Below are 40,811 nucleotides of genomic sequence, written 5' to 3'. Positions count from 1 at the left end.
TTTTATAATACTTGCTTCTCTGTATTCATTTATTGGTGATATCTCCTGTATCCCTAGTGGTTCGCCCTTTTGGGAAAACTTTTTGGTTTACTGGTGTATATGGCTGTGTTTTACATCTAGATATTAAAAACGAAAAAATTTGGATTCAACACGATGGTACTGAAGGAGGTATCGCCAATGAACTTATTAGTCGAGGTATACCCAAAAAAGACATCGTTTTGGCTTTTCATTCCCCCTTTAAACGACAATTTACCGAGTTTGCTGTTGGTTAAGATTGCTGAGGTTTGAAAGGAAATAGTCCCAAATAACATCGGGTTGAAGTTAGCAGCTTCAGGGTTGACTCTTAACTTGCACATTTTATAACCCTTATACAGTAAGGCTTTTAGAAATACGATCAAAATGTGCTTGTTTCATATTTTGCTAGTGCTTCGCCGCGCTAGGTGGAGACTCACATCTTGCACCTAGCCCTGGCGATTAGAAATCGAGGCTATACAAACGAAGTCCACCTCCGTGGACTAAGAGAAAATCAAAGGTTTTTAACCCACGTTCGCCCTTGGCGTTCCGCAGGAAAGGTGGGTTTCGCCTGTGTAGCCGCGACTTCCAGCCGCCTGGTGCAAGATATGGGTTAACATTTGCTGCTTCCGGGTTGACATTTGCTGCTTCCGGGTTGACGTTAGCTGCTTTCGGGTTGGCGTTAGCTGCTTTCGGGTTGGCGTTTGCTGCTTTCGGGTTGGCGTTTGCTGCTTCCGGGTTGACATTTGCTGCTTCCGGGTTGACGTTTGCTGCTTCCGGGTTGGCGTTAGCAGCTTCCGGGTTGGCGTTTGCTACTTCCGGGTTGACGTTTGCTGCTTCCGGGTTGGCGTTTGCTGCTTCCGGGTTGACGTTTGCTGCTTCCGGGTTGGAACTCCGTATTTTGGGCGAACTACGCTTACAACACAAAATCTGATGCGGTGAGAGTTGGCGCACCAGTTAGAATCGCAAGGGTTGGGATTGCTTCTGATTAAGAGAGTTGAGTTAGAGTAATTTCAATCGCTAAACTTTTCGTGATTTAGGATATAACCAGAAGCTAAACAAACGGCTAACTCTAGGCATGACAATATAAGTCAACAGCAAAACCATTGTAATGGTAATGATCAACGAAATAATCAAGGGTGGTAAACCACGAAGCAGAGGGACTATAAACCTACTCAAAATATTAATCAACACATATACAGCTGCGCAAGTTAGCAATGCTATTTTATAGCGTGGTGGAGTTTTCAGTGGTTGACCGGGAACAGAAAACCAAGCTTCTAATCCACAGATTTGTTGAACATTAGGGTCAGATTCAACCAAGTGTTTACCTAGATTCAGCCAATATTCGCGATCGCGCGATGTCATCCACACCTTTAAATTTTTATAATCGTCAAACCGGAAGATGATCACATATTCATTTCGCACCCCAAGTTGAGGACGAATTACATTTGTTCCTAAATGACCTACATAGGTTCTGGAAACCCTGGTAATCTCTTTCAACCAAGCTTCGTAAGCGGTTTCACATCCTGGTTTGACAACTTGTGTAATGACTACAGTTACAGATTTATCGTCCTGTTCCATCTGCATTAGTTATACCAATCAATTTTAGATTTTGGATTTTTTCGCGTAGCTTGCTTATCGCAGAGCGAGTATCAATTTACTTGCTGTGAAACATTTTTAAATTTGGGATTTTAAATTTAAAATCCCAAATTTAAAATCTAAAATTCGGTCATTCTCAAGTTAACCGAGTACGTGGGTTTAAATTCCCCGGTTCAATAACACTTAATTACGAATTACGAATTATTTAAGGGATATCCAGCTTTTCCAACCTCAAGCCGCACAACATTAGCAGGAACGACACCTGTAGGAGGAGGTAAAAACATTCCACCATTGGTAACAACATAAATCGCAGTGCCGCAGCTACGCCCGTCGTAGACATCGCTCTCACCTTGACCAAAAGCCACGGCTGTGCTACCAATTACACCTGATTCGGCTTGAGCAATGATCGTTGTAGTGCGATCGCTTGCAATTCGCACCACACTGTTGTATATGTGCGTTGCTCCGTAAAGGTTGCCTTCCACATCAAAGGCAAAGTCATCAATATTAGTCTGCTCAACAAAGATTTCCGGTTCGCCTGGTTTATCTCCGGTATCAATGGGAATCCGCAACAGCAACATTTTTTCCGTATTTGAAACGTAGAGGAAATCACCAAAACGCTTCAAACCATTTGCCGCCGGAGTCACATTTTCCGAATTGCTACGAGCAAGCATTGGATGTTCTAGCCAAATAGATCCACGACGTTGAGCGATATCAATCAGCCAAATTGCACCCCGATAAGAATCTGCTGTTAAATACTGAGTGCCAGAAAGCGGAGTGATGCCATTTAGAAATATTGCATCTGGCAGAGTTAGCAAAGTTTCCACCGTGCCATCACTGGTAACTAGAGAAACCACTGGTATAGAATCAGCATTCCAGCCTGTTGCCACCAAACCCCCGTTGTTAGTGAAAGCAAGACCACTTACTTTGCCCTCAACAGTGGCATGAATCTGCTGATTGCCATCCGGAGTAATGCGAACAATCTCGCCAACTTCGTGATTAGTTACAAAGATTATGCCATCTGGTGAAATTGCTAGATTTTCCAAAAAAGTATTGACCGGAAACGAGGCTATAATTTTAGCAGGTGCTAATTCAATCTGTGTATCTGCGTAAATAGGCGGTAAACCTGCGGAATTTCCCATATTAACCTACCACTGTAATTGAATGGGGCCACCAAACTTTCGCATCTCTGCAAAAAACTGTCCTTGCGCTCCTTCATCGGGAAGTGTTGCCAAATAGACAGCAGTTTGCGCTCCTTCTTCTGCCGTGAACGGGGCATTATCTCCCCCCATATCAGTCTTCATCCAACCAGGAGAATAGGCATTCACGAGAATATTAGTATCTTGGAGTTCCTTGGCGAGAATCACGGTTAGTCCATTTACTCCGACCTTCGAGAGTCGATAGGAGGGCGCTAAAGGGTAGTAGTCAGTGGGAATTGACACCAGAGATGCCATTTCTGTTGAGATGTTGACAATGCGACCGTAGTTTTGCAGCTTCATCAACGGAATTAATGCTTGAGAAATTCTGAGTACTGCAAGAACATTGGTTTCAAAGGTCGATCGCATCGTTTCCAGTTGCACAGTTAGTAAGCTGGACTCCTCCGGCTTCGTTGTGGGATTTACGCCGGCATTATTGACCAGAATATCTACTTTGCCGTAAGTTTCATGCAGCCACTCAGTAAACTGCTGCACACTTCCATCATTGGTGACATCCAGCGTGTGATAGTCAACATCAAACCCTTCATTGGTAAGCTGCTGTTTAGCAGCAAGACCATCTGTTTGATTACGACTCGTCAGAATTACGCGGTTGCCAATTTGGGATAATTGACGGGAAATTGCATATCCTAGCCCTCGATTACTGCCTGTTACCACAGCAATTCTTTTTTCAGTCGTCATTTTTATGACCTGGAAACTGCTTTTGATTTTACTGTACTGAGGTGCGATAAATTAAGCAAATTAATTGCCTGACGACTCCTCACTTAAAATTTCCACTAAGAGATATCGTGAAGACAGGTGAAGTCTCCAAAAAGTAATTATGACCACCAACTTACCAGTCATTACAGAAATTGTACCAATGGTCTTGCAGCTGCAACCTGCGATGTCTACGACGGGCGTAGCTGCGGCACTAACCGAAGACCAGTTTTACGAGTTTTGTCAGCTAAACCGCGATTTTCGCATCGAACGTAATCCTGCTGGAGAATTAGTGATTATCTCTCCGAAAGATGCAGAAACTAGCCAACGTAACTTTGAAATTATTGGTCAGTTGGGTATTTAGACAAAGCAAGATGGTACAGGTGTAGGGTTTGGTTCCAGTGGTGGGTTTACTTTGCTAAATGGTGCGGTGCGATCGCCTGATGCAGCGTGGATAAAACGCGATCGCTAGAAAGCCATACCACCAGAACTGCGAAAAAAATTTGCGCCGATTTGTCCTGAGTTTGTGATTGAATTGCGTTCTGAGAGCGTAGTTTACCGCACTTCGACAAGGCTCAGTGACCACCGTAGGCATCGCTTACAAGTTTTACAACATAAGATGCAAGAGTATATTGATAATGGGACACAACTTGGTTGGTTAATTGATAAAAAACAACGCCAAGTTTTTATTTATGGTTCAATCAACCCACGTTTGACAGCTTCGCTCAATGCTCCAATTTTCTTAAAAACTCTGTCAACAAATTCTTGTTTTGAAAAGTAGCTCGAATCGTATCGCTATTATTATAATCAACGATAACTTCAAATTTTTCAAATTTCCCAACTGGACTGTCAATCTTAAGTGTATCCAGCCCACTAATTGCATCATCAATACTATCAAATTCGTATCTCTTTCCGAAAAGCGGAATTACAACTATATTACTAATGTAACGCTCAAGACAATTTCTAAGCGTTTCCATAAACCGATCTACTTCTTCTTGAGAAACTCGCATTAAAGCCTGTCGCAGTTTTTCTTTATCTGAACTAGTAAGACTATCAAGTTGTCTAAAGGCTGTAGTATAGCTTTCATCAGGAGTATCTTCATCAAAAGCAACATCAAAATAAATTACTTCAAATGCTGACACTACACCCTTATAGGGAATATAAATAACTGCAAAGCCATTATTTTTGAGTTGTTCTAGCGCTGGCTTTGTGAAATCTCCAGCTAATACTACCCCATAAAAGGGTGCAGATAGATGATGAAGCTCAATAATAGGTAATATCGCCCCTTGGATTTCCTGAGCTTTATTCTTTGAGTGCTTTGTATATCTACGCCACGCAGATTCAATAAATGCAACAGGTCTGCCAAGCTTATTATCCGTGCCATCGACTTCAATCACAAAATCTAGATCATGCTTATTTCCATATTTATCTTCCCAAGTAACCTTTTTACCACTTCTAGCTGCACGCGATCGCTGCCAGTCAAGATAGTAGTTTTTGACTTGGGCAAATTGCTGTAGTCGAGGTTTAAGAATATCATAAAGTACAATATCTTCAAGAAGTTTGCCTAGTTGCTGACCAAACTTGTGTGATGGTGACTGTGCCATAATCTAACTTTCTAGCCAAAGCCTTCCTTCATGTAAAGGAATATTATGTTTTCTGTTTTTCCACTTGACATTACGCTCTCTAATTTTCTCAAAAGACCATAAGCAAAAGCCTGCCTCATTTGCTAATTTTCCAAACCACTGCTCAACTGGAACATACACCCCATAAGGAGCCGAATCTCCTATTACAAAGCAAATCTTACAATCAGATGTTGTAACTCGACGAAGGGCATGGAATACAGACCCCATATCAATAAAGTATGCGGCTATCATTGTGTGATAAGCCTTGTTGCCAGCTTTAGTCTCTCGGACTTTTTCTAGCTCTTTACAAACAGGAATTAGCTCATCTCGAATTGGCTCAAGGATAGGATCAGCGATCAAAGTATCCAATTTCAATCGATCCTTTGACACATGTTGCGAACTTGAACGAATCAGAAACTTGCGAACTGTATCATGTAAATCCCCCCAAGAGTTAACCTCGCCCCAAAAGGTCATTTCGAGACGCGTTGCATCAGCATAGTCATAGTTGTTTGCATACGGTGGAGAGGTTATTACTAAATCTATTGACTTATCGGGAATACCTTCTAAAATCCTTGCATCTTCTTTAAGAAGGGTAGCTTGGCTTGCTGTTCTAAGACACTGCATATAACGCATATCTTCTAACATCAAAGCGACTTGGGTATCTAGTGCATCAAGTGGTTTAGAAATCTTGGCTTTTCGTTTGTTTGGAAGAATATATTGCCACTGCGCCGTGCCTACATAGCTTGACAATCGTAAAGTAGCAGAGATTGCTAGAAAAGTGAGAGACTGTAACTCTTCAGATAGGGTTGGAGCTAGTTCTAAATAGGCTTGCCTGATTTTGAAGAGATATATTAATACATCCTCGGTGTAGCATTTGCTTAATAACACTGGCATTTTGTCTGGAAACTTTGGCTGAAGATTAGCAGCAAGATTTTTAATCTCAGCGATCGCTGACAAAAACTCATAGGTATGTATATTCCATGAGAGCTTCCCTTGTGCAAGCCGATAAACAAAAGGGTGCGCTTCAATGCCGTAGGAATTCACACCAAGTTTATCAGCAGCAATACAAACAGTGCCAGAACCTGCAAATGGATCGAGAACAATTTTAGGTTCCAGTTCTGCGATTACTCCTTCAACCCAAGTTGCTGAAAATCCAGCAGAATACCTAAACCATCTATGAATAGGTAATTTCATATTGTCAGTAAATGTGCCTGTTCTTTCTGTAATAGCTCTTGATTGAAAATCATTGCGAAGTTCAGGCATCAAATTTAAAAGCTGAAGTTAATAGGGCTTACTCATTTTAAATTAGTATTGACTAGATTCAGAAAAAATCAGCGAAAACTTACGCGAAGTTTTAGCATTAGGTAATGCTGCAAAACAGCCTTTTTTAATTTACCTAGTTCCCCGTCGTACTGCTTCTTTTTATTTTACCAATTCGCTTCCGTCCAATACTGCGGTTTGATTCGCCTGTATCCATATCTGCGCCCGGACTTCTTCAGGAATCTGGCTCACTAGCTTAAGGGTTCAATCAATCCACGTTTGACAGCTTCGCTCAAAACAGTGGCTTTTCTTAAAAGTCCTTCTTGATAGACCTGCATCAGGGTTTGTAACTCTGAGCGATCGCCTTCAGTAAGGGGTACAAGTATCATTGGAACAGAAAACCGGGTTAAGCTTAAAAGTCTTATTGGATAAGGATTCTATTGATGGTTGTAGTAGCTCATTTTTGAAATCGCCAAGTAATCTCTTAACCAGAAATCAAGGGTTTCAGCGCCTAAACACTTTGGTAATATTTATGTAATACGACTTAACTCGGTTTTCTGTTCCGATCCTACTAATACCCCGGAATAATCGTCAAATGACTTGCTAGTAATCTTTTTGAGATATCTCATCAAGATGAATTTTTGTGTCAAACAATATATTTTCTCTAAATAAAATCAGTTACTACTTAGATTTGATTTTTAGCGATGGCTACGCCCCCCGAAGGCATCGCACTTTTTTTGGGTCGTCTAACAAAATCGCATTGCTCCCAATACGACGAAAGTAGTTTGAAACTGCAATTTATTATATGGTTGTAAAGTTTTTTAGCTAAATTTCGAAAATGCAGGTTCGTGCCGTGATAAAGATAAGGAATGCCACTAGAACGAGTGTTACTGTATTCGAGACACGCCACCAAAAGGAGAGACATCATAATGGATATTTTGTTGCGATCCCGACGATTTGGCCTGGCCGGCTTATTTGCGGCAGGGCTGCTAGCTGCCGTTCCTTTCTCTGTCTCACTTGCTGCGACCCTCGCCAACGATCTGATGCTGATTAATGTGCAAACCAACAAGTGCCTTACTATCGCTGGGGGAAGAAGTACCGAAAACAATGTGACAGCCCTTCAATTCAACTGCGACAGCGACCCGTCGCGCCGTTGGAGGATAATCGACGTGACCGGTACGGGTGTCTATCAGATTAGGAATGTGCAAACTAACAAGTGTCTCACTATTGCCGGGGGAAGAAGTACCGAAAACAACGTAACAGCCCTTCAATTCGACTGCGACAGCGATCCGTCGCGCCGTTGGACGATAACCGATGTGACCGGCGCCGGTGTTTATCAAATCAGGAATGTGCAAACCAACAAGTGTCTCACTATTGCTGGGGGAAGAAGTACCGAAAACAACGTAACAGCCCTTCAATTTGACTGCGACAGCGATCCATCGCGCCTCTGGACGCTGAAGCTATAGCTCTGATCTCGCTTCACCTTATCCCTCTTTTGTGACTTTGGGAGAACCCAATCGCTGAAAGCCTTTGGCAGCTTTAATCTTCAGATTTTGGCTACAAACTTAATTACTATTAGAAAATAAAGGCTTAAAGCTTTATCAAATCGAAGTTTCAGAATCAAGCTTCAATTATTGTTTTCCGAGAGTAACAAAAGAGGGGTAATAATAACCAAAAATAATAGTCAAATTAAAAGTTCTAGCTAAAAATCGGGACTGAGAAATACATCTCAGTCCCGATAAAAAAGCGGGTTAACCGCTATTTATATAGTTAACCCGTGCAGCTTTGGGAACGCGCAGAGAAATTGCTATTGCAATACCAACTTCACATTGGCGTTTTGCAGACCGCGTTGTTTTACTTCAGCCAAAGTTTTGTTAACTGCATACTTTTGGTTGATGGAGTTGATCAACTCGGTTTGGTTGTGCTTCTTAGCAACTCCCCACAAGTCAGCGATTAGGTCAAAAGAACCATCGCTGTTGCGAGACCAGCCGAGGTCATATTCGCCATCCAACATAGCAACGATGTCAGAACGGACACGCTGACCGTTATAACCACGGACATCAGCTTCAGTCTTTACGCTGATACCTAAGTCGCGCAAGGAAGCCTTGAGGATTTCGGCATCGGTGATCTTGGTACGCAGGGTGCTAAAGTGAGACATTTGGGTTTCCTCCAATGAGAAGATTGAGAAAAACGACAACGGTTTGTTTTCGGCGAAGCCGCGCTTATCAGGATGCGGCTTTTCTTATAACTGCTAGCATTGGGAGCTAGCCTTTCCCCCTGGGATGGCAGAGGAAAGCTTTTAAAACTCCATTCGCTGATATTCAGCTACGGAGGATGCTGCGGGGCGTGCGCGCTGTCTGGCCCAATCTCTCAGAGCCGTTACTTGTTCTTGCATCGTTCGAGACAGCGGCAATGTTGCCTTCAGTGCAGCAATAATATCTAGTTGGGTGAACTCCCGATCTTGGGCAAAAGCTTCATACATTGCCGCAACGATCGCTTGCTCAACTTCTGCCCCAGAAAAGCCGTCAGACATCTTGGCTAATTGCTCAAGATCAAATCGAGAGATGTCTTCACGGCGCTTGGTCAGATGAATATTGAAAATCTGCTGCCGTTCTTCCGGTGTTGGCAGATCGACAAAGAATATTTCATCAAAGCGTCCTTTCCTCAAGAACTCCCCAGGTAAGCGTTCTACTCGGTTGGCAGTTGCCATCACAAACACTGGTGATTTCTTATCTTGCATCCATGTGAGGAAAGAACCGAAGATTCTACTGGAAGTCCCCCCATCAGAATCAGACGAACCTCCACTACCAGCAAAGGATTTATCCAATTCATCGATAAACAAAATCGCTGGGGAAATAGATTCTGCTGTTTTCAGGGCGTTTCGCAGATTTGCCTCACTTCGTCCCACCATTGAGCCGTCGTAGACTCGCCCCATATCTAACCGCAACAGTGGTAAACCCCACAGCCGGGAAGTAGTTTTGGCAATTAACGATTTACCACAACCGGGAACTCCGAGAATTAACATCCCCTTTGGTTGAGGCAAACCATACTCTCTCGCTCTTTCTGTAAAAGCGTTAGAGCGTTGCTTGAGCCATCTTTTTAACTCTTCTAAGCCACCTACAGCATCAATGGTTTCATCTTCTTCAATGTATTCTAAGATCCCATTGCGCCGAATTAGTTGCTTTTTCTCAGATAAAACGATATCTACTTCATCTTCCGTCAAACGCCCTGTAGTTACCTGTGCCTTCCGATAGACTTTCTCAGCTTCATCTTTAGTTAGACCCAAAGCGGCTCTGAGAAGCTTTTCTCTGGCTTCTGTTGTCACCCGCCGACCACGATTTTGCTCTATATGGAGGGTTAATACCTTATTCAACTCAGCCATATCTGGCAATGTAAAATCGAGAACGACAACTTCTTTTTCCAGCTCTATAGGTACTTGCTGCATCGGCGACATCAAAATGATATTCTTTTGCGTACCTTTAAAGCTGGCGATCGCATCACGCAACGATCTATTAGTTGCAGGCGCATCTATAAATGGATGTAAATCTTTAAGAATAAATATACTAGGTTCTTTCTGCCGAATTATCCACTCAATCGCCGCCTCTGGAGACACGGTATTATGTTGGGTGACATTCCGGGGTTGACCATACTCCACAATCCCGTGTGTTACTGTCCAAATAAATACTCGGCGCTGGGGCTTTAACAACTGGGCGATCGTGGAAATTGCTTGCTCAGCCCGCTCTTCCTCGGAGGTAACAAGGTAGATTAAAGGGTATTGAGCTTGAATTAGGATATTGAGCTCTTCTTTCATACTTCGACCTACTTGAGACCTTATAAAGACAGTAGAGACATTGCTTCTGGTAAAGACAACCGAATCATCAATAATTCCTTATCTTATTTAGCAAGGAACTAACTCTTCCTCACCCTTGGGATTGGTTTCATCTCCATCCATATCAATGGAAAGATGCTTTTGACCAACTACTCCTGGTTGATTGCCCAGAGCAACCAGTTCCCTATCACGTAAGACTAGTGAGCTATCACAAGTTGGACATGAATAAACTCTATGAGTCCGCCCGTAAGAAGAATCTTCTACCTCGTCAACCAATTCTGCATTAGACAGGTAAAACACGAGGGCACGTTCGGCAAGCTCTGACATTGGTTCAGAATCGACTGCTGAACGAATCTTCAGTTTTCTGTGCAACTCTGGCGATAAATACAAAGTGACCTTTTGCTTAGTTTGCGTTTGCATATAACTCTTTAACGGTCTTACCCGGGTATGTATATCAAGTTATCGGTTCTTTTCTTGCTTGTCAAGACGTTAAAACGTTTTAACGGCAATTTCGTTACATTTGTTTACAGTGGGGCTAAAAAGCAGTTTAATTGAGCGATAAATCGCTGACTACAAACCTGTCAACTCAAAACCTGAAACCTGAATGGGAATTAGCGATCGCGAATTAACGATGAAGCAATAATTGCCTGACTTGGCTTATTTTTTCATTATTTGGAGCGTAAGCGGATTAAAGTTGAACACCTTTCCGGTTGTAAACAACTGATATCCACAGGAGATGCCAGCGAATGACACTAGCATAGAAAAAAGGGAAACTGAGCCGATTACAACACCACTGGCAATAAACAGAGCAATTCCGATGCCAATCAACACCCATCCCAGTTTCCGATTATTGCCCCCACCCCAATTCAGAGCTACTACACCTCCCATACAGAGCAAAATTCCAGGTGTGCTACGTAAATAAACACTGATATAAATGCTTGTACTTAAAAATGTAATCCCTGCTAGGATTAGTCCTAAGCCAATAAGCTTACTGGCAAGGACTACTTGATCTTCCTCTTCTTTAGCGATCGCAGGTGCTGTAATTTTTGTTGGCGCGGAGTTTGGTGTAGGATTTTTTGTGGCAGATGCAGAGTGCTGCTGCACCCTAAATATGAAACTTATTTTGTCTCCCTGCCCAAGGGAAACTCTGTCTCCCGGTTGCAGGGGAGAAAAAACTTGAGGTTGAAGTTTTACACCGTTAATATATGTGCCATTAGAACTGCCCAAATCGGTGATATGGTATTCATCCCCATTTACCCAAAGAAAGCGCGTGGATGCGAGATGCCACATCCGAATCTGGTAAGCCAGAAACATCAATATCTGGTGGTTTTTGGTCGTTTGGCTTACCGATGCAAATTACAGAAAGATTCGGTGGAAATTGTAAAGATGTGTTGGTTTGGAAGTGAAAAAGCTCCAAAGTTAGCTCGGCTGTCTGAGATGGACTGTACATAAGTTGTGTAATAAAGCACTTATTCTCGGCTTCCTCTACTGGGAACTCAAAAGAGAATGGTAAATATGCTGAAAAGAATATTGAATTTTTAATGAGCGCTCTTTTGATGCAGTTTCCCGATTCGGGAATAAATCGTAAATTGGGGAAGGTATTGATCTGAGTTTCTGGTATTTCTATAAAATCAGTGACTTTGGCAAAATGTGTAATGTAAATGGCTACTGCTAATAAAATCTGTAGTTTGGGGCGAAGAATTTATCGGTTTGCCGCCAGCCTTAGCGGAGCCATTGCCCTGTTTATAATTCTGTGGGGTTGTACTGGATCTGATTTTAACGCCGGAGCGATCGCCTGGAAAACTTATAGCAACTCCCGTTATGGCTTTGAATTTCCATATCCGAGTAACTGGACTTCTTTAGCAGCCCCAGCAAATGATGATGGAATCGCGTTTATTTCACGACAGGATAACTCAGTGGAAATTCGGGGGTGGGCAAGTCAGCAGCTAGCAAATTCGATTGTTACAAACCAAGAGTCTGTGAAAAAGATAAAACCCAACTTTCAAACCGCCCAAGGAGTATCTGGGGTAATGGTTGTAGAAGTTGATCAACGAGTAGGTTCGATGACACTAACATTAACTCAGGGTCAAGTGAAATACTGTTGGCGGGGACAAAGCAAAAGCCAAAAATTTCCAGATTACTATCGTTTGTTTTATTACATTGCCCAACAGTATCGGATTTCCAAGTCTTGAAATATTGGGCATTGGGCATTGGGCATTGGGCATTGGGCATTGGGCATTGGGCATTGGGCATTGGGCATTGGGCATTGGGCATTGGGCATTGGGCATGGGGCATTGGGCATTGGTTATTCTCCTCATCTCCCCCATCTCCCCCATCTCCCTCATCTCCCCCACTCCCCACTCCCCCAAAATCCACATCTCCACCAGAATGATGATTGAGAGGGGACAGAAACCTGATAGATTTAGCTATCAGCAAGTAAAAACTGGTGAAGATGAAAGTCCTGGTTATTGGTGGTGATGGATATTGCGGTTGGGCAACTGCTCTTTACCTTTCCAATCGAGGTTATGAAGTTGGAATTTTAGATAGTTTGGTGCGGCGGCACTGGGATAATGAACTTGGTGTTGAAACTCTCACTCCGATCGCACTAATTCAGCAACGCCTCCAGCGCTGGCAAGATTTGACGGGTAAATCTATCGACTTGTTCATCGGCGATATTACTAATTACGAGTTTCTCCAGAAAACATTACATCAATTTCAGCCAAACGCCCTAGTGCATTTTGGTGAACAGCGTTCGGCTCCATTTTCCATGATTGACCGCGAGCATGCAGTTCTCACCCAGGTCAATAATGTAGTTGGTACGTTGAACTTACTGTATGCCATGCGGGAAGATTTCCCCGACTGTCATTTGGTGAAGCTGGGAACGATGGGTGAATACGGTACACCCAACATCGATATCGAGGAAGGGTATATCACCATTGAACACAATGGACGCAAGGATACCCTACCTTATCCCAAGCAGCCTGGTTCAATGTACCATTTAAGCAAAGTCCATGATAGTCATAACATCCACTTTGCTTGCCGGATTTGGGGATTGCGGGCAACGGATTTAAATCAGGGTGTAGTTTACGGCGTCTTAACCGAAGAAACGGGGATGGACGAACTATTGATCAATCGGCTGGATTATGATGGTGTGTTTGGTACAGCACTAAACCGCTTTTGTATTCAAGCAGTGATCGCACACCCTCTAACCGTCTATGGTAAAGGTGGGCAAACTCGCGGATTTTTGGATATTCGGGATACAGTCCGATGTGTAGAATTAGCGATCGCTAACCCTGCCGAGGCTGGTGAATTCCGCGTATTTAACCAATTTACCGAACAATTCAGCGTCGGCGAATTGGCATTAATGGTCAAAAAAGCTGGTAACGCTATGGGATTGAACGTAGAAATCAATCACCTAGATAATCCCAGAGTCGAGAAAGAAGAACATTATTTCAACGCTAAAAACACTAAATTGCTCGATTTAGGGTTACAGCCACACTTGCTCTCTGATTCTCTACTCGATTCTCTGTTAAACTTTGCCATCAAGTATCAGAAACGAGTTGATCACAAACAAATCCTGCCTAAAGTCTCTTGGCACAGAAATTAGGGTAAACCCCAGTAAATCGTGGGTCTAAAAATGGTCGTTATATTTTAGCACAATATGACGACCAATCAGTTATTATTTATCAGGCGTATCGTCTAGCTATTATTAAATTTGCCGTTTACCACAGTTATTCTGACTGTGCAGAATTGATTACAGCACGCGCGACAGTTTACTCTGTGTTTAATAGCAAAATGCACTCTGAAGCTGAGATTATCTGCCTGTACTGAATAGTTTTATATGAGAATTGCTCTATTCACCGAAACCTTTTTGCCCAAGGTTGACGGCATTGTAACGCGCCTGCGCCATACTGTTGACCATCTACAACGCAGTGGTAATCAAGTGCTGGTAATTGCCCCTGATGGAGGCATTACTGAACACAAAGGCGCTAAAGTTTACGGCGTTACGGGCTTTCCTCTGCCATTGTATCCAGAATTGAAAATGGCACTTCCCCGCCCAGCCATTGGTTATCTTTTAGAAGAGTTTAAGCCAGATGTTATTCATGTCGTGAATCCAGCAGTTTTGGGTTTAGCTGGGATATTTTATAGCAAAATTCTCAAAATACCCTTAGTGGCCTCTTACCATACCCATTTACCCCAATATCTCCAGCATTACGGCTTAGGGATGCTGGAAGGTTTTCTTTGGGAATTGCTGAAAGGCGCTCATAATCAAGCAGCTTTGAACCTGTGTACCTCAACAGCGATGGTGGAGGAACTGACAGCACACGGTATTGAACGTGTAGATTTGTGGCAACGCGGGGTGGATACGGAATTATTTCACCCCGATTTAGCTAGTGTAGAGATGCGATCGCGCTTATCGCAAAATCATCCAGAAAGTCCATTGCTACTTTACGTTGGGCGGCTTTCGGCTGAAAAAGAAATTGAGCGCATCAAACCAATTTTAGAGGCAATTCCGGCAGCGCGGTTGGCATTGGTTGGGGATGGTCCCCACCGTCAAGCATTGCAAAAACACTTTGCTGGCACAAACACTTATTTTGTTGGGTATCTCATGGGGAAAGAGTTAGGTTCTGCCTTTGCGAGTGCTGATGCCTTTATTTTTCCTTCCCGTACAGAAACACTAGGCTTGGTACTACTAGAAGCGATGGCTGCTGGCTGTCCAGTAGTAGCAGCCCGTTCGGGGGGAATTCCCGATATTGTCACAGATGGCGTAAATGGATATCTTTTTGAGCCAACAGCAGATGTTCAAGCAGCGATACCTGCGGCGGGCGGAGCCATCGCTGCTACTATTCGCCTCTTAGAACAAAAACAACAACGAGACATCATCCGTCAAAATGCTCGCCAGGAAGCAGAAAGGTGGGGTTGGGCGGCTGCTACTAGGCAGCTACAAGATTACTATCAAAAGGTGATATTTTCTGAACAGTTAGCAAAATAGGGGAGTAGGGAGTGGGGAGTGGGGAGTGGAGGATGAGGGGGATGAGGGGGATGAGGGGGATGAGGGAGAAGAATTAATAACCAATGCCCAATGCCCCATGCCCCATGCCCCATGCCCCATGCCCAATGCCCAATGCCCAATGCCAAAAATCTAAAATCTAAAATTCCCATGACACTCCCCAACCCTGGTAGCGTCTTGGCTACATTAACTGAACTTACTCAAGTTAATCGTACTCACACTCTACTGCATCGTGTTAAAGACTTATCTGTTAATGAATTTGTTTGTTTACTCGACTTCATAACTGCTGAGTTCCAACAATTTCTTAGAGCCATTGAACTGATTAATAATGAAGCTCTAGAAACTATGTTGGAGAAGGTGCTAGAAGCTATCACACTCAAAATTGGTCAAATCCTCCAAGCAGAACACACAGCTATTTTTTTAGTTGACTATGACAAAGGTCAACTGTGGTCAAAAGTTCCCCAAGATAATACCCAAAAATTCTTAGAAATTCGTACTCCCATCACAGTGGGTATCCCCGGTCATGTTGCCAGTACAGGTGAATATCTAAATATATCTGAAACTTATACTCATCCCCTATTTAGCCCAGAACTTGAAAAGCAAATGGGCTACAAAATTCATAATCTTTTATGTATGCCGGTTATCAGTAGCAAAAACCAGACTGTAGCGGTAGTTCAACTTGCTAATAAAACCGGGAATGTTCCGTTTAATTCTGATGATGAAGAACGTTTTCGAGACTTCGCCGCTTCTATTGGGATTATTCTGGAAAGCTGCCAATCTTTTTATGTAGCAGCTCGCAATCAACGAGGCGCAACGGCTTTGTTGCGGGCAACTCAGACACTGGGGCAAAGTTTGGATTTAGAAGCAACTTTGCAGATAGTTATGGAGCAAGCTCGAATTTTAATGCAAGCAGACCGCAGCACACTGTTTTTATATCGTAAAGAGATGAGCGAACTCTGGACAAAAGTTGCAGCGGCGGCAGATGGCACAAACTTGATAGAAATCCGCATTCCCGTTAACCGTGGCATTGCTGGCTATGTGGCCTCTACTGGTGAAGCCTTAAATATTTCCGATGCCTATAAAGATCCCCGCTTTGACCCGACTACAGATAGAAAAACTGGGTATGTAACTCGCAATATTCTGTGTTTGCCAGTATTTAATTCTGCAAATGAATTAATTGGCGTAACACAATTAATTAATAAGCAACAAAATAGTTTTACTGCTTCTGATGAAGAGTTTATGCGGGCTTTTAATATTCAGGCAGGAATTGCTTTAGAAAATGCTCGCCTGTTTGAAAATGTGCTGTTAGAAAAACAGTATCAAAAAGACATTTTGCAAAGTCTGTCAGATGCTGTGATTTCTACAGATATGGTAGGACGGATTGTCACGATTAATGATGCGGCACTGGAGTTATTGGGTTCTCCTATAGGAGAGGCTAATACTAAGAACAACAAGCTTTTGTGGGAACAAAATTTGATTGGTCGCCTAGTTTGGGAAGTTGTGCCAATTGAAAATCTCCAAATGCGGCTAGAAGATAGTTTAAAAACTGGAGCTAAACATTATGTGCCAGAGCAAAGTTTGATGGTGGGACTATACCAAGTTATGAGTGAGGAGTTAGGAGTTAAAAGTGAGACTCAATACTCAGGACTTACGAATCAGCATTCAATTTTAGCAGTGCGCGATCGCACTAATCCCGATATTTTCATTCCCTGGAATCTACCCCTGACTCCCCAATCTGAGTTTCTCACTTCCAATCAGGTGCAACAATTAGAACGCAGTATAAATCTTACTGTTAATCCCCTAACTAACCCAGAAGGTGGTGTACGCGGTGGTTTAGTCGTGTTAGAAGACATCAGTCAGGAAAAACGGATGAAAACTACCATGTCCCGCTACCTAACGCCTCATGTAGCCGAACAAGTTATGGCTCTGGGGGAAGATGCTTTAATGGTAGGTGAGCGCAAGGAAGTAACCATTTTGTTTTCTGATATCCGGGGTTACACAACACTTACGGAAAATCTTGGTGCAGCTGAGGTGGTATTGCTGCTCAATCAGTATTTTGAAACGATGGTGGAGGCGGTTTTTAACTACGAAGGCACTCTTGATAAATTTATTGGTGATGCTTTAATGGCGGTATTTGGTGCGCCGCTACCACTTACAGAAAATCATGCTTGGAGGGCTGTGCAGTCAGCGTTAGATATGAGACGCCGCCTAGAGGAATTTAACCAACGGCGAATTATCCAGGCGCAGCCACAAATTCGTATTGGCATTGGGATTAGTTCTGGGGATGTAGTTTCGGGTAATATTGGTTCCCGCAAACGGATGGATTACACCGTAATTGGAGATGGCGTAAATTTGAGTTCGCGCTTGGAAGCGGCAACTAAGGATTATGGTTGTGATATACTTTTGAGTGAATTTACTTACCAGCTATGCAGCGATCGCATTTGGGTGCGCCAGTTAGATAAAATTCGCGTCAAAGGGAAACACCAAGCGGTGAATATCTACGAATTAATTAGCGATCGCACTACTCCCCTAGATGCCAACACTCAAGAGTTTTTGTTTCACTATCATACTGGACGCTCGGCTTATTTATCGCGCAACTTCTCACAAGCGATCGCCTGTTTTCAAGCCGCCAAATACATCCAACCCCAAGACCAAGCTGTTGATATCCACCTAGAACGCGCTCATAATTATCAGCAAACGCCGCCACCAGAGTGCTGGGATGGTGTCTGGACAATGCTTACTAAATAGTCATTGGGCATTGGTCATTGGGCATTGGGCATTGGGCATTGGGCACTTGTACTGAGCGAAGCCGAAGTATTGGGCATTGGTTATTCTCCTCATCTCCCTCATCCCCGCCTCTCTCCTTCAACCTTGAGCCTCCCCCTGATCATCCTGAAACGGATCTTCGCCAATTCTTAGCTCTTTTTTTGAGCGTTTCAACTGTTTCCATAGATCCTTTATTTGGTCGTAAGCTGCACCCGGAGGCAGTTTTCCACCTGTTTCTAAGCTGCAAATGTAGCTTACGCGTTGGGCAAATTCCTGTAGATTCGCATTAAAAACCAAGTTCTCTGGCTTTACCTGACCGTAGTAGCGACCACGAGGGTAGAGAAAATCATCCTTGTTCACCATTTTGTTCTCCAATTTATTCAACTCCCCTTCTGTTTGAATCTCTAAAGCTGAATCACTAGCTACCCTAATCTTTACTTTTGTCAGACTGAGGGAAATCAAATCATTCAATTCCTTTTCCAACCGATGGTGCAGGAATTGGTTAATTCAGATTTTGAGACTAGAAGATCAAGCTTGAAATATTTTTGTTGTAAATGTTACAAAAAATTTACTGCAAAAGTAACTAGAGAGAATATTTGATTTTCCTCCCAGTTGTCAATTTATCTCATGTTAGTTTATGAAGTTCGGATTGTAATTAACTTCGATGGAAACCCTGAGTTACAAACTATACAAAGTATAGGCGTATGCCCTATTAGAATTTTCCGAGCAAAAATAATTGCAAATCTATAAGTAAACTATTTAGGCAAAAATACCATGTACCAAAGCCAATTGTCCTCTGTTCAAAGTTAGACATTTAGTTCTGAGTCTTTGGCGACTGGGGCAAAACAGTCCGAGTTCCGAGTTAAGACCTCATCCTCCCCAGCCCCTTTGGCCAATTATCGGCAGCCCCGTGTCCTCTTAAATAATCACCAATGGCTAATAGTTAATAACTAAAGATAAAATGGTGAAGCCTCAAAGGACAACTTTTGTCCATCGCCTAAAACTTTACCTGCCACCATGTCTGTTAATTCCAAGTTATACGAAGGCAAAGCGAAAATTCTCTATACAACGGACGATCCCGAAGTCTTGTTGGCAGATTTTAAGGACGACGCCACGGCGTTTAACGCCCAAAAACGTGGCAGCATCCAAGAGAAAGGAAAAATTAATTGTAGCATTTCCAGCCAGCTTTTTAAACAGTTGGAGGCAAATGGTATAAAAACTCACTTTATCGACAGCCCTGCGCCAAATCAGATGCGGGTGAGAGCAGTAAAGATTTTACCTTTAGAAGTAGTGATCAGAAATATTGCTGCTGGCAGTCTGTGTCAGCAAACAGGTTTACCAGTGGGTACAATTCTGAAACAGCCTTTGGTTGAGTTTTATTACAAAAACGATCAGTTAGGAGATCCTTTGTTGACAAGCGATCGCCTATACCTCCTAGAACTAGCTACTGCGGAACAAGTAGACGCAATTACACATCTAGCATTGCAAATCAACGAATTTCTGACTAACTTTTGGCAACGGTGCGGCATTATCCTAGTAGACTTCAAACTAGAGTTTGGTTTGGACTCACAACAGCAGTTGCTCTTGGCAGACGAAATTAGCCCCGACACCTGCCGTTTGTGGGATACCGCAGAAGAGGACTCAAACCGCCGGATAATGGACAAAGACCGCTTTCGCCGGGACTTAGGAAATGTAGAGGATGCCTATCAGGAAGTTTTACAAAGAGTGCTAAAAGCAGTAGAGAGTAATAGTTAAGTGGGTAAAAATCAATTAAACTCGTGTGGATTGTCATTTGTCATTTGTCATTTGTCCTTTGTAAATAATGCCCAATGCCCAATGTCCAATGCCCAATGCCCAATGACTAATTTGTAATGGTGTGTGTGTGGTCGTGAATAGGAATCATAAGTAAAATGCGTTTATCTCCCGTATTGCTGGCAGCAGTAGCAATTGCAGTCCCTTTGGGCGGCTCAATGAGTGCAAATGCAGAAGCCGCCAAAGGTTCAAAACAGACAACAGAAGTTTTGACACTAGAAACAAATCAGCAGCCAGAAAAGGACACTGGTCAGGCTTACACTAGTGAGAGTCTAAAATCTCGACCTAATCCCACAGGGCTTACAGAGGCGGAACATCTCCAATCTGGCGTTGTCCCAGTTTCTACTGGCAAACCAGCAGCGATGCCTGCGGCGGGCGTAGATGCAGCAACATCAGAGGTAATAGTACCAACCTCGACAACGCCAACAACTGGACAAACCTCTCAAATAAATCCCAACCCTACTCAACAGCTATCTCCCGCTCCAGTCATTCCACCGCCAGCTAGTCAACAACAAACACCTTCCCCAACTCTTGAGACTGCTCCAGCCCCAGAAAATGTCAATCCACCGACAACCGAACCTTTATTACCCACAACTCCAGAACCATCTACCGCTCCAGTAATTTCCCCCCCAGGTAGTCAACAACAAACACCTTCCCAAACTCCTGAGACTACTCCAGCCCCAGAAAATGCCAATCCACCGACAACCGAACCTTTATTACCCACAACTCCAGAACCATCAACCGCTCCAGACATTCCACTTCCAGGTAGTCAACAAAGAACACCTACCCCAAGCCCAGGCGCGACTCCAAATCCGCAGAATGTTAACCCGCCGACAACTCCGGGAAATACTCAACCCAACACAGCCCCAGAAGCCAATGACCCCCGCGTACTGGTGTCGGAAGTAGTAGTTAGATCACAGGCTGGGCAACTATCACCAGAACTGGAAGATCAAGTTTATAAAGTAATTCGTACCCAGCCAGGACGAACGACAACTCGCAGCCAACTGCAAGAAGATATTAACGCCATCTTTGGTACTGGCTTCTTCTCCAACGTTCAAGCAGCGCCAGAAGATACCCCCTTGGGAGTGCGAGTCAGCTTTGTTGTACAGCCTAACCCCGTCCTCACCAAGGTACAAGTACAAGCCAATCCTGGCACTGGTGTTGCTTCCGTACTACCACCTAACACTGTAGATGAAGTCTTTCGCCAGCAGTATGGCAAAATCCTCAACTTGCGTGACTTGCAGGAAGCCATCAAGCAGTTAAACAAGCGGTATCAAGACCAAGGTTACGTGCTAGCCAACGTGATTGGAGCGCCACAAGTCTCTGAAAACGGTGTTGTTACCTTACAAATAGCAGAAGGGGTAGTAGAAAATATTAGAGTCCGGTTCCGCAATAAAGATGGTCAGGAGACAGACGAGAAGGGACAACCGATTCGGGGACGGACGCAAGATTACATCATTACACGAGAATTGGAATTAAAGCCAGGACAGGTATTCAACCGCAACACGGTGCAAAAAGACCTACAGCGCGTGTATGGACTGGGACTGTTTGAAGATGTAAATGTCTCCCTTGACCCTGGTAGTGACCCTAGCAAGGTAGATGTAGTAGTGAATGTAGCTGAACGCGGTAGCGGTTCGGTGGCGGCTGGGGCAGGGATTAGTTCTGCTAGCGGACTGTTTGGCACGGTTAGCTATCAACAGCAAAACCTGAACGGTAGGAACCAAAAGCTGGGTGCAGAAGTACAGGTGGGAGAGCGGGAACTGCTGTTTGACCTGCGGTATACAGACCCCTGGATCGCCGGAGATCCCCACCGGACTTCCTACACGGTCAATCTTTTTCGCCGCAGTTCCATTTCGTTGATTTTTGATGGCAAAGATCAGGATATTAGAACATTTGACCCAAAGAATCCCACTAATACAAATTCTCAGGATAGCCCCCGCATTCTCCGTCTCGGTGGTGGTGTCACCTTTACCCGTCCTCTGTCCTCTAATCCCTACAAAACTTCCGTATGGACAGCCTCAGCCGGTTTACAGTATCAACGAGTTTCCGCCCGTGATGCCGATGGCAATCTCAGAAAAACAGGAGCGATATTTGATGATAATAATGGGAACCGCATCAGCCAAGAAGTTCCACTTACCTTCTCTGGTGGAGGTGAAGACGACTTGGTGTTATTACAACTAGGGGTACAGCGCGATCTCCGTAATAACCCCTTGCAACCGACAAGTGGTTCTTATCTCCGCTTGGGAATCGATCAGTCAGTTCCTCTGGGACTAGGCAACATTTTTCTCACCAGATTACGGGGTAGCTACAGCCAATATATCCCCGTCAAGTTGATTAGCCTCTCCAAAAAAGGAGCGCAAACTCTAGCATTTAACTTCCAAGCCGGAACAGTTTTTGGTGACTTGCCTCCCTACGAAGCTTTTACCCTTGGGGGTAGCAACTCCGTCCGGGGTTATGAAGAAGGAGCATTAGGTAGTGGACGTAGTTATGTGCAAGCATCAGTTGAGTATCGGTTCCCAGTTTTTTCAGTAGTCAGTGGCGCACTATTTTTTGATATCGGCAGTGACCTGGGTACTAGTACCCTAGCAGCTAATGTACTCAATAAGAACGGGAGTGGCTTCGGCTATGGTCTCGGCGTTCGCGTCCAGTCTCCACTAGGGCCAATTCGGATTGACTACGGTATCAACGATGACGGTGATAGCCGGATTAATTTTGGTATTGGCGAAAGGTTTTAATTTGTCATTAGTCATTAGTCATTGGTCATTGGTGAATAACAAAGGACAAAGCGCAAAGTCTGAGCGCCGGTTTCCGGCGATCAGAACTTTGTAAGAGAGGACTAATGACAATTCTCTTTTCCTAATTAGCTTGCTAATTTTTACATTTGCCTCAATACTGTTCCGATAAAGGGATTAATCACATTTTTAGGGGAATATCAGGGATTTTACCAAAACAGACGATGAACAATACTAAAGGAAATATATTGACTTTTCGGTTATGCAACAACACACTCTAGCAGCTCAAATCACTCAAACTGGAGTGGGACTGCATAGCGGTGTGAATACCCAGGTGCGGATACTACCAGCTGAGGCGGGAAGTGGACGCTACTTTGTGCGGGTGGATTTACCGGATTTGCCGATCATTCCAGCCCAAGTTGCGGCAGTTAGTCACACTGTTCTCTCAACTCAGTTGGGCAAGGGTGAGTTATATGTTCGCACGGTAGAGCATTTGTTGGCAGCACTTTCGGGTATGGGTGTGGATAATGCCCGTATTGAAATTGATGGCCCAGAGGTTCCACTTTTGGATGGTTCGGCAAGTGTGTGGACAGCCAATATTGCCGAAGTTGGCTTAGTATCACAACCCGTTAACAACCAAGTTCCCAAGGCTATTACAGAACCAATATGGGTCTATCAAGGAGACGCCTTTGTATGTGCCCTCCCAGCATCAGAAACCCGCTTTAGTTACGGTATTGATTTTGACCTGCCTACCATTGGTAATCAATGGCATAGTTGGTCACTAACTGCTGAACTAGGAAAAGCTGCTGCTAGCTTTGCTGCCCAAATCGCTCCTGCCCGGACTTTTGGGTTACTGCATCAAATTGAACACTTACAAAAAACAGGGTTAATTAAGGGTGGCAGTTTGGATAATGCACTCGTTTGTGGACCAGAAGGCTGGCTAAATCCACCATTGAGATTTGCAAATGAGCCAGTGCGTCATAAGATATTGGATTTAGTAGGAGATTTAAGTTTACTAGGAACTTTTCCTATTGCTCATTTCTTAGCGTATAAAGCCAGTCACAATTTACACATTCAATTGGCTCAAAGAATTTTAGATTTTGGATTTTAGATTTTGGATTGGAGCTAAAGCCTAAAATCGAGGATTATTAAGGCTTTCGATATACGCCTGCCTACTCAACTTTCAAATGAAAAATTAACCAAACGGCCAATGTCAATCCTCACTGAAGTGAATACCATCGATACGACTACACCGACATCTACCGAACCACAAGCTATAAATGAGACTAAAATCATCTCTGAGATTAAAACAACTTTCACATCTGAAGAAATTCAGAAATTGCTACCACACCGCTACCCATTTTTACTTGTAGACAAAATTATTGACTACGTTCCAGGTCAAAAAGCTGTTGGCGTTAAAAATGTTACTATCAACGAACCCTATTTCCAAGGACATTTCCCTGGACGTTCACTGATGCCAGGGGTGCTAATTGTCGAAGCAATGGCACAAGTTGGGGGCATTGTCCTAACTCAAATGTCTCCGGGAGAAGGTGGGCTGTTCGTGTTCGCTGGTATCGATAAAGTCCGCTTTCGCCGCCAGGTCGTACCGGGGGATCAACTAGTAATGACGTTGGAACTGTTATGGGTAAAACAACGTCGTTTCGGTAAGATGCAAGGTCGTGCCGAAGTTGATGGTCAACTTGCTTGTGAAGGGGAATTAATGTTTTCTCTAGTTAACTAAAAGTTTGCTTTCGTGGTGTGGGCATAGCCGTGAAATGCCCCTACTGAATCCTGAAAAAGGATAACAGTTAAAAAAATCCACAACAGCATCTGATAATTTCTTGATTTTCAACGCCCTCTTTACGAGACGCACTCACATTCACACTTAACTTGCTTTGCCCGACACTTTCGTTCACTGAAATACTTCCCGCTCAACAATGTCAGTTGCCTCGATGGGACAGCAGTCGGTACAACTCTCTTAACCAGAGTAACACCTGCCTGAGAAACCTCGCCCGGCGCTGGCTTATCAAGACAGTTCTGGAGATTCACCCTTGAAAACGCTAATTCATCCAACTGCTGTAATTGATCCGAAATCGGAACTCCACCATACAGTGCAAGTCGGTGCCTATGCTGTGATTGGAGCGCATGTCAAAGTGGGCCCTGAAACAATAATCGGCGCTCATGCAGTGCTAGAGGGACCTTGTGAAATTGGGGCGCAAAATCAGATTTTTACAGGTGCAGCCATCGGCATGGAACCCCAGGATCTGAAGTTTGTGGGAGAACCAACCTGGGTCAAAATTGGTGATAATAACTTGATTCGTGAGTACGTTACCATTAACCGCGCTACCGGTGCCGGTGAAGCGACGGTAATTGGTGATGGTAACTTGCTGATGGCTTATGTCCATGTGGCTCATAACTGCGTGATTGAAGACCAAGTAGTGATTGCTAACTCTGTGGCGTTGGCAGGTCATGTTCATATAGAGTCACGCGCTAGACTGAGTGGGGTTTTAGGTGTCCATCAATTTGTGCGTATTGGTAGACAGGCAATGGTGGGAGGCATGGCACGTATTGACCGGGATGTAGCCCCATATATGCTAGTGGAGGGAAATCCGGCGCGGGTACGAACCCTCAACCTTGTCGGACTTAAACGGTCTGGTATGGACTCAGCAGATTTGCAAATGCTGAAAAAAGCCTTCCGCATTCTCTACCGTTCTGATTTGTCCTTTAAAGATGCTTTGGAACAGTTGGAATTGTTAGGGGATAGCGAAGAATTGCAGCATCTGCGCCGCTTCCTGCTACTTTCTCAGATGCCGGGAAGACGTGGTTTGATTCCTGGTAAGGGGAAAAAAGGCGTGAGTGATGAATCGTGAGTTAGGAGTTAGGAGTTAGGAGTTAGGAGTTGATGAATTGAATTTTTAATTCCTAACTCTTAACTACTCACTCCTAACTATTCATTCCTAACTGCTAACTCCTAAGGAATAAGAATTGAATAACATACAATTTATGCCCTGGCTTACCTCACCCTCAATCCCTCTCCTTATAAAGGAGAGGGATTGAGGGTGAGGTAAGATGAAGTTTTGCATTTTATTTAATCCACGTTCCTAACTGCTAACTCCTAACTTTAATTATCAAATGCGGATATTTATCAGCACTGGCGAAGTATCTGGCGATTTGCAAGGATCGCTGCTAATTGCGGCACTAAAGCGTCAAGCTGGGGCGATTGGGCTGGAATTAGAGATTGTGGCGCTGGGTGGCGAAAAAATGGTAGAGGCTGGGGCAACTCTGCTGGGAAATACCAGTAGTATTGGCTCAATGGGTATTCTAGAAGGGCTGCCTTATATTTTACCGACTCTCCAGGTGCAACGTCAGGCGATCGCTTCCCTAAAGCAAAATCCACCGGATTTGGTGGTGCTGATCGATTACATGAGTCCAAATATCGGAATTGGGACTTACATGAAACAGCATCTGCCAGATGTGCCTGTGGTATATTATATCGCTCCCCAAGAGTGGGCTTGGTCAGTGAATTTGCGTAGAACTAACCGGATTGTTGGCTTTACAGACAAGCTGTTAGCAATCTTTCCCCAAGAAGCCCGTTACTTTCGGGAGCAAGGCGCAAAAGTTATTTGGGTAGGGCATCCTTTGGTTGACCGAATGCAAGACGCTCCTAGTCGCCAAGTCGCTCGTGCAACATTGGGGATTGCACCAGAACAAATTGCGATCGCACTCCTCCCCGCCTCTCGCCACCAAGAGCTAAAATATCTTTTACCAATTATTTTTCAAGCTGCCCAAACTATTCAAGCTAAATTACCTGAAGTTCATTTTTGGATTCCCCTATCTCTGGAAGCCTATAGACAGCCAATTGAGGAAGCAGTTAAGCGTTACGGTTTGCGGACTACAGTTCTATTAGGTCAACAAAAGGAAGTTTTTGCTGCGGCTGATTTAGCCATTAGCAAATCTGGTACTGTCAATCTGGAACTTGCTCTGTTAAATGTGCCGCAAGTTGTAGTTTACCGTCTAAGTTCCCTGACTGCTTGGATAGCTCGTAAAATCCTCAAAGGTTCTTTAACCTTTGCATCGCCACCCAATATAGTAGTGATGAAGCAGATTGTGCCAGAATTTTTACAAGAGCAAGCCACACCAGAGAATATTATCCAAGCGGCGATGGAACTACTACTCAATCCCAGTCGCAGAGAGCAAACTTTGCTAGATTATCAGGAAATGCGGCGGTGTTTAGGAGAAATTGGGGTGTGCGATCGCGCTGCTCAAGAAATTTTGCAAATGCTACCAAATAATTCGTAGTTCGTAATTCGTAATTGAAAATAGAGAATCAATCAGTTTATTTATGAATAAAATAAGTGTGAAGCACCTGTTTTTTCTAGAACCCGCATTTCTCCGTGCGTTAATTACGAATTACGAATTATAAATTACGAATTAGATTGGGGTGTCATGGCTTATGAGATGAGAAAACAACGAGCGATCGCAGTTGACTTATTCGCTGGCGCAGGCGGTATGACTCTTGGCTTTGAACAAGCTGGTTTTGATGTGCTGGCGTCTGTGGAAATCGACCCGATCCACTGTGCAACACATGAGTTTAACTTCCCTTATTGCTCAGTGTTATGTAAAAGTGTTGTGGATACAACCGGGGAAGAAATCAGGAATCGGTCTAAGATTGGCGATCGTGAAATTGATGTGGTAATTTGTGGCTCACCATGTCAAGGATTTTCCCTAATTGGTAAACGGGCTGTTGATGATCCCCGAAACTCTTTGGTGTTTCACTTTCATCGGCTGGTTTTTGAGCTAAAACCGAAATTTTTTGTGATGGAAAATGTCCGAGGGATCACAATTGGCGAACATAAACAAATCCTCCAAACTTTAATTAGCGAGTTTAAAATTTACGGCTATAAAGTAGAAGAAAATTACCAAATTCTCAACGCTGCAAATTATGGAGTACCACAATCGCGTGAGAGATTATTTCTCATCGGTGCAAGGGAGGATGTCGAGTTACCGAAATACCCTGAGCCGATTACTAAACAAGCATTACCAAATAATTTAACTTCTAAAAAAATATCTGAGATTCCATTGAGTCCTACAGTAGGGGATGCAATTGGAGATTTACCTGAAATAGAAAAATATCCTGAGTTACTAATAAGAAATTGGGTTGTAGCAGAATACGGAAAGCCTAGTAACTATGCTCTTGTACTTCGCGGTATCAAATACCTAGACGATGATTATTCTTACAAACGTGAATATGATTTGCGAATACTTTCTTCAAGTTTAAGAACAAAACATTCTGCGGAAACTATTAAACGTTTTCAGGAGACTCAACAAGGCGAGAGAGAAAAAATTAGTCGTTTTTATAAGCTGCATCCTGCTGGTGTCTGCAATACTTTAAGAGCCGGAACGGACAAGTATAGAGGTTCTTTTACATCTCCTAGACCAATTCACCCATTTACACCCCGTTGTATTACAGTCAGAGAAGCGGCGAGATTGCATTCTTACCCAGATTGGTTTAGATTTCATGTAACCAAATGGCACGGTTTTCGCCAAGTTGGTAACTCTGTACCACCGCTACTAGCAAAGGCTGTGGCGGCGGAAATTATTCGCAGTTTGAATTTATTGCCTTTTAAGCCGAGTTTGCGATACAAGTTGGGAGATGAGAAGCTATTACAATTTAATATGTCGCAAGCGGCACAATATTATCAGTGTGACTGGTAAGTTGTAATATCTGCAAGATTTCACTATCTGAACCCTTCGTCAAACCTTTCAACTAATTAGACAGCCTCTCCACCACTACCCAGTTTTTTCTTGAGTATCTCTTCCATTTCCCTCAAATCCTCGTTAGTTTGAGGGAATGGATATGTCGGACTATTAGGACTTCTCCGTTTGATTAATGCCTCAATCGCTTCATCATCTTCACGATGAGCTAAAATATATGATCTAAGTTCTTGACGAGACATTTTGCTAAAGTCGGGCTTCGTCATCGTTAAACTCCCATCGACCATCCGAAAAAATTGATAGTTTGCGGCTTAAGGGATTTCCAAGAAATAAATTATCCAAATAAACGAACCACAGAGACGCAGAGAACACAGAGAGGAGAAATAGAGAGGATTTTAGCGTCAGTTTTGGGATATTTTTTTATTTGGAAGTCCCTAATTTGGGCATTTTTTATAAGAAGAATTCAGAACTCAGGAGTCAGAATTCAGAATTGAATTCTGTACGACTGGGTAATGAATATAGGTTTAAAACCAAGCCGAATTGTGGGCGAAAAAAATTAAAATATTCTCGCCTTAAAACTCTATTTCTTTATGGGTAGAGTATTCTGAATTCTGAATTCTGACTCCTCTTTTATGGCGGGTTGGCCTAAGTCCAAGCACGGAAGAATGTACTATCTTCCCAGATATTAGCAGTCCGCCCTGCGATCGCTGTCAATTCTTGCTCCTTAAGAGGCACAAAAGCCCGCGCTATCTTGACATTTTTCTCTAATTGTGCAATATTTTCTGCCGCAATCACGCAACAATGAACTCCAGGCTGAGACATTGTGTAACCTAAAGCTTGCTCCATACCTGTCAACCCACCTGATTTAAACAGCCGACCATAAGCCGGGACTTTCATCGCAATCACACCGACATTTTTTTGTTGAGCAACTGGTAGAACTACCGGGATAAATGGACGTGGATGGTGTTTGTCGGCAGCATTCACAGGAATCAGTGTAGTGTGGAAAGGATAGCGGCGTAACCCTTCGGCAATCACTTGAGGGTCGTGATGTCCAGTAATACCTGCGAACCGCACCAATTTTTGTTGTATGGCTTCTTCCAAAGCTTTAATTGCGCCAGATGGACTAAAGATGGTGTCGAGTTCTTCAGAAAAAGAAACGTGATGCAACTGCCACAAATCGAGATAATCTGTATTCAGACGTTTAAGCGATCGCTCCAATTCTCGCCATGCACCATCCCGATCTCTTTTATCAGTCTTGCTTGCTAGAAACAGCTTTGAGCGATGGGGTGGTAACACTTTACCTAAATAATCTTCACTGGGCCCATAACTAGTTGCTGTATCAAAGTAGCGAATGCCAAGTTCCAGCGCTCTTTGAATAATTGCCGTAGCATCATCCTCTTTTCCTTCCCAGGATAGTGGCGTTTGTCCTGCTCCTCCTAACCCGAAGATAGGAAGTTTTACTTTTGTGCGTCCTAGCAGGCGTTCTGGCATACTTGCTGGCGGTGTTGCGATGTTGGTAGTATTTTCCTGAAAAGCATTAGTTGCCACAATACCTCCAGTCACAGCAATGCTGGTAATTAGGAAATTACGCCGCGTCTTTCCTTCTGTCATGATTAGCTTCGGGGGCGAAATTACTTTTATTATAAATTCTAGCTAGGGAGAATTAACTGGATATCCTTCTAAAGCATAGATCCAGATGTTGGTATCGAGGTAGAACCCTATGCCTTGAATAGCATTTATAATTCCAGCGTTGCTGATTAAAAATATGAAAAGCTCACGCAGAGAGAAAGAGCATATTTAGCTTTTATCAACTAAGCTTTTAGAATAATTGATATTCAAATTCAGCAACGCCAAAATTTTTATGCATCTCGTTGTTGGCGAATAAACTTATCCACTTCTTCGGGTGTGGCAAAACTGCCTCTAGCAGATCCGATAAAGCTAGTTAGAGGCTTTTCTGAATGCTTTGGGGGTGACTCCAGAAGTACTATCACCTCGACAGTTGCACCTGCTGGAAGTTCTGGAGAACAGATTTCTACTACACCACCAGGTTTGACAATCGCCTGTTGCCTGAGTCCATTAAGCACGATAATTTATCCTCATTAGTGTCGAGAATATCGCTTTCCTTATTACCGACAGAATTTTTCTCAGCATAGTTTAGATTTCTCTGATATTCTTTGATTTTTTGTTGAGCTACTACATAATTGGGGCTAGAAGATGGCACAGTTTTCATAAGTACGATCGCAGCTTCCCACTGACTCACAACTGTTTTCCAATCATCTGGAGATTTTGCTGATTGAGTCAGGTTAGCTGCATTGATTGCTTTATTTACTGCCTCTCGGAATGTATCAGTTTTAAGGAATACAGTCGGCGATTCTGATGTCACTGGTGAGGGTATAACTAATACAGACTTTGATGGTATTTGTGTTGGAATTTTAGAGGTTATGGGAAGGATTTCTACGAATTTGGAAGAAAAATATATTCCTACAGCAATTGAAAATATCAAAAAAATGAGCAGGAATTTTTTATTTAAATTGCTATATTTACGTCGAATATTGATGATTTTAGTTTCTTCATTATTGGATAAAATATTTGATTTTATTTTATTTATGCCCATTTCTCCACGCAATTTATTCAGTTCTTTGTCTGTATTTAAATCAGCATTTTGTTTACTTGTATCAGGCTTTTTATTGCCAGAATAAGCAGATATTATTCGGCATCTTACCAAATGTTCAATTTGATAAGTTAGTGCCCCAGCAGAAATATAGAACACCCCAAATATCAATATTATATTATTATTAACATTTTGTATTTGTGTGTAGTATTCAATTTGTCTGGCGTAGCTAAGATTAAAGAACGGTAGGAGGATTGTAGAAAACAAAGCTGCTATCAGTGTAGAAATTGCAATTACAAGCCAAGCATACAATCCTTCCCACCAACTCATTATTCCTGGTAATAATCCTTGTGTTCTACCTATTTCGGGTGCCTGAATTTCTGATACAAACCGACTAATAAGCATGTGTAAGCAGTGATGAGTCCAAGAAATTATAGGAATTGGAGATAAGATTAACAGTATTGTAAATATAGCAAATAAGTCAGGACTGTTTACAAAATATGCGAGGCGGTAGCCTAATTTTCCAGTATTAGTGACTAGAAATATAATAACTCTCAAAAATAGAGTCAAAATTAATGCTTTTAACCAAGAACTAGGATAAGGAAACCATAAAGGCCAGTAAAACGTTTGTAGCTTTTGCTTAGTAACTTCCGGAGTATTCGGCTGTGTCATAACCAATAAATCCAAAAACCTGAAATAATATCTCCTATCTCAGGATTCCCCATTTACAGGTAAAAGCAACATTTTCAGAATATTTACAGCCCTATATTTAAAATTTACATAGATTTATTAAACTTATTACAAAAAAGCCGATTTTAGGCTTTTTCTCTGCGCGAACCAAATTAAACACTAGCGTTCTTTTGTAATCACAGAGCTACCATTACTAATACTTACTTTTTGAATAAAAACGTCAGTACAAGATGATAAAATATCAGTGCTTATTTGATTAGCAATAATTTCAAAATCTTGGTTTGTTAATCCGCGTGCAGTATCGCCACTTAAGTTAATACAAATAGTTAGGATTTGAGGATTCTTGGAAGATTGTTCATTATCTACTGCTTTTAGTTCAGCTTCTGCTATGTCTAAATCAAACTCTTTACTCCAAGCTGGAAACTCGCTACCCGTTTGTCGTCCAGAAACTTTCACTATTTCAACAGATGCAGCGCCTAAAGCCCTTAACCCTCTGCGGACAAATGCAACTAAAATTTGCTGATTTGGTACTTGGGCAGATTCTAGCATTACCTCTAAGCAAGCATCTTTAAAGGCAACTTTTGCAGCGATTCCTTTGGGGTGTAGGTGGCGGTTCATCAGAGATGCGATCGCCTTCGTATCTCCCTGTTTTGCAAGTTTTAGAATATTCGGCTGTGTCATAACCAATAAAAGAGAAAATCTAGGAAAATAAACTTATATTCTCAGGATTCCCTCTTCACAGCCTTAAGTAACATTCTGATGCAAGATATCAGCTAACCTGGGCTAAAATGTATATTATCAAGATAGCCGTTCACAGACTTTTGCAATAAATATCTTTTCCCTGTCTCAACATCAGAAACCCTTGTTTTGTGATTGCAAAATTAACAGGATTAATATTAATCAGTTTAATTACAAATTTAAATATGAAGTTTTATCGAGATCATGCTTGGCCTTCGACGCTGGAAGAAGCCATAGTTATCCAAGAAAAGCTGCGATATCAAGTAATTACAGAGGATCAATTTCAAGAACCTATCCAGTACGTTGCTGGTGTAGATATGGGTTTTGAAGCTGATGGAACAATTAGCCGTGCAGCTGTCGCAGTACTGAGTTTTCCTGATTTGCAAGTAATCGAGACAAGCCTAGCACACCGTCCTACAACCTTTCCTTATATTCCTGGGTTCCTCTCATTTCGGGAAATTCCAGCTGTCCTCGATGCCCTGGAAAAGATTAAAACAATACCAGATATCATCCTATGTGATGGTCAGGGAATTGCGCATCCGCGCAGATTAGGTATAGCTTGCCATTTAGGGTTACTTGTGGATATACCGACAATTGGTGTAGCCAAATCCAAGTTGGTAGGTAAGCATGAGGAATTGGCAGAAACTAAAGGTAACTGGCAACCACTGATATATAAAGGTGAAACGGTTGGGGCAGTTTTGCGATCGCGCACAGGAGTAAAACCTCTCTACATCTCCAGTGGTCATCGAATTAGTTTACCGACAGCGATTGACTATGTATTACGCTGCACACCAAAATATCGGCTGCCAGAAACTACACGCATTGCTGATAAATTAGCCTCGGCGAAATAAAGCGAAACCTCACCCTCAACCTTTCTCCTTACTAAGGAGAGGGGAGATAAAGTTTTTTCTAAATACTTGCTTGCACCGACTCAATAGTGTTACGAATAGCACATAAAGAAGTTGAAATAGCTAAATATGAGTTATGAAGTTAGAACAATGAACGCACTAACTTTACAGTGGCACGATGCAGGTCAAGATAAAACTCAGAACATTTACGAACAACAGCCAAGTCAAAATCCTGGAACTGTCCGCATCGGTCGCGATCCAGTCCAGTGCGATATTGTTCTGAGTCACCCCACTGTCTCTGGTCTGCACGTTGAAATATTTTTTGATTGCCAGCAACAGCGCTTTTATATTAGGAATTTGCGATCGCAAAATCCCCCCGTTGTCGATGGAAGTCCCTTAGTTCAAGGTGAAATGCCTTTAACGGAAGGCAGTAGTATCTCTTTGGGACAAATAAAACTCAATGTTACTAGCATTTCCACGGGTAGCATTCCAGCAACAATTTTGCTGCCACCGCATCCACAGCCAGGAGTTTATGGCTTAGAATGCCCCAAATGTCATAAAGTTTCCCCAGGAGAGAATCTATACATAGGCTGTCGTTGGTGTGGAACATCTTTAGCTGCGGCGGTGAGTGTGATTGTAGTAGGGAGTTAGGGAGTGGGGAGTGGGGAGTGGGGAATGAGGGAGATGAGGGAGATGAGGAGAATAAGCAATGACAAATGACCAATGACAAATGACAAATGACAAATGACAAATGACAAATGACTAATGACAAATGACAAATGAACAAATCCAATTGAGTTGGGAAGAACCAGCGACGGGTGAACGGCGAGAACCAAGGTTGAATATGCCGATCGCTTTTGGTCGAGAATTCGCTCGCTTACCTGCTGAACTTAGGGGAGTGCGGGTTTCTAGGATGCTGCTTAACAGTAATGAAGTTTCTCGCTACCATGCCCTAATTGACTGGGAACAAGACCATTTGGTGGTGATTGACCAAAATAGCGTTAACGGTGTGTATGTCAACGGTCAACCACAAACGCGCAGTGTTCTGGCTAATGGCGATACGTTGCAAATTGGCCCCTATGTGATAATGGTGACATTTGCTGCGATCGCTTCTGCACCAAATACCAGCCCCCCTTCAACGATTCATTTCAATGCAAATACCAATCTTCCAGACCCCAGGTTGGCTGTAGTCCAGCCGCTAACACCCTTGGCAAGTAATTTCCCGCCATTGGCGTTTCAGGCGGAAAAGGTTGCTGTGCAAGCACTTCATGCTACAGGATTACCAGTAGATGAATCTGATTATCTCGCGATCGGGGCGGGACTGGGTAGCTTTTTCTGGGCTGATTTGCTGCGAATTAGTGGTGTGCGTGCTGAGAAGATTGTGGCTTTGGGATTAGAGGCGGAACCTTATGCTCGTTACAAGCGCCTGTGTTTGAATTCGCAAATTCCCTTACATGAAAGACTGCGTTCTAATTCTGACTCTTGTCCTGATAATATTTGGGGCTGGCCTAGTTATGCGTTGCGTGAGGCTTGGCACGATTTCACTAAAGGAAAGATTATATCAGCATTTAAATATTTGTGGCAAGTGTTTGCTGAACCAACATTTGCAGAAACTTATACTCCCCGTGCGGGTAATGTCTTTGATTCCATAGATAGGGAGGCGAAGCGCATTGGCTGGAATCAAATTTATCGCTATGGGCGAGTTAGGGGAATTCGCAAAACTGATGATGGCAGATATTGCGTAGCCTATTCTCGCGCCCCAGGAAATTATGCTTTTTTAGTTAGTCGTTATTTACATTTAGCTACTGGGTATCCAGCGATTCAGTTTCTCCCAGATTTGCAAGCTTATAGGGAAAAATATCAAGATTTTAAATCTGTAGTCAATGCTTATGAAGCTCACGATCATGTTTATCAGCAACTAGAGCAACAAGGTGGTATTGTGTTGATTCGGGGGCGGGGAATTGTCGCTTCGCGGATTTTTCAGCGTATTTATGAAGCCAGAAAACGAAATCAGAATATTTCAGTTTTGCATTTAATGCGATCGCCTAAACCCCAAGGCAACAAATTTCAAAATGCCCAGCGCCAAGTCAAAAATCATTACGAATTTCAACCCTTTAACTGGCCTAAAGCCTGTTGGGGCGGCGAACTCCGGGCAATATTAGAAAAAGCGAGTCCCGACGAACGCAAAGGCTTACTAGCAGATTGGGGTGGAACTACCACCGCCGACCGCCACGACTGGCAGCAAATTACTGCCCAAGGGTTAAGCGAAGGCTGGTATCAAATTACCTTTGGTGAGGTGCTGGATGTAGAACGAGATGCCCAAAACCGGACTATTACCCGTATTCGAGAGCAAAGTTTTGGGGAAATGAAATTGCTAGCTGACTTTATTGTTGATGCTACTGGATTGGATGCCAAGGTAGATACCAATCCCCTGTTAGCAGATTTGGTGAAACATTACAACCTCCCAGTGAATCATCTGGGGCGATTGGCTGTAGCGAACAATTTTGAATTGGTAGAAATGCGTAGTGATAGAGGTCAAATGTATGCTGCTGGGGCTATTACATTAGGTGGCCCTTATGCAGCAGTTGATAGTTTTTTGGGCTTGCAGTATGCCGCATTAGTCGCCGTTGATGGACTCGCTGCCACCCGTGCGGCTGGAGTTCAAAGGTTAAATGTTGTGAGTTCCTTTGGGCAATGGTTGAAATGGGTGTTAAATCAGTCACCTTAGTATTAGGAGGCAGAAGACAGGAGGAATACAGTATTTATCTCGCTGTTTTGAGTACCAAACTCGAAATTTGAGGTTAAAAGGTGCAACGTTCGAGTAAAAAGGTGCAACTTCGAGGCTCAAAGGTGCAACGTTCGAGTAAAAAGGTGCAACGTTCGAGTAAAAAGGCTCAACGTTCAAGTTCAAAGGCTCAACGTTCGAGTAAAAAAGCTCAACGTTCGAGTAAAAAAGCTCAACGTTCGAGTAAAAAGGCTCAACGTTCAAGTTCAAAGGCTCAACGTTCAAGTTCAGAGGCTCAACGTTCAAGTTCAGAGGCTCAACGTTCAGGTTCAGAGGCTCAAGTGGCTCAAGTTCAGAGGCTCAAGTGGCTCAAGTGACGGGCGATATTTTCAGTCCGCCTGCGATTCAAATCGCAGGCTAACAGCATAAGTCAGTTAAAACTGACTCAAATTAATTAAACTTAGTCCGTTTCAACGGACTTAGGCTATTAGTCTCGGAATTGATTCCGAGGCGGGATAGCAACGAAGCGAAGAATTTGCCTTTGCCAGTGCCCCTACTTAGTTTTTTTTGCTTGTCGGGCGTACTAAAGTTTTAACTAAACCTGTAATTGCCACAATCACAGAAGCAATTCCCCCAATCGACAATGAAGTTAAAATTGCCGCCGCAAGAATAATTTCAGTAGGGCTGTATCCATCTCGCATCCAAGTAGATGGATTCTCTACCAATGTTGGCGAGGCGGGGATTAATTGCGAAGTTTGGGCGGCTTGATTGGAGTTGACTGGAGTTGTTAAGGCAGTTTTCACGGCAGAACCTCTTTTAAATGTTTCTATGCAAATGGTATTTCTGCCACAAGAAGAGGAGATTCCCTAGAAATGGAGACAAAGTAGAGAGAAGGTAGAATTTAAGTAGAATCGAGAAGAAATCTCACAAGCTGTCTATGCTATCGGCTGATTTTCTAGCCAACGAAGCTGCTATTCGTGGCTTATCCCCAGAACAAACGGCAGCTTTTGTAGAGCGTTTGAAGGCTGAAAACTCAGGGAAGAGTGAGGCAAAACTTGCCAGCGAGTTGAACATCGGTGCGGCTGCTTTCAAAAAGCGGATGACTGAGGTGTATGACAAGTTCGCCCAGAGTTATCCTGAGTTAGCCAATTCTGAAAGCCGGGGTAAGCTAGAAAAGTTACGCGCTTACCTCACAGCAAAATATAATGGCGGGCAAGATGTTCGCCCCACAATTAAAGAAATTCATCAAAATATTCCCCCTGCTGTTCTATTTGAAAAATTTGTGGGACGTGAGGCGGAACTAGAAGAACTGCACCAGCTATTACAAACATCTCGGCAAGTTGCAATTGTCGCTGTGGCGGGTATGGGTGGAGTAGGCAAAACTGAACTCGCTACCCAATACGCCAAACAGCACTTGCAGAATTATCAAGGCGGGGTTTGCTGGTTATCTGCACAGGGAATAGATGTCGGAATTCAGATTCTCAGATTTGCGGAACTGAAATTTAAACTCATTGCACCGGACGATTGGGGATTTGCAGATAGGCTGAGATACTGCTGGCAAAATTGGCAACAAGGTGAAGTGCTGCTGGTGTTTGATGATGTCACTGACTACAAAAAACAGGTTCACCCTTATCTCCCCCCAGAATCACCCCGGTTTAAAGTATTGCTGACAACGCGCCAGGAATTTGACAGAACTTTGCTGCAATTACCTTTGGGTGTTCTCAAACCATTGGCGGCGATGAAATTATTAAAATCGCTGGTTGATAGAGAACGACTTAAAAGCGAACCTTGGGTTGCGAGAAGAATTTGTAAATTCTTGGGATATTTGCCTTTGGCGTTAGAGTTAGTGGGGCGATATCTGGATACAATGCCGGATTTGTCTCTGGAAAAACTGCTGAAGCGGCTAGAGAAAAAGCGACTGGAACACGAAGCAATAGCCGAGGCTAACCAATTGATGCATTATAAACACGGCATTGCTGAAGCTTTTGCATTGAGTTGGGAACAGTTGGATGAAAATGCACAAGGCTTAGGCTATTGCCTGAGTTTGTATGCTTTGGCTGATATTCCTTTTTCTGCTAAGGCGGTAGAAGATGACAATCAACAAGAACTCTGGGAGAAAGCTATAGCTGATTTACTGAAACTGCATTTACTACAACGACAAAGTAAAGGAATTTATCGTCTACATCCATTGATTCGACAATTTTTCCAAATGAAGTTGAATGAGTTAAGTGAAGCGGATAAGGTGAAAACTGCCTTTGCAGCAATGATGTCAGAGGTGGCAAAGCAAATTCCTCAACAGCCTAACCGTGAAGATATTCTCAACTTCACTCCACATATCCCCCATCTTGCAGAAGTTGCAATCCACCTATCCCAATATCTAAGCGACGAGGATTTAATTTGGCCTTTCACAGGTTTAGGGTGGTTTTATGAGGGTCAAGGACTTTATCAGCAAGCAGAACCTTGGTACAAACTATGTAAAGATATAGCTGAAAATCGTCTTGGTTTAGAACATCCTGATGTCGCGGCTAGCCTGAACAATCTCGCGTTACTCTACGACTCTATAGCACGTTACAGCGAAGCTGAACCCCTGTATCAGCAAGCTTTGGAACTGACTAAACGCTTACTGGGAGAAGAACATCCCCATGTCGCCAATATCCTGAACAATCTCGCATTGCTCTACAACTCTATAGCACGTTACAGCGAAGCTGAACTCCCGTATCAGCAAGCTTTAGAACTGACTAAACGCTTACTGGGAGAAGAACATCCCCATGTCGCCAATACCCTGAACAATCTCGCATTACTCTACGAGTCTACAGAACGTTACAGCGAAGCCGAATCCCTGTATCAGCAAGCTTTGGAACTGACTAAACGCTTACTGGGAGACAACCATCTCTATGTCGCCAATACCCTGGACAATATTGCAGGACTCTACCGTTCTACAGGACGCTACAGCGAAGCCGAACCCCTGTATCAGCACGCTTTGGAACTGAAAAAATGCTTACTAGGAGACAACCATCCCCATGTCGCCACTAGCTTGAACAATCTTGGAGAACTCTACAGTTCTACAGGACGCTACAGCGAAGCCGAACCCCTGTATCAGCAAGCTTTGGAACTGAAAAAACGCTCACTGGGAGACAATCATCCCAATGTCGCCACTATCCTGAACAATCTCGCAGCACTCTACAGTTCTACAGGACGCTACACTGAAGCCGAACCCCTGTATCAGCAAGCTTTGGCAATTTGTGAGCAGTCTTTAGGTGTAGGTCATACCGATACAATGAGGGTTCGGGGAAATTATGCAAGATTTTTAAGAAAAGCATATCGCTAACGATCGCATCTTTCCAACAAATCACACCAAATTGTTTAAATTTTAGCAGCGATCGCCCATGAATATTAGCGCTTTTGACTATAAGCTGAGGAATGCTCTCTATTGACACTCCCCGACCGTCGCGGACGGGGATTCTTGATTCAACGAGTCCACTTAGATTAGACCCCTTGCGGTATCTAACCCAGAGGTGGTTCTCTCCTCAAGCGTTAACTTTCCGAGTGCCCCTCGGTAGTTGGATGATTCCAAAATTTGTTTGATTGAAATTCTGATCGCCTAGTCCCCATGAAGATTTTACCTATTCCTGGGCAGGAACTAGAACTATGGAATAGAACCCCATATCTTCAATTGTCAAGGTACAGATTACCGTTAGGTATTTAGGTTTTTATACAGGTTGATTACCGTTCCTGTTGAACCTAATCTTACCAGAACGTGATTGAGGCGTAAACACCTCAAACCGTTTTCATCTCCAGCAATCAAGTACGTAATACGGCGCGTAGCGGCTGTTACTCAAGGGTTTTCAACGAGTGTTTTTATAAACAGAGGATAAATTTATGCGAACAGTACCAATCCAATTACCAGAAACAGTATTTTCAGCACTTCGTAAAAATCCTGAAGAATTTATCCAAGAAATGCGAATTGCAGCAGCAGTTAAATGGTATGAATTAGGTGACATTTCACAAGCCAAAGCAGCAGAGATTGCTGGACTAACTCGTGCTGAATTTATTAATGCCTTATCACGCTACCAAGTAGATTTTATGCAATATACTGCTCAAGAGTTAGCCCAGGAACAGGCAAATGTCGATTAATCGTGTAATTATTAACTCTTCACCTTTGATTGTTCTGTTGAAAAGTCAACAAGCAAAATTAATTCCACAACTATTCACAGAAGTTTTAGTTCCATTAGGTGTTTTTGAAGAAGTCACAACAAAAGATGATGTTGCATCAACACAATTACCCAGTATTTCTTGGACACAAATAGTAGAAGTTAATACTATTGCTCCTGTTGTAGCAGCTTGGGATTTAGGGAAGGGAGAATCACAAGTATTGAGTTTGGCACTAAAAACTTCAGACTGTGCCGCTATTGTTGACGATAGGGCAGCACGGCGTTGTGGTCAAGCTTTAGGTATTACTACTATCGGAACAGGAGGCTTGCTGATATTAGCAAAAAGACGTGGACTAATCCCAAGCATATCTCCTGGGATTCAAGCTTTGCGTGACGCTGGTTTATGGTTATCCAATAGTTTGGTCGATTTGCTAAAACAACAAGCAGGGGAATAACGATCGCACCCTTTCTCCCAAAATCACACCAAATTGATGCTACACAACAGTTGTAGTTTAAATTTTAGCAGCGATCGCACTCTACACACCCAATACTAACGTAAATAATACTGCATAGCCGTAGCCCGTCGTAAACATCGCGTAGCTATTTTGAGTTCCAAACTCGAAATTTGAGGTTCAGAAGCTCAACTTCCACCCTCAGAAGCTCAACGTCCACCCTCAGAAGCTCAACTTCCACCCTCAGAAGGTCAACGTCCACCCTCAGAAGGTCAACGTCCACCCTCAGAAGGTCAACGTCCACCCTCAGAAGGTCAACGTCCACCCTCAG

Annotated in this window: 46 protein-coding genes and 1 pseudogene; 24 read left to right on the top strand and 23 right to left on the bottom strand. The window is 43.2% G+C overall.

Going from position 1 to position 40,811, the window contains the following annotated elements; translation table 11 throughout:
• Nucleotides 1-98: 98 nt before the first annotated feature.
• Nucleotides 99-272, top strand: a pseudogene (locus tag V7L05_RS18390) (element excision factor XisI family protein); the annotation flags it as partial.
• 202 nt (nucleotides 273-474) lie between these two features.
• Here the strand turns inward: V7L05_RS18390 and V7L05_RS18385 are convergent.
• The 4 genes from V7L05_RS18385 to V7L05_RS18370 form a co-directional block, all read right to left on the bottom strand.
• A complete protein-coding gene (locus tag V7L05_RS18385) occupies nucleotides 475-966 on the bottom strand; it encodes a hypothetical protein (protein WP_335166097.1) in 492 nt (163 codons plus the stop codon).
• Nucleotides 967-1,032: 66 nt separating this feature from the next.
• Nucleotides 1,033-1,593 carry an antibiotic biosynthesis monooxygenase gene (locus tag V7L05_RS18380; protein WP_335166104.1) on the bottom strand — a complete coding sequence of 187 codons (561 nt, stop codon included), beginning with the start codon at nucleotides 1,591-1,593 and terminating at the stop codon, nucleotides 1,033-1,035.
• A 212-nt stretch (nucleotides 1,594-1,805) separates the two neighbouring features.
• Entirely contained in the window at nucleotides 1,806-2,750 is a 945-nt protein-coding gene (locus tag V7L05_RS18375; protein ID WP_335166095.1) for an SMP-30/gluconolactonase/LRE family protein, read from the bottom strand.
• A 6-nt stretch (nucleotides 2,751-2,756) separates the two neighbouring features.
• The gene (locus tag V7L05_RS18370) at nucleotides 2,757-3,503 is read right to left on the bottom strand and encodes an SDR family oxidoreductase (RefSeq protein ID WP_335166093.1); all 747 of its coding nucleotides are present in this window, start codon (nucleotides 3,501-3,503) and stop codon (nucleotides 2,757-2,759) included.
• A 139-nt stretch (nucleotides 3,504-3,642) separates the two neighbouring features.
• On the opposite strand from V7L05_RS18370, the gene V7L05_RS34775 reads away from it, so the two are divergent.
• Nucleotides 3,643-3,882, top strand: a complete 240-nt coding sequence (locus V7L05_RS34775; RefSeq protein WP_442937016.1) for a hypothetical protein — start codon at nucleotides 3,643-3,645, stop codon at nucleotides 3,880-3,882.
• Between the two features lie 46 nt (nucleotides 3,883-3,928).
• Here V7L05_RS34775 and V7L05_RS34770 read toward each other — a convergent pair whose 3' ends face one another.
• Complete coding sequence (locus V7L05_RS34770; protein ID WP_442937872.1) at nucleotides 3,929-4,090, bottom strand: hypothetical protein; 162 nt, start codon at nucleotides 4,088-4,090, stop codon at nucleotides 3,929-3,931.
• On the opposite strand from V7L05_RS34770, the gene V7L05_RS34765 reads away from it, so the two are divergent.
• Entirely contained in the window at nucleotides 4,045-4,299 is a 255-nt protein-coding gene (locus V7L05_RS34765; RefSeq protein WP_442937871.1) for a Uma2 family endonuclease, read from the top strand. The genes V7L05_RS34770 and V7L05_RS34765 overlap by 46 nt on opposite strands.
• On the opposite strand, the gene V7L05_RS18360 is transcribed toward V7L05_RS34765, so the two are convergent.
• The 3 genes from V7L05_RS18360 to V7L05_RS18350 form a co-directional block, all read right to left on the bottom strand.
• A complete protein-coding gene (locus V7L05_RS18360; RefSeq protein WP_335166091.1) occupies nucleotides 4,244-5,122 on the bottom strand; it encodes a hypothetical protein in 879 nt (292 codons plus the stop codon). The two genes, V7L05_RS34765 and V7L05_RS18360, sit on opposite strands and share 56 nt — an antisense overlap.
• Before the next feature lie 3 nt (nucleotides 5,123-5,125).
• A complete protein-coding gene (locus tag V7L05_RS18355) occupies nucleotides 5,126-6,403 on the bottom strand; it encodes a DNA methyltransferase (RefSeq protein ID WP_335166089.1) in 1,278 nt (425 codons plus the stop codon).
• A 248-nt stretch (nucleotides 6,404-6,651) separates the two neighbouring features.
• Nucleotides 6,652-6,789: a hypothetical protein gene (locus tag V7L05_RS18350; RefSeq protein ID WP_335166087.1), complete on the bottom strand. Its 138-nt coding sequence runs from the start codon at nucleotides 6,787-6,789 to the stop codon at nucleotides 6,652-6,654.
• Between the two features lie 540 nt (nucleotides 6,790-7,329).
• Here V7L05_RS18350 and V7L05_RS18345 point away from each other — a divergent pair.
• Complete coding sequence (locus V7L05_RS18345) at nucleotides 7,330-7,866, top strand: RICIN domain-containing protein (protein WP_335166085.1); 537 nt, start codon at nucleotides 7,330-7,332, stop codon at nucleotides 7,864-7,866.
• A 341-nt stretch (nucleotides 7,867-8,207) separates the two neighbouring features.
• On the opposite strand, the gene V7L05_RS18340 is transcribed toward V7L05_RS18345, so the two are convergent.
• From V7L05_RS18340 to V7L05_RS18320, 5 genes are all read right to left on the bottom strand, one after another.
• On the bottom strand, nucleotides 8,208-8,558 hold the full coding sequence (locus tag V7L05_RS18340) for a DUF1257 domain-containing protein (protein ID WP_012407317.1): 351 nt from the start codon (nucleotides 8,556-8,558) through the stop codon (nucleotides 8,208-8,210).
• A 141-nt stretch (nucleotides 8,559-8,699) separates the two neighbouring features.
• A complete protein-coding gene (ycf46, locus tag V7L05_RS18335) occupies nucleotides 8,700-10,211 on the bottom strand; it encodes a stress-responsive protein Ycf46 (RefSeq protein ID WP_334833681.1) in 1,512 nt (503 codons plus the stop codon).
• 87 nt (nucleotides 10,212-10,298) lie between these two features.
• Nucleotides 10,299-10,649: a hypothetical protein gene (locus V7L05_RS18330; protein ID WP_335166083.1), complete on the bottom strand. Its 351-nt coding sequence runs from the start codon at nucleotides 10,647-10,649 to the stop codon at nucleotides 10,299-10,301.
• A gap of 237 nt (nucleotides 10,650-10,886) precedes the next feature.
• Complete coding sequence (locus tag V7L05_RS18325; RefSeq protein ID WP_335166081.1) at nucleotides 10,887-11,519, bottom strand: FHA domain-containing protein; 633 nt, start codon at nucleotides 11,517-11,519, stop codon at nucleotides 10,887-10,889.
• Entirely contained in the window at nucleotides 11,473-11,679 is a 207-nt protein-coding gene (locus tag V7L05_RS18320; protein WP_335166079.1) for a hypothetical protein, read from the bottom strand. The genes V7L05_RS18325 and V7L05_RS18320 overlap by 47 nt, the downstream gene beginning before the upstream one ends.
• Before the next feature lie 211 nt (nucleotides 11,680-11,890).
• Between V7L05_RS18320 and V7L05_RS18315 the strand changes: the two genes are divergently transcribed.
• Nucleotides 11,891-12,421: a hypothetical protein gene (locus V7L05_RS18315; RefSeq protein WP_335166077.1), complete on the top strand. Its 531-nt coding sequence runs from the start codon at nucleotides 11,891-11,893 to the stop codon at nucleotides 12,419-12,421.
• Here the strand turns inward: V7L05_RS18315 and V7L05_RS18310 are convergent.
• On the bottom strand, nucleotides 12,385-12,531 hold the full coding sequence (locus V7L05_RS18310) for a hypothetical protein (protein WP_335166075.1): 147 nt from the start codon (nucleotides 12,529-12,531) through the stop codon (nucleotides 12,385-12,387). The two genes, V7L05_RS18315 and V7L05_RS18310, sit on opposite strands and share 37 nt — an antisense overlap.
• On the opposite strand from V7L05_RS18310, the gene V7L05_RS18305 reads away from it, so the two are divergent.
• The 5 genes from V7L05_RS18305 (at nucleotide 12,516) to V7L05_RS18285 (ending at nucleotide 17,988) form a co-directional block, all read left to right on the top strand.
• Nucleotides 12,516-12,707 (top strand): hypothetical protein, encoded by a 192-nt coding sequence (locus V7L05_RS18305; protein WP_335166073.1) that lies wholly within the window; start codon nucleotides 12,516-12,518, stop codon nucleotides 12,705-12,707. The two genes, V7L05_RS18310 and V7L05_RS18305, sit on opposite strands and share 16 nt — an antisense overlap.
• The gene (locus V7L05_RS18300) at nucleotides 12,682-13,836 is read left to right on the top strand and encodes an NAD-dependent epimerase/dehydratase family protein (protein WP_335166071.1); all 1,155 of its coding nucleotides are present in this window, start codon (nucleotides 12,682-12,684) and stop codon (nucleotides 13,834-13,836) included. Before V7L05_RS18305 ends, V7L05_RS18300 begins: the two co-directional genes overlap by 26 nt.
• Before the next feature lie 234 nt (nucleotides 13,837-14,070).
• On the top strand, nucleotides 14,071-15,222 hold the full coding sequence (locus V7L05_RS18295) for a glycosyltransferase family 4 protein (RefSeq protein WP_335166069.1): 1,152 nt from the start codon (nucleotides 14,071-14,073) through the stop codon (nucleotides 15,220-15,222).
• Between the two features lie 25 nt (nucleotides 15,223-15,247).
• A complete protein-coding gene (locus V7L05_RS18290) occupies nucleotides 15,248-15,376 on the top strand; it encodes a histidine kinase (protein WP_335166067.1) in 129 nt (42 codons plus the stop codon).
• Between the two features lie 14 nt (nucleotides 15,377-15,390).
• Nucleotides 15,391-17,988: a GAF domain-containing protein gene (locus V7L05_RS18285; RefSeq protein WP_335166102.1), complete on the top strand. Its 2,598-nt coding sequence runs from the start codon at nucleotides 15,391-15,393 to the stop codon at nucleotides 17,986-17,988.
• On the opposite strand, the gene V7L05_RS18280 is transcribed toward V7L05_RS18285, so the two are convergent.
• Both V7L05_RS18280 and V7L05_RS18275 read right to left on the bottom strand, forming a co-directional pair.
• Nucleotides 17,981-18,109, bottom strand: coding sequence for a hypothetical protein (locus V7L05_RS18280; RefSeq protein WP_335166065.1), 129 nt, complete (start codon nucleotides 18,107-18,109; stop codon nucleotides 17,981-17,983). The two genes, V7L05_RS18285 and V7L05_RS18280, sit on opposite strands and share 8 nt — an antisense overlap.
• Nucleotides 18,106-18,369: a DUF7219 family protein gene (locus V7L05_RS18275; protein WP_335166100.1), complete on the bottom strand. Its 264-nt coding sequence runs from the start codon at nucleotides 18,367-18,369 to the stop codon at nucleotides 18,106-18,108. Before V7L05_RS18275 ends, V7L05_RS18280 begins: the two co-directional genes overlap by 4 nt.
• Before the next feature lie 654 nt (nucleotides 18,370-19,023).
• On the opposite strand from V7L05_RS18275, the gene purC reads away from it, so the two are divergent.
• The 7 genes from purC to V7L05_RS18240 all read left to right on the top strand — a co-directional run bounded on the left by purC (nucleotide 19,024) and on the right by V7L05_RS18240 (nucleotide 28,265).
• On the top strand, nucleotides 19,024-19,761 hold the full coding sequence (purC, locus tag V7L05_RS18270; protein WP_335166064.1) for a phosphoribosylaminoimidazolesuccinocarboxamide synthase: 738 nt from the start codon (nucleotides 19,024-19,026) through the stop codon (nucleotides 19,759-19,761).
• A gap of 155 nt (nucleotides 19,762-19,916) precedes the next feature.
• Nucleotides 19,917-22,553, top strand: coding sequence for a BamA/TamA family outer membrane protein (locus tag V7L05_RS18265; RefSeq protein WP_335166062.1), 2,637 nt, complete (start codon nucleotides 19,917-19,919; stop codon nucleotides 22,551-22,553).
• Between the two features lie 259 nt (nucleotides 22,554-22,812).
• Nucleotides 22,813-23,661 carry a UDP-3-O-acyl-N-acetylglucosamine deacetylase gene (gene lpxC, locus V7L05_RS18260; protein ID WP_335166060.1) on the top strand — a complete coding sequence of 283 codons (849 nt, stop codon included), beginning with the start codon at nucleotides 22,813-22,815 and terminating at the stop codon, nucleotides 23,659-23,661.
• A gap of 99 nt (nucleotides 23,662-23,760) precedes the next feature.
• Nucleotides 23,761-24,291, top strand: coding sequence for a 3-hydroxyacyl-ACP dehydratase FabZ (fabZ, locus tag V7L05_RS18255; protein WP_335166058.1), 531 nt, complete (start codon nucleotides 23,761-23,763; stop codon nucleotides 24,289-24,291).
• 310 nt (nucleotides 24,292-24,601) lie between these two features.
• Entirely contained in the window at nucleotides 24,602-25,420 is an 819-nt protein-coding gene (gene lpxA / locus V7L05_RS18250; protein WP_334950388.1) for an acyl-ACP--UDP-N-acetylglucosamine O-acyltransferase, read from the top strand.
• Nucleotides 25,421-25,682: 262 nt separating this feature from the next.
• Entirely contained in the window at nucleotides 25,683-26,849 is a 1,167-nt protein-coding gene (lpxB, locus tag V7L05_RS18245) for a lipid-A-disaccharide synthase (RefSeq protein ID WP_335166055.1), read from the top strand.
• Between the two features lie 159 nt (nucleotides 26,850-27,008).
• Nucleotides 27,009-28,265, top strand: coding sequence for a DNA cytosine methyltransferase (locus V7L05_RS18240; protein ID WP_335166053.1), 1,257 nt, complete (start codon nucleotides 27,009-27,011; stop codon nucleotides 28,263-28,265).
• 56 nt (nucleotides 28,266-28,321) lie between these two features.
• Here the strand turns inward: V7L05_RS18240 and V7L05_RS18235 are convergent, their stop codons facing one another.
• From V7L05_RS18235 to V7L05_RS18215, 5 genes are all read right to left on the bottom strand, one after another.
• Nucleotides 28,322-28,531 carry a DUF6887 family protein gene (locus V7L05_RS18235; protein WP_335166051.1) on the bottom strand — a complete coding sequence of 70 codons (210 nt, stop codon included), beginning with the start codon at nucleotides 28,529-28,531 and terminating at the stop codon, nucleotides 28,322-28,324.
• A 379-nt stretch (nucleotides 28,532-28,910) separates the two neighbouring features.
• Nucleotides 28,911-29,876 carry an aldo/keto reductase gene (locus V7L05_RS18230; RefSeq protein WP_335166049.1) on the bottom strand — a complete coding sequence of 322 codons (966 nt, stop codon included), beginning with the start codon at nucleotides 29,874-29,876 and terminating at the stop codon, nucleotides 28,911-28,913.
• Nucleotides 29,877-30,124: 248 nt separating this feature from the next.
• Nucleotides 30,125-30,349: a hypothetical protein gene (locus tag V7L05_RS18225; protein WP_335166047.1), complete on the bottom strand. Its 225-nt coding sequence runs from the start codon at nucleotides 30,347-30,349 to the stop codon at nucleotides 30,125-30,127.
• Complete coding sequence (locus V7L05_RS18220) at nucleotides 30,301-31,548, bottom strand: hypothetical protein (RefSeq protein ID WP_335166045.1); 1,248 nt, start codon at nucleotides 31,546-31,548, stop codon at nucleotides 30,301-30,303. Before V7L05_RS18220 ends, V7L05_RS18225 begins: the two co-directional genes overlap by 49 nt.
• A gap of 177 nt (nucleotides 31,549-31,725) precedes the next feature.
• A complete protein-coding gene (locus tag V7L05_RS18215; RefSeq protein ID WP_335166043.1) occupies nucleotides 31,726-32,247 on the bottom strand; it encodes a hypothetical protein in 522 nt (173 codons plus the stop codon).
• 242 nt (nucleotides 32,248-32,489) lie between these two features.
• Between V7L05_RS18215 and nfi the strand changes: the two genes are divergently transcribed.
• The 4 genes from nfi (at nucleotide 32,490) to V7L05_RS18195 (ending at nucleotide 36,254) form a co-directional block, all read left to right on the top strand.
• Complete coding sequence (nfi, locus tag V7L05_RS18210) at nucleotides 32,490-33,155, top strand: deoxyribonuclease V (protein ID WP_335166041.1); 666 nt, start codon at nucleotides 32,490-32,492, stop codon at nucleotides 33,153-33,155.
• Between the two features lie 147 nt (nucleotides 33,156-33,302).
• On the top strand, nucleotides 33,303-33,803 hold the full coding sequence (locus V7L05_RS18205) for an FHA domain-containing protein (RefSeq protein WP_335166039.1): 501 nt from the start codon (nucleotides 33,303-33,305) through the stop codon (nucleotides 33,801-33,803).
• Nucleotides 33,804-33,924: 121 nt separating this feature from the next.
• Nucleotides 33,925-35,880: an FHA domain-containing protein gene (locus V7L05_RS18200; RefSeq protein WP_335166037.1), complete on the top strand. Its 1,956-nt coding sequence runs from the start codon at nucleotides 33,925-33,927 to the stop codon at nucleotides 35,878-35,880.
• 80 nt (nucleotides 35,881-35,960) lie between these two features.
• The gene (locus tag V7L05_RS18195; RefSeq protein WP_335166036.1) at nucleotides 35,961-36,254 is read left to right on the top strand and encodes a hypothetical protein; all 294 of its coding nucleotides are present in this window, start codon (nucleotides 35,961-35,963) and stop codon (nucleotides 36,252-36,254) included.
• 180 nt (nucleotides 36,255-36,434) lie between these two features.
• Here the strand turns inward: V7L05_RS18195 and V7L05_RS18190 are convergent, their stop codons facing one another.
• A complete protein-coding gene (locus V7L05_RS18190; protein ID WP_335166034.1) occupies nucleotides 36,435-36,680 on the bottom strand; it encodes a hypothetical protein in 246 nt (81 codons plus the stop codon).
• A 134-nt stretch (nucleotides 36,681-36,814) separates the two neighbouring features.
• Between V7L05_RS18190 and V7L05_RS18185 the strand changes: the two genes are divergently transcribed.
• The 3 genes from V7L05_RS18185 to V7L05_RS18175 all read left to right on the top strand — a co-directional run bounded on the left by V7L05_RS18185 (nucleotide 36,815) and on the right by V7L05_RS18175 (nucleotide 40,483).
• Nucleotides 36,815-39,205 carry a tetratricopeptide repeat protein gene (locus tag V7L05_RS18185; RefSeq protein WP_335166032.1) on the top strand — a complete coding sequence of 797 codons (2,391 nt, stop codon included), beginning with the start codon at nucleotides 36,815-36,817 and terminating at the stop codon, nucleotides 39,203-39,205.
• 551 nt (nucleotides 39,206-39,756) lie between these two features.
• Nucleotides 39,757-40,011: a UPF0175 family protein gene (locus V7L05_RS18180; RefSeq protein WP_292834828.1), complete on the top strand. Its 255-nt coding sequence runs from the start codon at nucleotides 39,757-39,759 to the stop codon at nucleotides 40,009-40,011.
• Nucleotides 40,001-40,483 (top strand): DUF3368 domain-containing protein, encoded by a 483-nt coding sequence (locus V7L05_RS18175; RefSeq protein WP_292834826.1) that lies wholly within the window; start codon nucleotides 40,001-40,003, stop codon nucleotides 40,481-40,483. The genes V7L05_RS18180 and V7L05_RS18175 overlap by 11 nt, the downstream gene beginning before the upstream one ends.
• Before the next feature lie 145 nt (nucleotides 40,484-40,628).
• Here V7L05_RS18175 and V7L05_RS18170 read toward each other — a convergent pair.
• A partial coding sequence (locus tag V7L05_RS18170; protein ID WP_335166030.1) for a hypothetical protein occupies nucleotides 40,629-40,811 on the bottom strand: 183 nt, incomplete at its 5' end.

The sequence above is a fragment of the Nostoc sp. genome (assembly GCF_036917755.1).
Lineage (GTDB): Bacteria > Cyanobacteriota > Cyanobacteriia > Cyanobacteriales > Nostocaceae > Nostoc.
This window is presented reverse-complemented; position numbering and strand designations above follow the sequence as displayed.

Excerpts from the sequence above, each read along its gene's own strand:
- V7L05_RS18300 (WP_335166071.1), top strand. The coding sequence starts at position 12,682 with ATGAAAGTCCTGGTTATTGGTGGTGATGGATATTGCGGTTGGGCAACT.
- V7L05_RS18265 (WP_335166062.1), top strand. The coding sequence starts at position 19,917 with ATGCGTTTATCTCCCGTATTGCTGGCAGCAGTAGCAATTGCAGTCCCT.
- V7L05_RS18380 (WP_335166104.1), bottom strand. The coding sequence starts at position 1,593 with ATGGAACAGGACGATAAATCTGTAACTGTAGTCATTACACAAGTTGTC.
- V7L05_RS18340 (WP_012407317.1), bottom strand. The coding sequence starts at position 8,558 with ATGTCTCACTTTAGCACCCTGCGTACCAAGATCACCGATGCCGAAATC.
- V7L05_RS18235 (WP_335166051.1), bottom strand. The coding sequence starts at position 28,531 with ATGACGAAGCCCGACTTTAGCAAAATGTCTCGTCAAGAACTTAGATCA.
- V7L05_RS18355 (WP_335166089.1), bottom strand. The coding sequence starts at position 6,403 with ATGCCTGAACTTCGCAATGATTTTCAATCAAGAGCTATTACAGAAAGA.
- fabZ (WP_335166058.1), top strand. The coding sequence starts at position 23,761 with ATGTCAATCCTCACTGAAGTGAATACCATCGATACGACTACACCGACA.
- V7L05_RS18330 (WP_335166083.1), bottom strand. The coding sequence starts at position 10,649 with ATGCAAACGCAAACTAAGCAAAAGGTCACTTTGTATTTATCGCCAGAG.
- V7L05_RS34775 (WP_442937016.1), top strand. The coding sequence starts at position 3,643 with ATGACCACCAACTTACCAGTCATTACAGAAATTGTACCAATGGTCTTG.
- V7L05_RS18215 (WP_335166043.1), bottom strand. The coding sequence starts at position 32,247 with ATGACACAGCCGAATATTCTAAAACTTGCAAAACAGGGAGATACGAAG.
- V7L05_RS18310 (WP_335166075.1), bottom strand. The coding sequence starts at position 12,531 with ATGCCCAATGCCCCATGCCCAATGCCCAATGCCCAATGCCCAATGCCC.
- V7L05_RS18305 (WP_335166073.1), top strand. The coding sequence starts at position 12,516 with ATGGGGCATTGGGCATTGGTTATTCTCCTCATCTCCCCCATCTCCCCC.
- lpxC (WP_335166060.1), top strand. The coding sequence starts at position 22,813 with ATGCAACAACACACTCTAGCAGCTCAAATCACTCAAACTGGAGTGGGA.
- V7L05_RS18360 (WP_335166091.1), bottom strand. The coding sequence starts at position 5,122 with ATGGCACAGTCACCATCACACAAGTTTGGTCAGCAACTAGGCAAACTT.
- V7L05_RS18230 (WP_335166049.1), bottom strand. The coding sequence starts at position 29,876 with ATGACAGAAGGAAAGACGCGGCGTAATTTCCTAATTACCAGCATTGCT.
- V7L05_RS18375 (WP_335166095.1), bottom strand. The coding sequence starts at position 2,750 with ATGGGAAATTCCGCAGGTTTACCGCCTATTTACGCAGATACACAGATT.
- V7L05_RS18320 (WP_335166079.1), bottom strand. The coding sequence starts at position 11,679 with ATGTACAGTCCATCTCAGACAGCCGAGCTAACTTTGGAGCTTTTTCAC.
- V7L05_RS18205 (WP_335166039.1), top strand. The coding sequence starts at position 33,303 with ATGAACGCACTAACTTTACAGTGGCACGATGCAGGTCAAGATAAAACT.
- lpxB (WP_335166055.1), top strand. The coding sequence starts at position 25,683 with ATGCGGATATTTATCAGCACTGGCGAAGTATCTGGCGATTTGCAAGGA.
- purC (WP_335166064.1), top strand. The coding sequence starts at position 19,024 with ATGTCTGTTAATTCCAAGTTATACGAAGGCAAAGCGAAAATTCTCTAT.
- V7L05_RS18240 (WP_335166053.1), top strand. The coding sequence starts at position 27,009 with ATGAGAAAACAACGAGCGATCGCAGTTGACTTATTCGCTGGCGCAGGC.
- V7L05_RS18370 (WP_335166093.1), bottom strand. The coding sequence starts at position 3,503 with ATGACGACTGAAAAAAGAATTGCTGTGGTAACAGGCAGTAATCGAGGG.
- nfi (WP_335166041.1), top strand. The coding sequence starts at position 32,490 with ATGAAGTTTTATCGAGATCATGCTTGGCCTTCGACGCTGGAAGAAGCC.
- V7L05_RS18285 (WP_335166102.1), top strand. The coding sequence starts at position 15,391 with ATGACACTCCCCAACCCTGGTAGCGTCTTGGCTACATTAACTGAACTT.
- V7L05_RS18325 (WP_335166081.1), bottom strand. The coding sequence starts at position 11,519 with ATGTGGCATCTCGCATCCACGCGCTTTCTTTGGGTAAATGGGGATGAA.
- V7L05_RS18180 (WP_292834828.1), top strand. The coding sequence starts at position 39,757 with ATGCGAACAGTACCAATCCAATTACCAGAAACAGTATTTTCAGCACTT.
- V7L05_RS18220 (WP_335166045.1), bottom strand. The coding sequence starts at position 31,548 with ATGACACAGCCGAATACTCCGGAAGTTACTAAGCAAAAGCTACAAACG.
- V7L05_RS18350 (WP_335166087.1), bottom strand. The coding sequence starts at position 6,789 with ATGATACTTGTACCCCTTACTGAAGGCGATCGCTCAGAGTTACAAACC.
- V7L05_RS18295 (WP_335166069.1), top strand. The coding sequence starts at position 14,071 with ATGAGAATTGCTCTATTCACCGAAACCTTTTTGCCCAAGGTTGACGGC.
- V7L05_RS18200 (WP_335166037.1), top strand. The coding sequence starts at position 33,925 with ATGACAAATGAACAAATCCAATTGAGTTGGGAAGAACCAGCGACGGGT.
- ycf46 (WP_334833681.1), bottom strand. The coding sequence starts at position 10,211 with ATGAAAGAAGAGCTCAATATCCTAATTCAAGCTCAATACCCTTTAATC.
- V7L05_RS18345 (WP_335166085.1), top strand. The coding sequence starts at position 7,330 with ATGGATATTTTGTTGCGATCCCGACGATTTGGCCTGGCCGGCTTATTT.
- V7L05_RS18315 (WP_335166077.1), top strand. The coding sequence starts at position 11,891 with ATGGCTACTGCTAATAAAATCTGTAGTTTGGGGCGAAGAATTTATCGG.
- V7L05_RS18275 (WP_335166100.1), bottom strand. The coding sequence starts at position 18,369 with ATGGTGAACAAGGATGATTTTCTCTACCCTCGTGGTCGCTACTACGGT.
- V7L05_RS18175 (WP_292834826.1), top strand. The coding sequence starts at position 40,001 with ATGTCGATTAATCGTGTAATTATTAACTCTTCACCTTTGATTGTTCTG.
- V7L05_RS18185 (WP_335166032.1), top strand. The coding sequence starts at position 36,815 with ATGCTATCGGCTGATTTTCTAGCCAACGAAGCTGCTATTCGTGGCTTA.